We start from the raw sequence: 51,181 nt of genomic DNA on the forward strand, positions 1-51,181 counted from the left end.
GGAGAGGGGGCAGGACGTGCCCCGGGTGGGGTTTGGTGGACCCCTTAGCCTGAGTGAAGATGACAAATCCAGTCACGACGCCGGACCGTTCCCTCTCCCGGGGGAGAGGGCCAGGGAGAGGGCGGGAAACGGGCATCAGACTTTCAGCCCGTTTTATCTTCTTTGAAACCCAAATCATCAGGCCCGGTTTCCTTAACTGACCAGCATTAGGCACCTGCCGGGCTTTTTTGTGCTCGCCGATCGGGATCTTTTCGAATTCGCTCACATTTTCGTCTATTAGTTTTTGCCAGATTGGGCCTGCCGGGTATATGACTAGTCATATAAATAAAATGACTTTACATACCTGTGCGAGGACTCTAATTATGACAGCAAAACTACCTGACGGATTTTTATGGGGAAACTCGGTCTCCAGTATGCAGACCGAAGGTGCCTGGAATGAAGGCGGTAAAGGGAAGTCGGTTTACGATATTCGGGAAGCCAGCGAGTTTGCCTCCGACTGGAAAGTCGCCACCGATTCTTACCATCGTTATCGCGAAGATTTTGATTACATGCAGGATCTGGGGATGAACTGCTACCGCTTTCAGATCGCCTGGAGCCGCGTATGCCCGCTGGGTGACGGCGAGTTTAACGACGAGGGTATCGCCTTCTACGACCGCTTTATCAACGATTTGCTCGCCCGTGGCATAGAGCCGATGGTCTGCCTGTATCACTTCGACATGCCGCTGGCGCTGGCAGAGCAGTACAACGGTTTTACCGACCGCCACGTGATGGACGCGTTTATCCGCTACGGCCAGAAGATGATCGACTGTTTCGGCGACCGGGTTAAATACTGGCTCTCTTTTAACGAGCAGAACATTTTCCATATGCCGGAAGCCTTTAAGGTGGGCGGCTATCTGCGCGGCGATCAAACCCTGCGTGAGCTGTATCAGATCCAGCATCACACGATGGTGGCTCACATGCGCTTAACCCAGTATCTGCATGAAACCCGTCCCGGCAAACTGTTCGGCGGAATGCTGGCGCACCAGTTGGTCTATCCGGCAACCTGCAAGCCGCGCGATATTTTCTGCGCCCAGCAGTTTGACGAATTCCTTAATCAGAACCTGCTGCGGGTCTACGCGGGCGAGGGTTACAGCCCGGAAGTGCTGGCGGTGGTGGAGCGCGAAGGCTTCGGCGATATCTACCGGGAAGAGGATCTGGCGCTGTTCGCCACGCTGAAAAACGACTTTATGGCCTTCAGCTACTACGCCAGCCGGACGCTCGACAGCGATGCGATCCCGGAAAATACGCCGGTGAACTATTACCTGCTGCACGGCGACAAGCCAAATCCATGGCTGAAGGCGACGGAGTGGAACTGGCAGATCGATCCGCTTGGCTTTCGTACCATCATCACCCGCTACTACAACGACTGGCGGATGCCGGTGTTCCCGATTGAAAACGGTATCGGGGTGATTGAGTCCTGGGACGGGGTTAATCCGGTTGCGGATGATTACCGGATTGATTATCACCGCCAGCATATCGAAGCCATGAAAGCCGCCATTTTTGAAGACGGCGCGCAGGTTATCGGCTATCTCGGCTGGGGGCTGATCGACATCCTCAGCTCACAGGGCGATATGCGCAAGCGCTATGGCGTGGTGTACGTCAACCGGGAAAATCACGATCTGAAAGACCTGAAGCGGGTGCCGAAAAAAAGCTACGCATGGCTAAAACAGGTGATCCACAGCAACGGTGAGAAGATGTAAGTCCGCTGCCGAACCGGGTATGTACTGATTTCAGGTTGCCGAATCCGACAACCTGAATTCTTCAGGCTATCAAAGAAAGGGTTCTGCTATGTCTGATGCAAATATGCAGTCGTTAACCGATCGTTTTGTCGATATTTCCGCCCGCATCGCCGGGCAGGTCCATTTGCGCTCCCTGCGCGATGCCTTTGCCGCCATTATGCCGATTTTTATCCTCGCCGGGCTGGCGGTGCTGGTCAACAACGTGGTGTTTCCGTGGGTGATGGACGGGGAGACGCTGACGAGATTTAAACTCTGGGGCGATGCGATTATTAACGGGACGTTGAATATTGCCGCCCTGTTAATTGCTCCGATGATCGCCTGGTCGCTGGCGCGCAATAAGCATATCGATAATCCGGTTTCGGCGGTGATCATCGCCATCTGTAGCTTTATTATTATGATGCCCATGCAGGTTGAGCTGGTGCCGGTAGGTGATAAAGCCACCGTCAATATTACTCAGGTGCTCACCTTCGCTAATATCGGCACGACCGGTATTTTTGCCGGGGTGATTATCGGCCTGCTCTCCACCGAGATTTTTATTCGCATCGCGGGCATCAAGCGGCTACATATTTCGCTGGGCGAAAACGTGCCTCCGGCGGTCAGCCAGTCGTTCTCGTCGCTGATCCCGACGATCCTCACGCTGTCGCTGTTTGCGATTTTTGCCGCGCTGCTGGCGAATTTTCTGCATACCGATCTGATCCATCTGATTACTACCCTTATTCAGCAGCCGCTGCGCCTGATTAATACCAGTCTGCCGGGCACCCTGTTTATTTACAGCTTTGGCAACTTCCTGTTTACCCTCGGTATTCATCAGGCAGTGGTCAATAGCGTGATCCTCGAACCGTTCCTGCTGATTAACACCAATGAAAATATGCTGGCGTTCGCCAACGGCCAGCCGATCCCGCATATCATCAACAACATTTTCGTGCCGACGTTTGGCATGATCGGCGGCACTGGCAGTACTTTCTCATTGCTGATTGCGATTTTTATTTTCTCGCGGCAGAAAGCCTCGAAGCAGGTGGCGCGGCTGGCGATTTCCCCCGGCCTGTTTAATATCAACGAGCCGGTGATTTTTGGTCTGCCGATTGTGTTTAACATTCCGCTGATGATCCCCTTCGTCCTGCTGCCCGCCATCGGCATTTTGTTCGCCTGGATTTGTACTACGCTTGGGCTAATGTCGCGCTGCGTGGTGATGATCCCGTGGACCACGCCGCCGGTGCTCAGCGCCTGGCTGGCGACAGCGGGGGACTGGCGCGCCGTGGTAGTGCAATTGATCATCATCGTCTTTGGTGTATTCTTCTACCTGCCGTTTCTCAAAGTGGCGGAGAGAGTGGCAATGAAAAACAGCGGGATCGACTGATAAAAGGAAGGGCAATGGCAGCGAAGTACATCCAGATCGCGCGGGAAATCAGGCAGCGAATTATCAGCAAGCAGTATCCCGCGAGCGAGCCGTTGCCCGACCAGTTTGCGCTGGCGGCAGAGTTCAGCACCAGCCGGATGACCATCCAGCAGGCAATGCGGCAGTTAATTGTTGAAGGGCTGGTTTACACCCGGCAGGGGCAGGGGACGTTTATCCGCAAAAATTTCTACCAGCTCTCCCAGTGGGACCTGGTGGGCAGCGACTACTTCGGTGCGACCCAGACCTGGCAGGACAAAGGCACCGTCAGCAGCCTGGTGGTGCGCTTCGAACTGCGTTTCCCCAGCGAAAAAGAACAGACGTCGCTGCTGATTAATGCCGATGCGCCAGTCTACGATTTTATCCGCCTGCGCCTGCTCAACGGCGAGCCGATGTCGCTTGATGCCACCATTATGCCGGTGAGCCTGGTGCCAGGGCTGAATAAATCCCATCTTGAAAGCTCGGTCTTTCGCTATATCCAGCAAACGCTGGGGCTAAAAATCATGGGGTCGTACCGGGTGGTGCGGGCCTTAAAGCCTGACGCGCTGGATATGCAGTATCTGAACTGCGAGCAAACCGATCCGGTGATGGAGGTGGAGCAGGTGATTTATCTGGAGGATGGTACGCCGCTGGAATATGCCCACTGTCATTATCGTTACGATCACAGCGGAATTGTCATCGTCAATAACGGCTAGCAATGATGCCGGGCAGCCTTGCGCCGCCCGGCAAAACTTTTAGTTCAGGCGAACCGGCATCCCGGAGCGATTCTGAATCGCCTGATCCAGCACGTTCTGATCGACATCGGCCTGATCGGTGACTTTTCTCACCGCGTTAGTCAGCGTTACCGGCACGATTTCATCACCGTTAAACTGCGCTTCGGTGGTGGACAGCGGGTTATGCACTTCGACATAGCGGCTGCCGTCCGGCTCGGTGGTGGATTTCACCGGCTCATCGATAAACTGTACGCGCGTACCGACCGGCACGTTCTGGAACAGGAACTTGATGTCGTCGTTACGCAGACGCACACAGCCGTGGCTCACGCGCAGGCCAACGCCGAAGTTGGCGTTAGTGCCGTGGATCGCGTACAGGCGGCCAATATAAAGCGCATACAGGCCCATCGGGTTATCGGGTCCGGCGGGCACGACGGCGGGCAGCGGCTGACCCGCAGCGGCGTATTCGGCGTGCATTTTAGCGGTCGGCGTCCAGGTCGGACCCGCTTTTTTGCGCTCAACTTTGGTCGTCCAGGCAATAGGCGTGTCTTTACCTAACTGACCGATACCGATAGGCAACACGATGACGGTGTTGGTGCCTTTCGGATAGTAATAAAGACGCATTTCAGCGCTGTTGATCACGATGCCTTCATGCACGGTGTCCGGTAGGATCAGCTGCTGAGGGATATTCAGCACGGTGCCGCCCTTCGGCAGATAGGTATCTACGCCAGGGTTCGCTTCCAGCATATTGGAAAGCCCCATCTGATACTGCGCCGCAAAGTATTCCAGCGGCTGTTTGTTATCGTCAGGGATCATAACGACCTGATTTTCGCCGATTAAACGGCTGCCATCGGTCGGCAGTGGATAAGTGACGGCTGAAGCTGTTTTGCAAAAGCCCACGACAGCCAGCGCCGCCGCAAAGAGAACCGTAAGTTTCATTTTCATGTTATGCAAGATACCAGTGCCACAGGCTGTTGGTTTAAAAGTCTGACTATCATTGGGAGCGCATTATATGTGCATTCCGGTTTGCTGGGAAACAGATGTGTGCAAAATCACACTTTTTTCCCTTGCATACATTCTAGCCGCAAATGCAGGCGACTGATTTTAATTCAGAATCCTGGCATAATTCGCTCTCCCGTTGCGCTGTAAAAGCCCTCACCTGGCGCGGGGGAATTTCAATCCGTGATAAACAGGTGCGAAAGTGGCATAATTAGCGGTTTGTCACATCTTTTTCAGGAATTACGCGTGTTAGTTTCCAGTAACGTCACCATGCAGTTCGGCAGTAAGCCGCTATTTGAAAATATTTCCGTCAAGTTCGGCGGCGGCAACCGTTACGGCCTGATTGGCGCGAACGGTAGCGGTAAATCCACCTTTATGAAGATCCTCGGCGGTGATTTAGAGCCGACATTGGGCAACGTTTCTCTCGATCCAAATGAGCGCATCGGTAAGCTGCGTCAGGATCAGTTTGCCTTTGAAGAATTCACGGTGCTCGACACCGTGATCATGGGGCACACCGAGCTTTGGGAAGTGAAGCAGGAGCGCGACCGCATTTATAGCCTCGCTGAAATGAGCGAAGAAGACGGCTACAAAGTGGCCGATCTTGAAGTGCTGTACGGCGAGATGGACGGTTACTCCGCCGAATCCCGCGCCGGAGAATTGCTGCTCGGCGTCGGCATTCCGGTTGAACAACATTATGGCCCAATGAGCGAAGTCGCTCCCGGCTGGAAGCTGCGTGTGCTGCTGGCACAGGCACTGTTCTCCAACCCGGACATCCTGCTGCTTGATGAACCGACCAACAACCTTGACATCGACACTATCCGCTGGCTTGAGCAGGTGCTCAACGAGCGCGACAGCACCATGATTATCATTTCGCACGACCGTCACTTCCTTAATATGGTCTGCACCCACATGGCGGATCTGGACTACGGCGAACTGCGCGTGTATGCGGGCAATTACGACGAATATATGACCGCGGCGACCCAGGCGCGCGAACGTCTGCTGGCCGATAACGCCAAGAAAAAAGCCCAGATTGCCGACCTGCAATCCTTCGTCAGCCGTTTTAGCGCCAACGCCTCTAAATCTCGTCAGGCGACTTCCCGTGCGCGTCAGATCGATAAAATCAAGCTGGACGAAGTGAAAGCCTCCAGCCGTCAGAACCCGTTCATCCGCTTTGAGCAGGACAAAAAACTGTTCCGCAACGCGCTGGAAGTGCAGAAAGTGGCGAAAGGCTTTGAGAGCGGTCCGCTGTTCAAAGATGTCAATCTGCTGCTGGAAGTGGGCGAGAAACTGGCGGTGCTGGGGATCAACGGCGTCGGTAAATCCACCTTCCTGAAAACGCTGGTGGGCGAGCATGAGGCTGACAGCGGCACGGTGAAATGGTCGGAAAACGCGCGCATCGGTTACTACGCCCAGGATCATGAATATGAGTTCGAAAACGATCTGACGGTGTTCGAATGGATGAGCCAGTGGAAGCAGGAAGGCGACGATGAGCAGGTGGTGCGCAGCTTCCTCGGCCGTCTGCTGTTCAGCCAGGACGACATCAAAAAACCGGCGAAAGTGCTTTCCGGCGGCGAGAAAGGCCGGATGCTGTTCGGCAAGCTGATGATGCAAAAGCCCAATATTCTGGTGATGGATGAACCGACCAACCACCTTGATATGGAATCCATTGAATCGCTGAACATGGCACTCGAAATGTACGAAGGCACGCTGATTTTCGTCTCCCACGACCGTGAATTCGTCAGTTCGCTGGCGACTCGCGTACTGGAAATCACCCCGGAGCGCGTGGTGGACTTCAGCGGTAACTACGAAGATTACCTGCGCAGTAAAGGCGTCGAATAATCAATGCCAGAAATAGCCACGTCAGTGGCTATTTTTTTATTGGTATTCATTAAACGGCGGGGTGTTATCCAGCACTGCCTGAATCACATTCAGCGCACCGTGATGGTTATTATCGTCGGTTGTATAGCGAGCTATGGCTTTAATATTTTCACCCGCGTTACCCATGGCAAAAGAGTAATGCGCCATTTTCAGCATTTCGGCATCGTTACCGCTGTCGCCAATGGTGACGCAATCCTGCGGGGATAAATTCCAGCGTTTAAGTAAACGGGTAATACCGTTAGCTTTATGCAGACCGGGAATAATTAAATCAATAAAACCAAAGCCGCTGGCGACCGGCTTCATTACCCCGTCGAGTGAAACGTGCAGGGCATCAATAAGCAGCGGAATTTGCTCGTCCGGCAGGTTCAGAGAAAATTTAAACAGCTTATCGTTAATTTCGCCGTAGTCTTTGATGCGTTTAAGGCGGTAATAATGCTTAGACATCAGCTCAATAAATGCTTCCGGCGCGTTATCGCTGACGTATGCGCTTTCCAGACCGCAGGCAACAAAATTCAGCGTCGGATCTTTAAGCAGCTCGCCAATCACAATCTGCGATTCATGCTGGGTTAACTCACCGTGAAACAGCTCTTTTCCATGCTCATAAACCAGCGCACCGTTTTCAGCCACGTAGGAAATGGCGTCACGAACTTCCGGGAAAAAAGAAATTAACTGGTAATACTGGTTGCCGCTGGCGACAACAAACTCAATCCCGCGCTGCTGCAACTGGGCAAACTGGGCTAAAAAACGTTCGCGGTCATACTCTTTCGCATCACTAAGGAAAGTTCCGTCCATATCGGTGACGATAACTTTAACGGTCATAAACAGGCTCCTGGCTAAAACGGCAACGCGATGTATTTTAATGACTCAGCCGGGTAATGCACACATAAATTACCAGCCAACACGGGATAGATCGCGCTTGATTACGCATTCTGCGTACTGTATTCCACCAAAATGAACCCGTTACATACAGGCGCATTCTTCTCTGAATCCGCTACGCAACTCTGCAAAATCCCGAATGCCGTTGATCCCCGACCAGGGATACAGTCATCGCACCTGATGACCCGGTGACGGAACGCCATGACACACGCAACCACTTCTACACCGCATGATGCGCTGTTCAAACAATTTCTTTGCCATCCCGACACGGCGCGGGATTTTATGGAGATTCATCTGCCGCCCGCGCTGCGCCAGCTTTGCGACCTGAACACGCTGCGGCTGGAGCCGGGGAGTTTTATCAAAAAGGATATGCGCGCGTACCATAGCGACGTGCTTTGGTCCGTCAATACCCGCGCCGGGAAGGGGTATATCTATGTGCTGATTGAGCATCAAAGCTCGGAGGAGGAGTTAATGGCCTTCAGGCTGATCCGCTACGCGCTGGATGCCATGCAGCGTCATCTGGACAAAGGCTATAAAAAACTGCCGCTGGTGATACCGATGCTGTTTTATCACGGCAGCGTCAGCCCTTATCCACACGCGATGTGCTGGCTGGATGACTTTGCCGATCCGACCCTGGCACGCCAGATTTATACTCAGCCTTTTGCGCTGGTAGATATCACCGTCACGCCGGATGACAACATTATGCAGCACCGGCGCGTAGCCTTGCTGGAACTGATACAAAAACACATCCGCCAGCGTGATTTAATGAGCCTTCTTGAGCAACTGGCCTCGCTTCTGGCGTTGGGATACACTACCGCTATCCAGCGCGAAACGCTGTTTAATTACCTGCTGCGATGTGGCAATGCGCCTGATTTCAGTGTGTTTTTCCGCCAGATCGCCGAACGCTTACCGCAACACAAGGAGGAACTAATGACCATTGCTGAACAACTGCATGAAGCTGGCTGGCAGAAGGGGATACGTGAAGGGGAGCTAAAAGGAGAATTAAAAGGAAAGCTGAAAGGACAGCAGGAAGAAGCCATGCGCATTGTTCGCACAATGCTTGAAAATGGCCTGGATCGTGAAACCATATTGAAATTGACCGGGCTTTCCGCCGAACTATTAACGGCTAACGGCCTCTGAACGATCCCCCTGGCGCGGGCATCAATCCGATCGGTGCCTACTTATGCTTCACAGCGTGTGACATGCCCTGGGTGAAACAGGGCTTTTGCAGCACGACAGGCGTAAGATCCGCAGGCACTTAGCGAGTCTTCCCGTGACAAGAAACGGTTTACTCTCCCCCGCACACCTCGCACCCCGGATTACGCATCAGCTTCATTTCCCGAAACTGGCAGGTCATTGCGTCGTACATGACGATTTTTCCGGCGGCGGGGGTGCCGTAGTGCGCCAGCAGTTTGATGGCTTCCATCGCCTGGAGTGAACCGATAATACCGACCAGCGGCGCCATAACGCCCGCTTCCACGCAGGTCAGGGCGTTTTCGCCAAACAGGCGGCTCAGGCAGCGATAGCACGGCTCACCGTCCTGCCAGGTGAAGACGCTGATTTGCCCCTCCATGCGGATCGCTGCGCCGGACACCAGCGGGATTTTGTGCTGAAAACAGCCCGCGTTGAGCTGCTGGCGGATGGCGACGTTATCGGTACAGTCCACGATCACATCATGTTCGGCGATAAGCGCATAAAGCGCCGCGTCATCCAGCAGGGCGTCAACCACCCGCAGATGGATATGCGGATTGATGCGCGCCAGCGCATCGTGAGCTGACACGACTTTCGGCTGGCCGAGCGTGGCGTCGCTGTGCAGCGTCTGACGTTGCAGATTGGAGAGCGACACGGTATCGAAATCCAGCAGCGTCATCGTGCCGATGCCTGCCGCCGCCAGATATTGCGCCGCCGCGCAGCCCAGCCCGCCCAGCCCGACGACCAGCACCCGCGCGGCTTTCAGCGCTTCCTGCCCGTCGAAATCAAAGCCGCGCAGTACGATTTGCCGGTTGTAGCGCATCATCTCCGCATCGCTGAGTTCTTCTGCCATCAGAAGCCTCCCAGCAGGGCGTTAAAAGGCTCGACCTCAACCCATTCTCCCGCCTCAACGTTGCCGCGCTCGCGTTCCAGCACGATAAAACAGTTGCCCTGGCTGAACGAGGTAAAAATATGCGATCCCTGATGCCCGGTGGTGGTGACTTCCAGCGCGCCGTCGGCAGCACGTTGCAGCACGCCGCGCTGAAAATCGAGGCGACCCGGAGATTTTTTTAGTCGACAGGCGGCACGCACGCGCTGGCGTGCAGGAAGCGCCGGGGCCGTATTACCGCTGAGTTTCGCCAGCAGCGGCTGTACTAACTGATAGAAGGTCAGCGCCGCAGAAACCGGGTTGCCCGGCAGGCCGCAAAACCAGCTATCGCCCAGTTTACCGAAGGCGAAAGGCTTGCCCGGTTTGATTGCCAGTTTCCAGAAGGCAATTTCGCCCAGCTCTTCAAGAATGGATTTGGTGTAGTCCGCTTCGCCCACCGAGACGCCGCCGGAACTGACGACGACGTCAGCCTGCTCGCGGGCCTGAATAAAGGTCTCGCGCAGGCGCTGCGGATCGTCGCGCACGATGCCGAGGTTAATCACCTCGCAGCCGAGTTGTTCCAGCATCAGATGCACCGTCAGGCGATTGGTATCGTAAATCTGGCCCTCCGCCAGCGGCTGTCCCGGCAACTGAAGTTCATCACCGGTCGAAAACAGCGCCACGCGCACTTTGCGTATCACGTTAACCTCCGCGATACCCAGCGATGCGAGGACCGGAAGTTCTGCTACCGTCAGACGGGTACCGCGCGGCAGCACCGTCGCACCGGCCTGAATATCTTCACCCCGGCGACGAATGTTTTGCCTTTCGCGAACGGCGGCCGTAAAGCGGATACCTGCCGCCGTCTCTTCGGTCTCTTCCTGCATCACCACCGCGTCACAGCCCGGCGGGATCGGTGCGCCGGTCATAATGCGGATGCAACTTCCCTGCGGCCATTCACCCTGAAACGGCTGCCCGGCAAAACTTTTTCCGGCGACGGGGAGGGGGGCATCGGCGTTAAGATCCGCCAGCCGCACGGCGTAACCGTCCATGGCCGAATTATCAAAGCCGGGAACGTCGAGCGGCGAAACGGTCTCATGCGCCGTTACGCGACCAAACGCCTGTACCAGCGGCACGCTTTCCGCGCCCGTCAGCGGGGTGATGCGGCTAAGCATCTGCGAAAGGGCATCATCAAGCGGTATCAGACCGGCGTTAATATTCATGGCAAACTCCTGGAGACAAAAAGCGATTGCGCCATTATGGCAGAAATTGCCTTGCCGCTGTATGCCACCGTTGGCTTAACCTTTACATCACCGCTGCATCTTTCTATATTCAAAATTCATCTAAAGAAGCGGCCACGGTAATGATATGTATAGAAAAAGCCGTCACGCCGTCGCATCGGGAAGAAATTAATGGGAAATGCAGTCATTGCTATTCATGGAGGAGCGGGAGCGATCGGTCGCGCGTTGATGACGCCAGAGCGGGAGCAGCAGTACATTGCTGCACTGTCGACGATTGTGGAAACCGGGCAGGCGATGCTGGCCGCAGGCGAAAGTGCGCTGGATACCGTCACCGAAGCCGTGCGACTGCTGGAAGAATGTCCGCTATTCAACGCGGGCATCGGCGCGGTGTATACCCGGGATGAAACCCATGAGCTGGATGCCTGCGTGATGGACGGCAGCAGCCTGAAAGCCGGAGCCGTTGCGGGCGTCAGCCATCTGCGTAATCCGGTGCTGGCGGCGCGACTGGTGATGGAGCGCAGTCCGCACGTATTGCTGATTGGTGAAGGTGCAGAAAATTTTGCCGTGCAGCACGGAATGGCGCGCGTAGACAGCTCGCTTTTCTCAACGCCGGAGCGCTATGAGCAACTGCTTCAGGCGCGCGGCGCGGGCGAACTGCGGCTGGATCATCACGCCGCACCGCTGGATGAACGCAGCAAAATGGGCACCGTCGGCGCGGTGGCGCTGGATGCCGCAGGCAATCTGGCGGCCGCGACGTCAACCGGCGGCATGACCAACAAACTGCCGGGTCGGGTGGGCGACAGTCCGCTGCCCGGCGCAGGGTGCTATGCGAATAACGCCAGCGTTGCCGTCTCCTGTACCGGTACTGGCGAGGTGTTTATGCGCACGCTGGCGGCCTATGATATTTCCGCACTCATGGAATACGGCGGTTTAAGCCTGCTGGAAGCCTGTGAGCGCGTGGTGATGGAAAAATTGCCCGCGCTGGGCGGCAGCGGCGGGCTGATCGCTGTCGATCGTGAGGGCAATGTGGTCCTGCCGTTTAATAGCGAAGGCATGTATCGCGCCTGGGGTTACGCAGGCGATACGCCGACCATTGGAATTTACCGCGAATAAGGAGACGCTGTTGCCGCAAGGTCAATCATTCGCCGCCAGCGACGTGCTGGCGGTTAGCAACCTGAATATCTCATTTGCCCAGGAGCAGGGGCGATTCTCCGCTGTGCGCAATCTGTCATTCAGCCTGCAACGCGGCGAGACGCTGGCGATTGTCGGCGAGTCCGGGTCGGGTAAATCGGTGACGGCGCTGGCGCTGATGCGGCTGATTGAGCAGGCTGGCGGCGACGTCACCAGCGACCAGTTTCTGCTGCGCCGCCGCAATGGTCAGACGATTGAACCAAATGCCATCAGCGCCTCACAAATGCGTCGCGTGCGCGGGGCGGACATCGCGATGATTTTTCAGGAGCCGATGACCTCGCTGAATCCGGTATTTACCGTCGGGGAGCAAATCGCCGAGTCAATCCGCCTGCATCAGGGGTTGAATCATCATAAGGCGCTGGCGGAAGCGAAAAAAATGCTTGAGCAGGTGCGTATCCCGGAATCAGAGTCGGTGCTGAAAAGTTATCCGCACCAGTTATCCGGCGGGATGCGCCAGCGGGTGATGATTGCCATGGCGCTGTCGTGCCGCCCGGCGGTGCTGATTGCCGATGAACCGACCACCGCGCTGGATGTCACCATTCAGGCGCAGATTTTGCGGCTGATCGACGTTCTCCAGCAGGAGATGTCGATGGGGGTGATTTTTATCACCCACGATATGGGCGTGGTCGCGGATATCGCCGACCGCGTGCTGGTGATGTATCAGGGCGAAGCGGTCGAAACCGGCAGCGTGGAGCAGATTTTCCACGCGCCGCAGCATCCTTACACCCGGGCGCTGTTAGCCGCCGTGCCGCGTCTTGGCGCGATGCAGGGCAGCGATCTCCCGCGCCGCTTTCCACTTCCTCAGGACGATCCGCAGATCAACGAGCCACAGGATACGGTGGTCCCCGGTAAGCCCATTTTGCAGGTACGCGATCTGGTGACCCGTTTTCCGCTGCGCAGCGGTATCCTCAATCGCATTACCCGCGAAGTCCATGCCGTGGAGAAAGTCAGTTTCGATTTGTGGCCGGGGGAAACGCTTGCGCTGGTCGGGGAATCCGGCTGTGGTAAATCGACCACCGGGCGCGCGCTGTTGCGGCTGGTGGAGTCGCAAAGCGGCACGATTACCTTTAACGGCGAGCGCATTGATACCCTCCCGGTCAGCAAGCTCCAGCCGCTGCGTCGGGATATCCAGTTTATTTTTCAGGACCCCTATGCCTCGCTCGACCCGCGCCAGACGGTAGGCTACTCGATTATGGAGCCGTTGCGGGTACACCGGCTGCTGGAAGGCGACCATGCGCAGCGCCGGGTGGCGTGGCTGCTGGAGCGCGTCGGCCTGAAGCCGGAGCACGCCTGGCGTTATCCGCATGAGTTTTCCGGCGGTCAGCGGCAGCGGATTTGTATTGCCCGCGCGCTGGCGCTGAACCCGAAAGTGGTGATTGCCGACGAGTCTGTCTCCGCGCTGGATGTGTCCATCCGGGCGCAAATCATCAATTTACTGCTCGATTTGCAGCGCGAAATGGGGATCGCGTTTTTATTTATCTCTCACGATATGGCGGTGGTCGAACGCATCAGCCATCGTGTCGCGGTGATGTACCGGGGACAGATTGTTGAAATTGGCCCCCGCCGCGCGCTCTTTGAAAACCCGCAGCATCCGTATACCCGCAAGCTGATGGCCGCCGTGCCGGTGGCCGACCCGACGCATCAGCGTCCGCAGCCGGTGCTGCTTTCGGATGATATTCCGGGAAACATTTACAAGCGAGGGGAGGAAGTGACGGTGGCACCGCTACAGCAGATTGCGCCAGGCCACTACGTTGCCCGATCCACTTCGCCATTATAAATAAGACAGGCTGGACCTTTGGAGAATCACATGACACAACTCGTTTCAGGTAAGTGGCTGATTGCCGCCGCTGTCGCATCCGCACTGGCGGCGACGCCTGCTTTTGCGGCAAAAGATGTGGTCGTCGCGGTAGGATCAAACTTCACCACCCTCGACCCGTATGATGCCAACGATACGCTGTCGCAGGCGGTGGCGAAGTCATTCTATCAGGGGCTGTTTGGCCTTGATAAGGACATGAAGCTGCAAAACGTGCTGGCAGAAAGCTATACCGTTTCTGACGACAACCTCAGCTACACCATCAAATTGCGTAAGGACGTCAAATTCCAGGACGGCACGGCGTTTGACGCGGCGGCAGTAAAGGCTAACCTCGATCGCGCCAGTAACCCGGAAAATCACCTTAAGCGCTACAATCTGTATAAAAATATTGATAAGACCGAAGTGGTCGATCCGTTAACGGTAAAAATCACCCTGAAGCAGCCGTTCTCGGCGTTTATTAATATCCTCGCGCATCCGGCGACGGCGATGATTTCCCCGGCGGCGCTGCAAAAATACGGTAAAGAAATCGGCTTCCACCCGGTGGGCACCGGTCCGTATGAGCTGGATACCTGGAATCAGACCGATTTTGTGAAGGTGAAAAAGAACGCGGGCTACTGGCAAAAAGGGCTGCCGAAGCTGGATACCATTACCTGGAGTCCGGTGGTTGATAACAACACCCGCGCCGCTATGTTGCAGACCGGCGAAGCGCAGTTTGCCTTCCCGATCCCTTACGAGCAGGCTCCGCTGCTGGCAAAAAACAGCAAGCTGGAGCTGGTGGCCAGCCCGTCAATTATGCAGCGCTACATCAGCCTGAACGTGACGCAGAAACCGTTCGACAACCCGAAAGTGCGCGAGGCGATCAACTACGCGATTAACCGTCAGGCGCTGGTGAAAGTCGCCTTTGCCGGTTATGCCACGCCAGCGACCGGGATTGTGCCGCCAGCCATTGCCAATGCCCAGACCTATAAAGCCTGGCCTTACGATCCCGCCAAAGCTCGCGCACTGCTGAAAGAAGCCGGTTATCCGAACGGTTTCAGCACCACGCTGTGGTCGTCACACAATCACAGCACCGCGCAGAAAGTGCTGCAGTTTACCCAGCAGCAGCTGGCGCAGGTCGGCATTAAAGCGCAGGTCACGGCGATGGATGCCGGGCAGCGTGCGGCGGAAGTTGAAGGTAAGGGGCAGAAAGAGAGCGGCGTGCGGATGTTCTACACCGGCTGGTCGGCGTCGACCGGGGAAGCGGACTGGGCGCTGTCGCCGCTGTTCGCCACCCAAAACTGGCCGCCTGCGCTGTTTAACACCGCCTTCTACAGCAATAAGCAGGTTGATGACGATCTGGCTGGCGCGCTGAAAACGACCTCTGCGGAAGAGAAAACCCGCCTGTATAAAGAAGCCCAGGATACTATCTGGAAAGAGTCACCGTGGGTGCCGCTGGTGGTAGAGAAACTGGTGTCCGCGCACAGCAAGTCGTTGACCGACTTCTACATTATGCCGGATACGGGCTTTAGCTTTGAAAATGCGGATCTTAAGCAGTGAGTTTGGGGGCCGGTTGCCCCCGCTTGCGGGGGCTAAAGTCAGCCGGAATGACGGTGGTATAAAAGGATGCTGAACTATTTTCTTAAACGCCTGCTGGGGCTGATCCCAACGCTGCTGATTGTGGCGGTGCTGGTATTTTTGTTCGTGCATCTGTTGCCCGGCGACCCGGCGCGGCTGATTGCCGGTCCTGAAGCTGACGCGCAGGTGATTGAGCTGGTGCGAAAGCAGCTGGGGCTGGATCAGCCGCTGCATGTGCAGTTCTGGCATTACATTACCAACGTTTTGCAGGGCGATTTCGGCCAGTCGATGGTTTCGCGTCGTCCGGTCTCTGAAGAGATTGCCAGCCGCTTTATGCCAACGCTGTGGCTGACCCTTGCGAGTATGGCCTGGGCGGTGCTGTTTGGCCTCGTCGCCGGGATTGTCGCGGCGGTCTGGCGCAACCGCTGGCCGGACCGCCTCGGCATGACGCTTGCCGTGACCGGGATCTCCTTTCCGGCGTTTGCGCTGGGGATGCTGCTGATGCAGGTTTTCTCGGTCGAACTGGGCTGGCTACCGACGGTAGGGGCCGATAGCTGGCGGCACTACATCCTGCCTTCGCTGACGCTGGGCGCGGCGGTGGCAGCGGTGATGGCGCGTTTTACCCGCGCTTCCTTCGTTGACGTGCTGAACGAAGATTATATGCGCACCGCCAGAGCGAAAGGGGTGAGCGAGAGCCTGGTGGTGCTTAAACACGGCCTGCGCAATGCGATGATCCCGGTAGTGACGATGATGGGATTGCAGTTTGGCTTTCTGCTCGGCGGCTCTATCGTGGTGGAAAAAGTCTTTAACTGGCCCGGCCTGGGACGTTTACTGATCGACTCGGTAGAGATGCGCGACTATCCGGTGATCCAGGCGGAAGTGCTGCTGTTTTCGCTGGAGTTTATTCTTATCAATTTAATGGTGGATCTGCTTTATGCCGCGATTAATCCCGCTATCAGGTACAAATAAGTGCGACTGTTAAACTGGCGACGTCAGGCCATTCTCAACGCGATGCCCGCCGTTAAGCCCGACCGGGTGCGTACCCCGTGGCACGAATTCTGGCGGCGGTTTCGTCGCCAGCCGCTGGCAATGCTGGCGGGCGTTTTTGTTGTACTGCTCATTGGGGTTGCGGCAGTCGCGCCATGGATTGCGCCTTTTGATGCGGAAAACTACTTCGATTACGACCAGCTAAACGCCGGACCTTCCGCATTACACTGGTTTGGCGTTGATTCGCTGGGCCGCGATATCTTCAGCCGGGTGCTGGTGGGCGCGCAAATTTCCCTGACGGCAGGCGTGTTTGCGGTGCTGATTGGCGCATTTATCGGCACCGTACTGGGGCTGCTGGCGGGCTATTACGAAGGATGGTGGGACCGGATCATCATGCGCATCTGCGACGTGCTGTTTGCTTTCCCGGGGATCCTGCTGGCGATTGCGGTTGTGGCGGTGATGGGCAGCGGGATGTCGAATGTCATTATTGCGGTGGCGATTTTCTCTATCCCGGCTTTTGCCCGCCTGGTACGCGGCAATACGCTGGTGCTGAAACAGCAGACGTTTATCGAGTCGGCGCGCAGCATCGGGGCCAGCGATATGACGATTTTATTCAGCCATATTTTGCCGGGCACGGTATCGTCGATTGTGGTCTATTTTACCATGCGTATCGGCACCTCTATTATCTCCGCCGCCAGCCTTTCCTTCCTCGGCCTGGGCGCGCAGCCGCCAACACCGGAATGGGGCGCGATGCTTAACGAGGCGAGGGCGGATATGGTAATGGCTCCGCACGTGGCGCTCTTTCCGAGCCTGGCGATCTTTCTGACCGTGCTGGCGTTTAATTTACTCGGCGACGGGCTAAGGGATGCGCTGGATCCGAAGATTAAGGGGTAATGCCGTTTTAATCCCGTCAGAAATTCTGCCGTGAATTTCTGACGGGTGACGATTTAGGTTGTGAAAACTTCCGGTCCCGGCATCATGCCTGACCCATTAGCGACAGAAATCGGCTATTTTATTCGCGAGTGCCCTGCGTGCATTTTCGCTAACCGAGAGCGTGGCATTATTGACTTCGATATCCCCCTGAGCGATGCGCGCCTTCAGCCAGTCTTCCACAAAGCCGGTGGCATAGCCGCCGGTGCAGAAATCGTTGCCAAACCCTGATGCGATAATATTCGGGTAATCTTCAAGATATTTCCCGGCAGTGACATCCGGGTGGGCGCTGGCGTAGAGCCAGAACTGAATATCGTAAAGCAGGAGAGAGCACTCATCGGCATGAAGGGCGAAAAAGCCCTTTTCTTCGATAATCTGCCTGGCGATTTCGCGGATCGCTTTTTCAATATCGGCGGGGGCATCGGTGCGAGCGCACAGGTCGGCAAGCGTGGCGGAAAACGATCCGTGCTGCGCCATGTCCAGATCGGCCTGCTTGTCTTCGGCGGAGGTGTCGTACACGTCATCATGCACCAGCCCGCGAATAAAGCTTTCGAAATTTTCGGCAAGCGGCGTGATGCGGTAGTCATCTTCCTGATCGACATGCACCACGGCAGGCTCGCCCTGTGCGCCGCATTGCCGGTAGTCGAGAAACACCATATCGTGACCAGCGGAAGGGCAGTCACAAATGGCGATACCAATATCAGGATATTCCCACTCTTCTGTCCAGAAACGGCTGCCAAAACTGCCGCCCAGCGAATTCGCCTTTTCCCGACCGATCCCCATAATGCCGGTAATGGCGATATGATCCTCCGCCCAGCTTGTCGCTACGTCGGTCGGGAAGTTCAGGTTGCGGGGAATGCCGCCGTTCTGCCTTTTCATCAGCCAGAGGTACGAGGCGGGCAGACGATAACCCAACTCGTGTTCCAGTGCCTGAATCAGCGCATCGTCAGGCGGGTCGCTGATATAGTCTTTGCGGGCGTACTCGCTGTCTTCCCAGAAATCCGTCAGGTCGAAGCCGTCGAAAGGGATTGTAGTCATCGCTCAGGGTCCTTATTACGTTAATACTCGCAGCCATACGGATGAAGTTTAACGCAGTTCGCTGACGTGTCGCCCGCCAGGTCAGACCGTTTTACACCCGGCTGCCCCACAGATCATATTCGTCGGCGTTTTCGACTTTCACCCGCACCACGTCGCCGGGCTTCACGTTGGTTTCACCGTTAAGGTACACCGCGCCGTCGATTTCCGGGGCATCCGCCATGCTGCGGCCAATGGCGCCTTCTTCATCAACTTCGTCAACGATGACCAGAATTTCGCGGCCAATTTTTTCCTGTAAACGTTCGGCGGAGATTTGCTGCTGAAGCTGCATAAAGCGGTTCCAGCGCTCTTCTTTCACGTCTTCCGGCACCTGATCCGGCAGTTCGTTGGCACCCGCGCCGTCTACCGGGCTGTATTTAAAGCAGCCCACGCGGTCCAGCCGCGCTTCTTTCAGGAAGTCGAGCAGCATCTGGAAATCTTCTTCCGTCTCACCGGGGAAACCGACGATAAACGTTGAGCGCAGGGTCAGTTCCGGGCACATGTCACGCCATTGTTTGATGCGCGCCAGCTGGCGATCCACTGAGCCAGGACGTTTCATCAGCTTCAGAATGCGCGGGCTGGCGTGCTGGAGCGGAATGTCCAGATACGGCAGGATTTTGCCTTCCGCCATCAGCGGGATCACGTCGTCAACGTGCGGATACGGGTAGATGTAGTGCAGACGCGTCCAGATGCCGAGTTTAGAAAGCTGCTCGCACAGGCTGACCATGCTGGTTTTTACCGGCTCGCCGTTGTGAAAACCGGTGCGGTGTTTGACATCCACCCCGTAAGCGGAGGTGTCCTGGGAAATCACGAGGATCTCTTTTACGCCCGCATCGACCAGCCGTTTAGCTTCGCTTAACACCTCGCCAATCGGACGGCTGACCAGATCCCCGCGCATTGACGGAATAATGCAGAACGTGCAGCGATGGTTACAGCCTTCGGAAATTTTCAGGTAAGCGTAATGGCGTGGGGTGAGCTTTACACCCTGTTCCGGCACCAGGCTGAGGAATGGGTTGTGCTTCGGCTTCGGCACATAGTGATGCACATGTTGCAGCACCTGTTCGTAGCTGTGCGGACCGGTAATTTCCAGCACTTTCGGATGCACTTCGCGAATGTGATCTTCTTTGGCACCCAGGCAGCCGGTAACAATGACTTTGCCGTTTTCATTCAGCGCTTCGCCGATGGCTTCCAGCGATTCCTGAACGGCGCTGTCGATAAAGCCGCAGGTATTGACGATCACCATGTCAGCATCGTCGTAGCGGGGAACGACATCATAGCCCTCGGTGCGAAGCTCAGTCAGGATGCGTTCTGAATCGACGAGGTTTTTCGGGCAGCCAAGAGAGACAAAGCCAATACGCGGTTGTTGCATTCTAGTAAGCTCACAAAGTAGACAGTAAAAAAACCGGGCGATTTTACACGCCTTTGCGCGCAGTCTCTACTGGAAGTTTCCGTCGTGGGCTTAACGTTTTTTTATCATCAGATAAAATATTTCGTATATCGGTACGTTTTTTGAGCTGGTTCATGCTTTTGCTTAAATATTAAGCATACTGTGTAAGATGCCATAGCTGACACAGGAGGAAATAGCATGTCATTTGACAAATTTCATCACAGCCTGCTGGACAAGCTCATTGATGCCCGGGTTGACATTGATGCTTATCTGCAACTCCGTAAGGCCAAAGGCTATATGACGGTCAGCGAAAGCGATGCTTTGCGCAACCGCCTGTTTTCACTTTGTGCCGAACTGCGGCAGAACGCGCCGCAGCTAAAGAAAAATTGTACGCCACAGGAATTTGAAGCGTTACGTCATGCCGGGGAATCGGTCGCCAAAGCGGCGGTGTGCCTGATGAGCGGCCATCACGATTGCCCGCAATATGTCACCATCGATACCCATAAGCTGGGAAGCTGCCTGAACATTTTAACCCACAGTATTCAATTCCTGCGCACCTCCGCGCCTTTCGCGCAGGCCTGACCCACGGGGGAGCCTGCTCCCCCGTTTTCATTAAGTTTTTGTAAATATGACCGCATCGCCGGGACCGCTGGCTAACCTTAACGCATAGCGCAAATAAGGAGCCTGCCATGCAACGACTCGCGACCCTCTCCGTCTTAAGTTCGGTGTTATTTCTTTCTCCGCTTCAGGCGGCCCCGCTGAATGTGGAAGTGCTGCAAAATAAGCTCGATCATCCGTGGTCAATGGCATTTTTGCCGGAGGATAAGGGCTTGCTGATCACCCTGAAAGGCGGTCAGCTTCGTCACTGGCAGGCCGGGAAAGGCATTTCCGATCCGATTACCGGCGTCCCTCGCGTCTGGGCTAACGGGCAGGGCGGACTGCTGGATGTGGTGCTGGCTCCTGATTTTGCCGATTCGCGCCGCGTCTGGCTAAGCTTTGCGGAAGCGGGCGATGACGGCAAGGCGGGCACAGCGGTGGGCTATGGTCGCTTAAGTGAGGATCTGACGCGGCTGGATGATTTTCAGGTGGTATTCCGCCAGATGCCGAAGCTCTCGACCGGCAATCACTTTGGCGGGCGGCTGGTCTTCGACGGTAAGGGCTATCTTTACATCGCGCTGGGGGAAAATAACCAGCGTCCTACCGCGCAGGATCTCGATAAACTCCAGGGCAAAGTGGTGCGCCTGACCGATCAGGGCAAGATCCCGGACGATAACCCCTTTGTGAAGCAGGCGGGTGCACGCCCGGAAATCTGGTCTTACGGCATCCGCAATCCGCAGGGAATGGCCATGAATCCATGGAGCAATACGCTGTGGCTGAACGAGCACGGCCCGCGCGGTGGCGATGAAATCAATATTCCTGAAAAAGGCAAAAATTACGGCTGGCCGCTGGCGACCTGGGGTATTAACTATAGCGGGCTGCCGATCCCTGAAGCGAAGGGGGAAATCGTCGCCGGAACGGAACAGCCAGTCTATTACTGGAAAAAATCCCCGGCGATAAGCGGGATGGCGTTTTATAACGCCGATACCTTCCCGCAGTGGAAAAATAAACTGTTTATCGGCGCGCTGAAAGATCAGGATGTGATCGTGATGAGCGTGAACGGGAATAAAGTGACGGAAGACGGGCGCATTCTCGGCGATAAAAAACAGCGCATTCGCGATGTGCGCACAGGACCGGATGGCTATTTATATGTCTTAACGGACGAGTCGGACGGGGAACTGCTTAAGGTTAGCCCCGCCGGTTAGACGGGGCGGCGGGATGTTTAGCGCATCACGCGGCGCAGAATGCGGTTGCACTGTTCCTCAAACTGCGTCGCGGCCTGATCGATGGTTTTTTTACCGTAATCAATGCTTTCCCGCGCGGCGGTAAACTGCGCCAGGAACTGAAGATCTTCCAGGTAAGGCGATGAGAATGAACGGTTCGGTAGCTGGTAATACTGCTGCAAGCCCTGAACCGACGGGTCTTTATCGGACAAAATATTCGCCTCGCGCAGGGTTTTTTCGGCAATTTTGCTGATAGGTGCGCCGCGCTCAAGACCCGTGGCGCGAACGCCTGCGGGATCGCTGACCAGGAAATTCACCAGCAGGGCCGCTTCTTGCGGATGTTTTGTCGAGCGTCCGAGCGAGAACATCAGCGCCGTTTTCTGAAACTGCCCGGCATCTTTCGCGCCGGGAAGCATCGGATACGGGCCTAAAACCAGATCGGCGGACGTTTTCAGGTTATTCGCCAGCGTCGGGTACATCGCGCTCCAGCCGTACAGCCCGGCCCAGTCGCCGTTAATCCACGGTTTCATTTCATACATCATGCCCTTGCCAAAGGACGCCATGTATTTCGTGTCGGGCGCAACGTGGTTATCCGTGAGCGTTTTTAAAAAGGTAAAGGCTTCGACCAGTTCCTCATGCGTCCACGCCAGCTTGCGGGCTTTTTCATCCAGCAGCGGCTTTTGATATTTCTGATACATATACGAGCGCAGAAGCAGCAGGCCATCCTGCTCGCCAATAATTAGCGGGAAGGCGTTATCGCCGAGTTTCTCTTTGAACGTCTGGCCCGCCTGCATCAATTCGTCCCAGTTTTTCGGATAGTCGATACCGGCTTTTTTCCAGGTCACGGCGTTGTAATAGAACAGCATCACGTTGCTGGAGAGCGGGACGCCGTTAATTTTGCCATTCACGGTGGTGGTGGCCAGCGAAGCCGGAGAGAACTGATTTAAATCGAGCTGGTCTTTCACCTGATTAAGATCGTAAAAGCCGTCGCCTTTTTTCGATAATATCGTCAGCCAGTTCCAGTTGGTCTGAATAACATCCGCTTCCGTGCCGCTATTAATCTGAGTTGTCAGGCGTGAATAAAAGCCGTCCCAGCCGGTGAATTCACCTTTAACGCTGATATTCGGGTATTTCGCCTCGAAGGCTTTCATTGCTTCGAGGGTTGCCATATTACGCGCTTTGCCTCCCCACCATGCGAGGCGTAATTCCACTTTTTCGGCGCTCCACGCCGGGGTGAGGGCGCCTGCACAGCAGCCACAGACGAGGAGCAGGGACAGGTATTTTTTCATTCGGGTTCCCTCAAATACGGTTTCATAAGGCTGAAATTAATGGCGGCGAAGAGTCACCGCGAAGAAAGGTTAAGGGGAGATTTCCCCCTAACCCTTAATAAAACGGATCAGCGCATGACGCGGCGTAAAATTCGGTTTGACTGGGCTTCAAAGTCGGTAACGGCCTGCTCAACAGAGGCTTTGCCGTAATCGATTTTATCCCGCGCGGCGGTGAACTGGGTCAGGAACTGGACGTCTTCCAGATACGGCGAGGCTTTGGAGGCGTTAGGCAGGGCAAAGGACTGAAGCAGTCCGCCGATCACCGGATCGTTATCGGAAAGAATGCCTTTCTCGCGTAACGCTTGATCGGCGGTTTTGCTTAACGGCGCGCCGCGCTCAAGCCCGCCGGGAATGACCCCAGCCGGATCGTTGACCAGGAAGTTCAGCAACAGCGCCGCTTCTTGTGGATGTTTTGTCGAGCGCCCGATGGAGTACATCAGCGCCGTTTTCTGGAACTGTCCGGCATCTTTTGCATCTGGCATCATCGGATAGGGACCCACCACTAAATCGGACGGCGCTTTCAGGTTTTGCGATTCAGCCGGATACAGCGCATTCCAGCTGTATAATCCCGCCCATTCACCGTTGATCCACGGCTTCATTTCATAGTTCACGCCCTTGCCGAAAGACGCCATATATTTGGCATTGGGGATGACATGGTTATCCACCAGCTGTTGATAGAAAGTGAAGGCTTCCACCCATTCTTCATGCGTCCAGTTAAGCTTGCGCTCCTTTTCGTCAAGTATCGGCTTCTGATACTTCTGGTACATATAAGAACGCAGCAACAGCAGGCCGTCCTGCTCGCCGAGGATCAGCGGGAAGTAATTGTCCCCAAGTTTGCTTTTAAATTGCTGACCGGCCTTAAGCAGCTCATCCCAGTTTTTCGGATAGTCGATGCCCGCTTTTTTCCAGGTTTCGGCATTGTAGAAAAACAGCATTACGTTGGTGGAGAGCGGGATGGCGTTAATTTTGTTGTTTACGCGGGTGGTCGCCAGCGATTCCGCTGAGAACTGGCCCAGATCCAGCTGGTCTTTCACCAGATTCAGATCGTAAAAGCCGTCGCCTTTTTTCGACAAAATGGTCAGCCAGTTCCAGTTGGTCTGGATCACGTCCGCTTCGGTGCCGCTGTTAATTTGCGTGGTCAGGCGCGAGTAATAACCATCCCAGCCGGTATATTCGGCCTTAACCGTAATATCAGGATATTTGGCTTCAAAGGCTTTTAATGCCTCAAGGGTGGCGGTATTACGCGCTTTGCCGCCCCACCATGAGAAGCGCAGTTCGACTTTATCGGCGCTCCAGCTGGGGGCGACCATCCCGGCGCAGCAGCAGGCCAGCAGTAAAGGAACCAGTTTTTGCATTTTATTTTCCTCCGTGACGTTTTTGGCGGAATGCGGTCAGCTGTTTGACGAGCCGCATTTCCTGCGCATTCCAGGCTTTTCCTTCCGGGGTCAGTACATCATGAAACCAGAGCGCCTGTGGATCGGCTTGCCCGGTGTTGAAGCAGGTCCACGGGATCCAGGTTTGCGTTTTTCCCTGCACCAGTCCCCACTGATAGCAGCCGGTTTCAAAAGCGCTGAACAGCGGAAGCTGTTCGCTGAAGTGGCAGTCGGCGTGGCGTGCCAGCCACTCGGTACACAGCACCGGGCGCTTGCGCTGTGCCAGCATGTCGAGCATTTCCAGTTGCCGGGCGGCGGTGTTGTAATTGTGGTAGCTGATGATGTCGGACAGTTCCAGCGCGGCGGCGTCAACAGGATGGGCCAGAGGGCCGTAAAGGTGATGATCGACATGCCAGGCCCCGACGGTCAGCGGCTGGCTCGGGCCGACGGCGCGCGCCCAGTCAAAGGTGGCAATCATCAGCTTCAGCGCGTAGTCCTCAAGCGCTACGTCAACTTCCATCGATTCCGTTGCCGTCAGGTTAACGCCACGGTTGCCCGGTTCGTTGTACAAATCCCAAATCGCGATGCGCGTATCATCTTTAAAATGCCCGAGTACATCGCGGACGTAAGCCTCCACACGCGGCCATTCAGCGGGGGACATCACAATGGCGCGCCCCGGACTGGCCGCAGCCTGGCTGTTATGTACGCCCGGACGCGGCGGTTTTTGTGGGCCGCTAAACGGCTCGTCGCCGGAAAATCCGCAGTCGTCCATCAGGGTCAGCATCACCTGAATATGGTGACGATCGGCGATAGCCAGAAAGTGGTCGATACGCGCCAGCAGGCCGTCGCGATCTTCTTCCCAGATGATAAAAGGCAGATTGGTGCGCAGAGCGTTGTAGCCATATTCCTCGGCCCAGCCCAGTTCGCGGTCAATCGTTTCCGGGTCGAAGGTTTCCCGCTGCCACATCTCGGTCCAGTTCACCGCCGTTTGCGGCAAATAATTAAAACCGCAGGCCCAGCCGTGCTGCTGATACCATCCCTGCGCCTGTGCTTCACTCCACTGAAAAGTCATGCTTCACTCCTTGGGGTAATAAGATTAGCTAATCTTTATTAATCAGCAGGCGAGCGCAATAGCAGGCTACAAAATATGCAGAGCCGTTCACAAAACGAGCTTAAGAAAAAGCAGGTATAAGTGAGGTGAATAAATCAGGCGATGCGGTGCGCGGGCTGGCGCACCGCCGGGCAATCAGGTGACCGGGATCATCACCACGTTCCGCCATGCCGGACGCTCTGCCAGAGCGTGATACCAGCGCTCCAGCGCCGGGTGCGGCTGCCATTCATCCACCGTATTGAACAGGTTATAGACAAAAGGGCTGACGGCGATATCACCAAGACCGAATTCGTCGCCTGACAGCCACGGCTGTTGTTCCAGCGCCTCATCCAGCAGGGTAAACAGCGATTCGCAGGTGGCAATACCGGCGGCAATCGCCTGATGATCGCGCTGCTCCGGCGGCGTTCTCACCAGCCCCATTAAAATCACCCGGTGCGCCGGGGAGAGGGTGCCGTTGGCCCAGTCCATCCACTTATCGCCCTGCGCGCGGGCCGCCGGGGAATCAAGCCACAGGCGGCTCTGTCCATACTGGGCGGCGAGATAGCGCACGATGCTGTTGGATTCCCATAAAATCAGGTCGGTTTCATCATCGCGTAACAGTGGGACCAGACCATTAGGATTCATCGCCAGATAGTCGGCGTCATGGTTGAGGCCGTATTCAAGCCCGGCAAGAATTTGCTGATACGGAAGCTCCAGTTCCTCCAGCGTCAGGCGCACTTTTTTAACATTTGTTGAGTTATTTCTGCCCCACAGCGTGATCATAGATACCTGCCTTGTCATCGGATACGAAGAGAGTGTTTAAGATTATGTTGAAATAAAGTAAACATTTAGGCAACCGGGATCAAAGAAATCGCTCTGATTACAGCATCAGTAAACGATATTGCGTAAAATTCAAAAAAGTGACTCACAGACGTGTAAGTTATTGCGTTTGAGTGATAGCAACATGTAATGTTTGTGTGATTTAAAAGGACATTTGGGTGGCATTTATGACGCGTTCCGTTTTTTCTCTGCGCGGCCTTATGGCTGGCTCGACTCTGTTACTTCTCGTTTCGCCCGCGCTGCAGGCGGCTGAACAGCTTCCCGCTGCGCCCAGCCTCGATGCGCGTGCATGGATCCTGATTGATTACGCCAGCGGCAAAGTGCTTGCCGAGAACAACGCCGATCAGCAACTCGATCCGGCAAGTTTAACCAAGATCATGACCAGCTATGTGACCGGGCAGGCGTTAAAAGCGGGTAAGATCAAGCTGACCGATATGGTCACTATTGGCAAAGATGCGTGGGCGACCGGCAACCCGGCGCTGCGCGGCTCCTCGCTGATGTTCCTGAAGCCAGGCGACCAGGTTTCGGTAGAGGATCTCAATAAAGGCGTGATTATTCAGTCCGGCAACGATGCCAGTATCGCCATTGCCGATCATGTCGCGGGCAGCCAGGATGCCTTCATCAGTTTGATGAACAACTACGCGCAGAAGCTGGGGCTGACCAATACCACCTTTAAAACGGTACACGGGCTGGATGCGCCGGGACAATTCAGTACCGCGCGCGACATGGCGCTGCTGACCAAAGCCATGATCCATGACGTGCCGGATGAGTACGCCATCCACAAAGAAAAAGAGTACACCTTCAACAAAATCCGCCAGCCTAACCGTAACCGGCTGCTGTGGAGCACCGGGCTGAACGCCGACGGCGTAAAAACCGGGACCACCGCAGGTGCAGGCTATAACCTGGTGGCCTCCGCCACCCAGGGCGATATGCGCCTGATTTCCGTGGTTCTTGGCACCAAAACGGACCGCATCCGCTTTAATGAATCTGAAAAACTGCTGACCTGGGGTTTCCGCTTTTACGAAACCGTGACGCCGATTAAACCTGAAGCGACCTTTGTGAATCAGCGCGTGTGGTTTGGTAATACCAGCGAAGCGAAGCTGGGCGCGGGTGAGGCGGGTTCAGTCACTATCCCCAGAGGGCAGCTTAAGAATCTGAAAGCCAGCTATTCGCTGACCCAGCCGCAGCTTACCGCGCCGCTGGAGAAAGGCCAGGTGGTGGGCACCATCGACTTTAAGTTGAATGACAAAACCATTGAGCAGCGCCCGCTGGTAGTGATGGAAGCGGTGGAAGAGGGCGGATTCTTCGGTCGCATGTGGGATTACGTGCTGATGAAATTCCACGAATGGTTCGGCAGCTGGTTCTCTTAAGGTCAATAGAGTAAATCTATCGACTGCGCTTTCGCCAGCGCCGTCAGTTCTTCATCGGGCTGGCGATCGCTGGCGATGGCGTCAAAGCAGGTTAATTCACCCATCCGCGCCGGGCGCACCTTGCCAAATTTACTGTGATCCACCACCAGCACATGGTAGCGCGCATGGCGCATCGCCCACTGTTTAACCGGCAGTTCATCAAGATTAAAACAGGTTGCCCCGTGGTGCGGATCAATCCCCGCAGCGGAGTAAAACGCGATATCCGGGCTTAAATGGCCCAGCGTTTCCTGAAGCGTCAGCGGTTTGAAAATGGCATTGCTGGCGTGAAACTCGCCGCCGCAGAGGATCACCCGGCACAGGGGTTTTTCCTGGAGCGCGAGAAAAGTGTTAAGCGAGTAACAGACACCGGTGAAGGGGAGGTCGTCGCTAATGGCTTCGATAATCCACGGCGTGGTGGTGCCGCAGTCAAAAAACGCCATCTGATGCGCTTTAAGCAGCGCGGCCGCGTGGCGTGCCGCCGTGCGTTTCTCCTCCACCAGCCGGGTTTTTTGATCGCTGATGAGGTAGTGGCTGGCCCCGCGTGGCTCCAGTACGATATAACCGCCGAGTAACACCACCGGCCCGCCGTGGCTGTTGAGGTCGCGACGGATGGTCATCTCTGAAACATCAAGCAGGGCCGCGGCCTCTTTAAGATGCAGTTTATCGCTGCGTTTCAGCGCATGGATCAGTTTGCCAATCCGTTCGTCACGTCGCGTTTCCATAATTCCCCGGCAGATGTTTTCGTCAGCGAGCAATATTACCTGCCCGCAGGCCGCTAGTCACGCACCCACCCTTTGCGGATCGGCACTGAGAAGCCGATCCGGTAAAGCTGTTGCAGCCGCTGATAAATCAACGTACCGGCCAGCAGCCAGATTATCTGCGCGACCATACAGCCGGTCATCGCCGCCAGCAGACCGCCCAGCATATCCAGCGGCCAGTGGACGCCGAGATAAACGCGCGACCAGGCAATGGCGCAGGCCATCATCAGCAGGATCGCCCCTGACCACAGGCGATGCCAGCACACGAATGCCAGCGCGAAGGTAAAGGCGATAGTGCCGTGGTTACTGGGAAAGGCGTTATTGGCTTTATGGCTAAGGAAGTTATAACCTACGCCCGCCGCAAACGGGCGCTCGTGCGGGAAAAGGGTGCCGATAAACCAGGAAAGGGTCAGGCTGACCACCATCGCCAGGGTGACTTTGACAACCAGCTGGCGCTGGGCGCAGACCTGGCTGCGTGGCCCCCACAGCCAGAGCGCGATGGCCATCAGCGGGACGATTTTAATCAGGTCGTCGGCAACCATGCGTGCCACCGTCAGGCTCCACGGGGGAGAATCCGGCGTGGCGTTAATAAGATTGAAAAGGGCGTAATTGATATTTTCCAGCATTATTCCGTACCTGATGTAAAAGCATCGCACTGTTCCGGGGCTGCTCACATTAAGAGTCAGTCGGGAGGGGGTAAAGCGGTTTTATCTTATATATCCAGATGTTTATGGACTGTTTAAGAAACTGATCGACCTGATTAAGGTAAGCCTGCAACATTAAGCTAACCTTAATCACTTCATTTTACGGGCAGCACTTTATCCGCTATCGCCAAATGCAGCATTTGATTACACTTGGCGCGTTTTTTCCTTATTAAGAGATTCCATGCAAAATCAATTATCTTCCGGCAAACGTCTGGGCCGTCAGGCACTGCTGTTTCCGCTATGTCTGGTACTCTACGAGTTCTCTACCTATATCGGCAATGACATGATCCAGCCGGGGATGCTGGCGGTGGTTGAGCAATACCAGGCCGGGATTGAATGGGTGCCGACGTCAATGACCGCCTACCTGGCTGGCGGCATGTTTCTCCAGTGGCTGCTGGGGCCGCTTTCAGATCGTATTGGCCGTCGCCCTGTGATGCTGACCGGGGTGATATGGTTTATCGTGACCTGCCTGGCGACGCTGCTGGCGCAAAATATCGAACAGTTCACCGCGCTGCGTTTTTTGCAGGGTATCAGCCTGTGCTTTATCGGCGCGGTGGGCTACGCCGCGATCCAGGAATCCTATGAGGAAGCGGTGTGCATCAAAATCACCGCGCTGATGGCGAATGTGGCGCTGATTGCGCCGCTGCTGGGACCGCTGGTGGGCGCCGCATGGGTGCACGTCGCCCCATGGGAAACCATGTTTGTGCTGTTCGCTGTCCTCTCCGCTATCGCTTTTTTTGGCCTGCAACGGGCGATGCCGGAAACCGCGACGCGTCTCGGTGAGAAACTGTCCCTGCGCGAGCTGGGGCACGACTACAAACTGGTGATGAAGAACGGACGCTTTGTGGCGGGCGCGCTGGCGGGCGGGTTTGTCAGCCTGCCGCTACTGGCGTGGATCGCCCAGTCGCCCATTATCATCATTACCGGCGAGCAGGCTACCAGCTATGAGTATGGTCTTCTTCAGGTGCCTGTTTTTGGCGCGCTGATCATGGGCAATCTGGTGCTGGCGCGGCTGACATCGCGGCGTACCATACGTTCACTCATCATTATGGGCGGCTGGCCGATTGTCGCCGGGCTGCTGGTTTCGGCAGTGGCGACGGTGGTTTCTTCACATGCCTATCTGTGGATGACGCTGGGGCTAAGCCTGTATGCCTTCGGCATCGGGGTAGCCAACGCCGGGCTGGTTCGCCTGACGCTGTTTGCCAGCGAGATGAGTAAAGGCACGGTTTCCGCCGCCATGGGGATGCTGCAAATGCTGATTTTCACCGTCGGCATTGAAGTGAGTAAACATGCGTATCTGCTGGGGGGCAACGGCCTGTTCAGCCTGTTTAATCTGGCAAACGGCCTGATATGGGTCGGGCTGATAGTGATTTTCCTGAAAGATAAAACGGTGGGGAATTCACGGGATTAATAATAAGGAGCCGGACGATTGTCCGGCTCAATAAACGTTAATTAAAAGGCGTTTCCTGTTTTAACACCTTATCGATAATTCCCAGCACGCCCTCATCGTTATTCCGCGGTGCCTCAAAGCGGGCCACCGCTTTCACGACTTCTGAAGCATTGGACATTGCAAAGCTGTATTTCGCCTGACGCAGCATTTCGATATCGTTGCCGCTGTCGCCAAACGCCACCACTTCGCTGTCGTCGATATTCCAGCGCTGTTGCAACAGCCGCAGGCCGTTGGCTTTATGAATACCCGGAATAATCAAATCAATGCTGCCGTGCCCGGTGGTCACGGCGGTCATCATATTGCCGAGCGAGGCGTGTAAAGACGCCTGCATTTCCGGCACCAGGGTATCGGGAATATTCAGTCCGAATTTCAGGAAGGTGTCGTCGAGATCGTCAAAGCTATCGACCTCTTCCAGGCGGTGATAATACTTCGCGGCAATGGCCTTAAAGGCATCATCGTAGCGGCGCAGGGTATAGGCGCTGTTTTTGCCGCAGGCGATAATTTCGATATCCGCCAGCGTCTGGAGGTGTTCCACTACCGCGCTGAAATGGTCATCAGGCACATTACAGTTGAACACATCTTCTCCGGCATCCACTACCCAGCCGCCGTTTTCAGCGACGAACGCAATCTCATGGGCGATCTCCGGGAAGAAGGAGATGAGCTGATAATACTGATTGCCGCTCGCTACCACAAAGCGAATGCCGCGCTGTTTCATCTGCTGATACTGCGCCATGAAACGTTCGCGATTATAAATTTTAGCATCGCTGAGAAAGGTGCCATCCATGTCGACGGCGATAAGTTTGATGCCCATCAATGACTCTCCATAGCAGGTTTGGATTCAGGTTTTGCGACCGCCCTGGCGACCAGCGCGGCAATAATCACCAGCCCGAGCACCAGCATCATTGCGCTGCGCAGGCCATAATGCTCGCCGAGGAAGCCGAGCAGCGGCGGGCCGACCAGGAAGGCGAGGTAGCCGGTGATAGCGACCACGCTCACCCGCGTCGGCGCGTCCGGGCCGGTATCGCTGGCGGCCGAAATGGTCAGCGGGAAGCCCAGTGACGCCCCCAGTCCCCACAGCAGGACCGACACGCCCGCCACCCAGGGGCTATCGACGAAGATAATCAGACCAATGCCCAGCGCGCCCATGATTGCACAGGCGCGTACCACTGCCACCCGGCTGTAACGGTCAATAAACCAGCCGCCGCTGAAGCGACCGAGAGTCATGCCGAGGGTGAAACCGGTATAGATCAGCGAGCCGGAAGTCGGGCTGAAGCCGTGGCCGTCCACCATCAGCAGCGGCAGCCAGTCGTTGGCGGAGCCTTCGGCAAACGCCATCGCCAGCACCACCACGCCAATCAGCATCAGCTGCACATCGCGATAAAACGGCAGCCCCTTTTCCCCGGCGGCTTTTGACTCTTCGCTATCCTGGCCCGTGCCGTCCGGGATGGCTTTAATGCAGATGAGAATAGGGGCAAACGCCGCCAGCCCGGCCAGCAGAATATGAATATTCGCGCTGATGCCCAGGGCGGTCAGCGTCATGCCAATGCCTGCGCCGACCAGCGTACCGAAGCTGTAAAAACCGTGCATCATCGGCAGCACCGTTTTATTGATTTCGCGCTCCACCGTCGCGCCCTCAACGTTAATGGCGACTTCCGCCGAGCCGAAACTGCCGCCAAACACCGCCAGCCCGAAGGCAAAAAACGTTGCCGATGCGCACCATAATGCTGCACTCATAACCAGCATCCCCAGCGCCGCGCCCAGCATCGTGATACGGATCACCTTGCGCGTGCCGTAACGTTTAACCAGCCAGGCCGAGCAAAGAATGCCGCTCATCGAGCCAATGGACAGGCCAAACAGCACGATCCCCATTTCCGCCGTCGAGACGGATAAGACATCGCGAATTGCGGGAGTTCGTGAAGCCCAGGAGGCCATTAACAGGCCGGGTATAAAAAAGAACATGAACAGCGCCCAGGTGCGTAACTGTAGGGCCTTGCGTGGCGTCATTGCTGTTTTCCCTATGCACAATAAAATTTACCGCAGACAACACTAGCAAGTCGTTGTACATTTGTACATAAACTCGCTATGAGGAATTTTAATGGCTCGTGCTCCTAACGATCCCCATCGCCGGGAAAAAATCCTGCTGGCCACCCTGGAAACCATCGCCGCTCATGGCATTAATGCGGTTACGCACCGCAAAATTGCCCAGTGCGCCGGGGTGCCGCTGGGATCGCTGACCTACTATTTCACCGGCATAGACGCGCTGCTTGAAGAGGCGTTTGCCGGTTTTACCGAACAAATGTCGGTCCAGTATTTAGCATTTTTTGACCATGTGGATAACCGCGAGCAGGCGGCAGAGGCTATCACGGCGTTAATTTTCAGCGCCCAGATGACCACCGCGAGGAATATGGAACTGATGTACCAGCTGTATGCCTATATCAGTAAAAAACCGGCGCTGAAAGAGGTGATGCAAAACTGGATGCTGCGCAGCCAGCAGACGCTGGAACGCTGGTTTGACCCGGTCACTGCCCGCGCGCTGGACGCCTTTATCGAAGGCATGACGCTGCATTACGTGATTGACCGCCAGCCGCTGACGCGCGATGAAATCCGCCGTATGGTGGCGAGGATTGCGGGTGAGAGAGCGGGGAGAGAGTAAATTTCAGGCAATAAAAAACCCATCAACCTTGAACCAAAACGGCGGGGTTGATGGGCTCCACAAATTTGGGGACATCAAAGAAAAGCAGTGGCACTAATTAAGACTGGCGACCCTGCGAAAAGTTCTCCGCAGTTGCAAAATAATTTCGTTTCACCGCTAACTTCAGTTTTATCCTAAGCCGGGCCAGATAATGATAATCAGCGTCCCCGCCAGCGTCAGCAGCACGTTGGCGATCGCATAGGTGCCCGCATAGCCCAGCGCGGGAATATTGCTGCGGGCAGTATCACTGATGATTTCCATCGCTGGCGCACAGGTGCGTGCGCCCATCATCGCGCCAAACAGCAGCGCGCGGTTCATGCGCAGCACGTAGGCACCGAACAAAAAGCAGATCACCACGGGCACGAGACTGACGAGTAAACCGGCGATCAGCATTTGTCCGCCAATCGCGCCGAGGCCGTGACCGATACCGCTTCCGGCGCTTAACCCGACGCCCGCCATAAAGACCATCAGGCCAAACTCTTTTACCATTGTCAGTGCGCCCTGCGGGATGTAGCCGAAGGTCGGATGGTTGGCGCGCAGGAAACCGAGCATGATCCCGGCGAACAGCAGACCCGCCGCGTTACCGACACCAAAGCTGAACGAGCTGAACTGGAAGGTGATCATGCCGATCATCAGGCCGACAATAAAGAAGGCGCAGAAGGCCAGCAGATCCGTGACCTGGCTGTGAATGGAAATAAAGCCGATGCGATCGGCGATGGTTTTGACCCGGCGGGCGTCGCCGCTCACCTGGAGAACGTCCCCTTTGTTCAGCACCACGTTGTCATCAATCGGCATTTCAATCTGGCTGCGGATCACCCGGTTTAAAAAGCAGCCGTGATCGGTCAGCTTAAGCTGCGCCAGGCGGCGGCCCACTGCGTTGTGGTTTTTGACGACGATCTCTTCGGTCACGATGCGCATATCCAGCAAATCGCGGTCAAACACTTCCTTACCGTTGCGGAAGCTGGGGTCGAGACGGGCGTGGGCATCCGGGTAGCCGACCAGCGCGATCTCATCGCCCATCTGCAGCACCGCGTCGCCGTCCGGGTTTGCCAGAATACCGTTACGGCGGATGCGCTCAATGTAACAGCCGGTCTGACGGTAAATCCCCAGCTCGCGCAGGTTTTTGCCGTCGGCCCACTCGACCAGTTCCGGGCCAACGCGATAGGCGCGGATCACCGGTAAATACACCTTACGGTTAACGTCTGCATCCAGGCCGCGCTCGCGGGCGATTTGCTGTGCGCTGGTTTGCAGATCCTGATGCTGAAGTTTTGGTAAATAGCGCGCGCCGAAAATCAGGCTGACGAGGCCGATGAGATACGTCAGTGCATAACCCAGGCTTAAGTTATCAAGCGCCTGGGCCAGTTGGCTGCCCTGCATTCCCGAATGGCGGAGGGTGTCTCCTGCGCCAACCAGCACCGGGGTAGATGTCATGGAGCCCGCCAGCATACCGGCCGTCAGGCCGATATCCCAGCCGAACAGCCTGCCCAAACCCAGGGCAATCAGCAGAGCGCTACCGACCATCACCAGCGCCAACATTAAATAATTCTTACCATCGCGAAAAAAAATAGAGAAAAAATTGGGTCCGGCTTCAACGCCAACACAAAAAATAAACAGCATAAAGCCCAAATTTAACGCATCTGTGTTAATGCTGAAGTGCTGCTGTCCCAGTAATAACGAGACGACCAAAACGCCAATGGAATTACCGAGTTGTACTGAACCCAGGCGTAATTTACCAAGGCAAAGACCCAGTGCAAGAACAACAAATAATAACAGGATGTAATTCCCGTTTAACAATTCTGCGACGTTTATATTCACGGAAGCTAACTTCTTGTTTACGAGTAACGTGTTGAAAGAGATAGTTTTTTGGGCTACTGTTTGACGCAGGTTTGAAAGCCATTAACAACAACGCGCGCCTGTTTATTACCTGAAACAGAGCGCTAGTTTAATCGTTCCTGAATGCGACGGCTAGTAACAATCGTATGTACTCGCGTAGGTGCTTTTTGGGCAAGGAATGCCGTCATGCTTTATCAGACTGGGTGCCATTAATGGCTAAAAGTGGGTTCGATAGAGAAAGAATCAGGAGGATCCTTTGAAGTCTGAACGGGGTTGGGCGGGAATTATCTGCTGCTTTTTACTCTTTATAGTGGTTTGCCTTTCTCTGACAATGAAAGTGCAGGGGGCTTTTCGGGCTTCCGGGAATCCGGAGCTGGGCCTGTTGTTTTTTATTCTGCCAGGCGCTGCGGCCAGCTTTATGTCGGCCCGGCATCGGGTAATTCGGCCTTTACTGGGCGCAATGCTTGCCGCGCCGCTGTGTCTGGTGGTGATGCGTCTGTTTTTTGTTTCCCAGCGCTCGCTGTGGCAGGAGCTGGCGTGGTTGTTAAGCGCGGTTTTCTGGTGCGCGCTGGGGGCGTTATGCTTTTTGTTCATCAGCTCTTTGCTGGAGAGTAAAAGCAAATAACGTGGGCTTTCGGTAAAAAACGCCGAAAAGATCTACCCTATACTGGTGTGGCTCCCCGGCCGTTGTCGGACAGGGGAGCATTAAATTCTTTATGCCAGACAGGAAAATGTAATGACGCCGACTATTGATCTTCTGCGTAGCCATCGCTCAATTCGCCATTTCACCGATCGCCCGATTACCGATGAGCAGCGCCACGCTATTTTAGCCAGCGCCCAGTCCGCCTCCAGTTCCAGCTTTTTACAGTGCAGTTCCATTATTCGGGTGACCGACCGCCAGATGCGCGAAACGCTGGTGACGCTAACCGGCGGGCAGCAGCACGTTGCCGAAGCCGCCGAGTTCTGGGTGTTTTGCGCCGATTTCAACCGTAATCAGCAAATCTGCCCGGATGCACAGCTCGGACTTGCCGAGCAACTGCTGCTCGGCGCGGTTGATACCGCCATGCTGGGGCAAAACGCGATGACCGCTGCGGAGTCCCTGGGGCTGGGCGGTGTATACATCGGCGGTATCCGTAACAGCATCGAAGCGGTCACCGAGCTGTTGCAGTTGCCGAAATATGTTCTGCCACTGTTTGGCCTGTGCCTCGGCTGGCCTGCGGACGACCCGCAGGTTAAACCCCGAATGCCGCAGGCCATGCTGGTTCATGAAAATCACTACCAGCCGCTCGATGATACGCAACTTGCCCACTACGATGAGCAACTGGCGAACTATTATCTGACTCGCGACAGCAATGCCCGCCGCGATACGTGGAGTGACCATATTCGCCGCACCATCATTAAAGAAAGCCGTCCTTTTATCCTCGACTATTTGCATAAGCAGGGCTGGGCAACGCGCTAGTAATCTGTATGATACGACGGTTTTTCAGGTTTTCTCAGAGAGGTAAAGGGTGAAAATTGCCATTTTGTCCCGGGACGGAACGCTCTGGTCCTGTAAACGTCTGCGAGAGGCCGCGATGCAACGCGGCCATCTGGTCGAAATCCTCGACCCGCTCTCCTGCTATATGAATATCAATCCCTCGGTTTCCTCCATTCACTATAAAGGCCGCCAGCTCCCGCATTTTGACGCGGTGATCCCGCGCATCGGTTCCGCCATCACTTTTTACGGGACGGCAGCACTGCGGCAGTTTGAGTTACTCGGCAGCTATCCGCTGAATGAATCCGTCGCCATCTCCCGCGCGCGCGACAAACTACGCTCAATGCAATTACTGGCGCGTAAAGGCATTGATTTACCGGTCACCGGCATGGCGCACTCGCCGGATGACACCAGCGATCTTATCGAGATGGTGGGCGGCGCGCCGCTGGTGGTGAAACTGGTAGAAGGCACCCAGGGGATTGGTGTGGTGCTGGCGGAAACCCGACAGGCGGCAGAAAGCGTGATTGATGCCTTTCGCGGCCTGAACGCGCACATTCTGGTGCAGGAATATATCGAAGAAGCCAAAGGCCACGATATTCGCTGCCTGGTGGTGGGCGATAGCGTCGTGGCCGCTATTGAACGCTGCGCGAAAGAGGGCGATTTTCGCTCCAATTTACATCGGGGTGGGGTGGCGAAAGTGGCCTGCATTACCGAGCGTGAACGGCAGATCGCCATTACTGCGGCCCAGACGTTAGGACTGGACGTGGCCGGGGTCGACATCCTGCGGGCAAATCGCGGGCCGCTGGTGATGGAAGTTAACGCTTCGCCCGGGCTGGAAGGCATTGAGAAGACCACCGGCATTGATATCGCCAGCCGCATGATCCAGTGGATTGAGTGCCATGCAACGCCAGAGTACTGCCTGAAAATTGGCGGATAACGCATTTTCGTCGCTCGTCATGGTATGTTCGGCGCTTTTTGCGTAAGCTATGGCGCTGATATTTTTCTTTCACGAGGTTGTACGCACTATGGATTCACTCGTCGTTCCGGGTCTGGACACGTTACGTCAATGGCTCGACGAACTGGGAATTAGCTTTTTCGAGTGTGATACCTGCCAGGCGTTGCACCTCCCGCATATGCAGAACTTCGAAGGCATTTTCGACGCCAAAATCGACATTGTCGATAACGTGGTTTTGTTTTCGGCGCTGGCTGAGGTAAAGCCTTCCGCGCTTCTCGCGCTGGCCTGTGATTTATCGGCGATTAACGCCAGCTCGCTGACGGTTAAAGCTTTTCTTGATATTCAGGATGATAACCTACCAAAACTGGTGGTCTGCCATTCTTTATCCGCCGTGCCGGGGATCACGAAAGAGCAATTTGCCTGGTTTGTCAGCCACGGCGAAGAGCAAATTTCGATGGTCATTCTTGAGGCGGGTGCAAACCAGCTGCTGTTTACGTCTGAAGACGAAGACGGACAAAAAGAAGACGTCCAGTACCATTTTCTTCACTGATCCTCCTGCTATTTAACGCAGTCGCTACCGTGGCGGCTGCGTATTGCCTTTGTTTATTCTGCCTGTAACCTGGTTTTAAAGAATTATTCACCTCCCTTTCCGATGTTTTGGCTTATCCCATAGACAAAAACTGCATAAAAAATTGATAAACAGCGTTTTTTAATCTGGGCTATGGTCTCTCACTCTGGCTACAGTTATTCTTGCCGGGCTTAAAATAGCGAGCAATGCTGTAGGGAGAGAACTTTCTCTTCTTTTCTGCGTAAGCCGAGAAAATATGCACGAATCTTGCATATCCTGAAAATGCATTCATTTGGTTCGTTTGTTAACGAACGTTGAGAAGGAAAAGAGATATGACCGCCTTTAGTAAAAAATGGTTAACAGGTCTGGTTACGGGTGCGCTGATGGCCGTCTCTGCAGGCACGCTCGCGGCTGAACAAAAAACACTCCACGTTTATAACTGGTCTGATTATATCGCCCCGGATACGGTGGCTAATTTCGAAAAAGAGACCGGCATTAAAGTGGTGTATGACGTCTTCGACTCCAATGAAGTGCTGGAAGGCAAATTAATGGCGGGAAGCACCGGGTTTGACCTGGTGGTGCCGTCTGCCAGCTTCCTGGAGCGTCAGCTTTCAGCAGGCGTGTTCCAGCCTCTGGATAAGAGCAAGCTGCCGAACTGGAAAAATCTCGATCCCGATCTGCTGAAGCTGATTGCGAAGCACGATCCCGACAATAAATACGCCATGCCGTATATGTGGGCCACCACCGGCATCGGCTATAACGTCGAAAAAGTGAAGGCGGCGCTGGGTAGCGACGCGCCGGTCAACAGCTGGGATCTGGTGATGAAGCCAGAAAATCTGGCGAAGCTGAAAAGCTGCGGCGTTTCATTCCTCGACGCACCGGAGGAAATTTTTGCCACCGTGCTGAATTACCTCGGCAAAGATCCTAACAGTACCAAAGCGGATGACTACACCGGTCCGGCAACCGACCTGCTGCTGAAGCTGCGTCCGAACATTCGCTACTTCCACTCTTCGCAGTACATCAACGATCTCGCCAACGGCGATACCTGCGTAGCCATCGGCTGGGCGGGCGACGTTTTACAGGCGGCAAATCGCGCTAAAGAAGCGAAGAACGGCGTAAATATCGCCTATTCCATTCCGAAAGAAGGGGCGCTGGCTTTCTTTGACGTCTTCGCGATGCCTGCGGATGCGAAAAACAAAGAGGAAGCGTATCAGTTCCTGAACTACCTGATGCGCCCGGAAGTGATTGCTCACGTCTCGGATCATATCTTCTATGCCAGCGCCAACAAGGCTGCAACGCCACTGGTCAGCGCCGAAGTGCGTAATAACCCGGGGATCTACCCGCCGGATGACGTGCGCGCCAAAATGTTTACCCTGAACGTGCAGGAACCAAAAATCGACCGCGTAAGAACCCGTGCGTGGACAAAAGTGAAAAGCGGTAAATAAATAGTGCGAGTCAGTCGCACCGTGATGGTGCGATTGCACTCTTTTTGGTTTATGCCGGAGAGCATTTGAGTGAACGACGCTATTCTTCGCCCGCAGGCGAAAACCCGTAAGGCGCTGACGCCGCTGCTGGAAATCCGTAATCTGACAAAATCCTTTGACGGTCAGCACGCTGTGGACGACGTCAGTCTTACCATCTATAAAGGCGAAATTTTTGCCCTGCTGGGCGCGTCGGGCTGCGGTAAATCTACGCTGCTGCGAATGCTGGCCGGATTTGAACAGCCGACCGCCGGGCAAATCGTCCTCGATGGAGTGGATCTGGCCCACGTCCCGCCGTATCAGCGGCCAATCAACATGATGTTTCAATCCTACGCGCTGTTTCCTCATATGACGGTGGAGCAAAATATCGCGTTTGGCCTGAAGCAGGACCGACTGCCGAAAGCGGAAATCAACGCGCGGGTCGCCGAAATGCTGGCGCTGGTGCATATGCAGGAATTCGCGAAACGTAAACCGCATCAGCTTTCCGGCGGTCAGCGTCAGCGCGTGGCGCTGGCGCGAAGCCTTGCCAAACGTCCGAAGCTGCTGCTGCTTGATGAGCCGATGGGCGCGCTGGATAAAAAACTGCGTGACCGGATGCAGCTCGAAGTGGTCGATATCCTTGAGCGCGTCGGCGCAACCTGCGTAATGGTGACGCACGATCAGGAAGAGGCCATGACCATGGCCGGGCGCATCGCGATCATGAACCGGGGCAAATTTGCGCAGATTGGCGAGCCGGAAGAGATTTATGAGCATCCGACCACCCGCTACAGCGCGGAATTTATCGGCTCGGTTAACGTGTTTGAAGGCGTGCTGAAAGCGCGCCATGAGGACGGCCTGGTGCTGGAATCGCCGGGGCTGGTGCATCCGCTGAAGGTCGATCCCGATGCCTCGGTGGTCGATAACGTGCCGGTGTATATCGCCCTGCGCCCGGAAAAAATCATGCTCTGCGACGACGTTCCGGCGGACGGCTTTAACTTTGCCGTCGGTGAGGTTGTTCACATTGCCTATCTTGGCGACCTGTCGATTTATCATGTGCGTCTGAAAAGCGGACAGATGATCAGCGCCCAGTTGCAGAATGACCATCGCTACCGCAAGGGAACCCCGACCTGGGGAGATGAAGTGCGTCTGTGCTGGGACGCGGATAGCTGTGTCGTGCTGACGGTTTAAGGAGCGGCAATGAGTACACCTGAACTCCCGGCCCGCGCCGATCGCCCCGGCGGTTTTTCGCGCTGGCTGGCCCGCGCGCAGATGAAACACGGGCGCAAGCTGGTGATAGCACTGCCTTATATCTGGCTATCACTGCTGTTTTTGCTGCCGTTTTTGATCGTCTTTAAAATCAGCCTCGCGGAAATGGCGCGGGCGATCCCGCCCTATACCGACCTGGTGGAGTGGGCTGACGGGCAACTGTCGATCACCCTGAATCTCGGCAATTTCCTGCAGCTCACCGACGATCCGCTCTATTTTGAAGCGTACCTGCAGTCGCTACAGGTGGCGGCAGTTTCGACCCTGTGCTGTCTGGCAATGGGCTATCCGCTGGCGTGGGCGGTGGCACACAGCAAACCCTCTACCCGCAACATCCTGCTGCTGCTGGTGATCCTGCCGTCGTGGACCTCATTCCTGATCCGCGTGTATGCGTGGATGGGCATTTTAAAAAATAACGGCCTGCTGAATAATTTTTTGCTGTGGCTGGGGGTTATCGATCAGCCGCTGACCATTCTGCATACCAATCTGGCGGTGTATATCGGCATTGTGTATGCCTATCTGCCATTTATGGTGCTGCCGATTTACACCGCGCTGACCCGTATCGATTATTCGCTGGTGGAGGCGTCGCTGGATCTCGGCGCTCGCCCGCTGAAAACGTTCTTTAGCGTTATCGTGCCCTTAACCAAAGGTGGGATTATTGCTGGCTCCATGCTGGTGTTTATTCCGGCGGTCGGCGAGTTTGTGATCCCGGAACTGCTCGGCGGCCCGGACAGCATTATGATTGGCCGCGTGCTGTGGCAGGAATTCTTTAATAACCGCGACTGGCCGGTGGCGTCGGCGGTAGCGATTGTGATGCTGTTGCTGCTCATCGTGCCGATTATGTGGTTCCACAAACATCAGCAAAAAACCGTGGGAGATCACGGATGAACAATCTGCCGGTAGTACGCTCCCCGTGGCGAATGTTAATTCTGGTGCTCGGGTTTACTTTTCTTTATGCACCAATGCTGATGCTGGTGATCTACTCTTTCAACAGCTCAAAGCTGGTGACGGTGTGGGCTGGCTGGTCAACGCGCTGGTACACCGCGCTTTTTCATGATGAAGCGATGATGAGCGCGGTTGGACTCAGCCTGACCATTGCCGCCTGCGCGGCGACGATGGCGGCGATCCTCGGCACTATCGCGGCGGTGGTGATGGTGCGCTTTGGCCGTTTTCGCGGCTCCAGCGGCTTTGCTTTTATGATCACCGCGCCGCTGGTGATGCCGGATGTCATTACCGGGCTTTCGCTGCTGCTGCTGTTCGTCGCGCTGGGCCACGCGATTGGCTGGCCTGCGGATCGTGGGATGCTGACCATATGGCTGGCGCACGTCACGTTTTGTACCGCTTACGTGGCGGTGGTGATCTCCTCCCGCCTGCGCGAGCTGGATCGCTCAATTGAGGAAGCGGCAATGGATCTCGGTGCCGCACCGCTCAAAGTTTTCTTTGTCATTACACTGCCGATGATTATGCCTGCGGTCATTTCTGGCTGGCTGCTGGCGTTTACGCTGTCGCTGGACGATCTGGTGATCGCCAGCTTCGTTTCGGGACCTGGCGCGACCACGCTACCGATGCTGGTTTTCTCCAGCGTGCGCATGGGCGTGAATCCACAAATTAACGCCCTCGCGACCTTGATCCTGGGCGTGGTCGGAATTGTCGGATTTATCGCCTGGTATCTGATGGCGCGCGCAGAAAAGCAGCGGGTGAGGGACATCCAGCGTGCAAGACGTGGATGAAGCGCCTAAAATTTCAGAACAAAATGTGCATTCAGTGCCGCGACCTGCGCGGCACCGTTCTCACGGAAGGCGAACACGTTGGGTACTAAAACACATCGCTCCGGCGCGCGTCTGAACGTCCCTGCTGTAGTGCAGGTGGCGGCGATTGCGATCATCTCGATTCGCTGCGTTGATCTGCTGATGTTGTTTAATCTGCTGGGCTGGCACGGGATCCGCGAACTTTTTTTCCGCAGCGCGCAAACCTGGAGTCTGACGGCGGTATTTCTGGCAAGCCTGGTGCTGCTGTTTGTGGATATCCTCTGTGCATTTTCGGTAGTGAAAGGACGAGGCTGGGCGCGCTGGCTGTATCTGGTGGCGCAGCTGGCGGCATTTAGCTATCTGTGGGCCGCGTCCATTGGCTACGGCTATCCTGAACTGTTCAGTATTGCCGGAGAAACCCGTGGTGAAATCTTCCACGCGCTGGTGATGCAAAAACTGCCGGATATTCTGGTCCTGCTGCTGCTTTTTATTCCCTCACCGAGCCGCCGCTTTTTCCGCCTGCAATAACAGTGGTACAATCGCCGCCCCTGAAATTCAGAAGGTTTTATTATGCAGTGCGCACTCTATGATGCCGGTCGCTGTCGCTCGTGCCAGTGGATTGAAAAACCGGTTATCGATCAACTCTCGCTGAAGATGAACGATCTCCGTGAATTGCTGGACGATCTGCCGGTGGGAGAGTGGTGCGCGCCAGTCAGCGGCCCGGAACGGGCGTTTCGTAATAAAGCCAAAATGGTGGTCAGCGGCAGCGTGGAAAAACCGCTGTTAGGGATGCTACACCGCGACGGCACCCCGGAAGATCTCACCGCCTGTCCGCTTTATCCCGCCTCTTTTGCGCCGCTGTTTAACGCGCTGAAGCCGTTTATCGCCCGCGCCGGGCTGACGCCGTATAACGTCGCGCGTAAGCGGGGCGAACTGAAATATCTGCTGATCACCGAAAGCCAGCAGGATGGCGGCATAATGCTGCGCTTCGTACTGCGTTCCGAAACCAAACTCGCCCAGCTACGGGCGGCGTTGCCGGATCTTCAGGCGCAGTTGCCGCAGCTTAAGGTGATCTCGGTGAATATACAGCCTGTCCATATGGCGATTATGGAAGGTGAGAAAGAGATCTTTTTGACCGAACAGCAGGCGCTGGCGGAGCAGTTTAATGACGTGCCGCTGTGGATCAGGCCGCAGAGTTTTTTCCAGACTAACCCGACCGTCGCCAGCCAGCTTTACGCCAGCGCCCGTGCATGGGTGCGCGCGCTGCCGGTGGCGCATATGTGGGATCTGTTTTGCGGCGTCGGCGGCTTTGGCCTGCACTGCGCCACGCCACAGATGAAGCTGACCGGAATTGAAATCGCCCCGGAAGCGATCGCCTGCGCCAGACAATCCGCCGCCCAGTTGGGGCTGAATAACCTTCATTTTCAGGCGCTGGACTCCACCCGCTTTGCGACCGGGCAGGGTGAGGCGCCCGATCTGGTGCTGGTTAACCCGCCGCGCAGGGGAATTGGTCAGGCGCTGTGCGCGTATTTAAGCCAGATGGCCCCGCCGTTTATCATCTACTCCAGTTGCAATGCGCAGACGATGGCGAAAGATCTGCGCCAGCTATCCGGCTATCGCCTTGCCCGCGTTCAGCTTTTTGACATGTTTCCGCACACCGCCCATTATGAAGTTCTGACGCTGCTGATCCGCATTTAGCGTAAACAGGAGAAAGAACACATGCGAACGCCTTCACGGTTTCTGTTTTCACCGCGTCCGGCGCGCGTTACGGCCCCCGGCGGGTTAATTCTGGCGCTGCTGGGCGGTGGCCTGCTGTACTGGATTTATACAATGGTGGTGGGCTTCATTGAAGACGGCGAACCGTTGATCTTTATCGTTGCGGCGGCCGTCGCATGGCTGGCGGTGGCGAGCTGGCGTGACAGTCGTCAGCGGAAAAATCAGTGGCGCGCGCTGGCCCAACAGCGCAGCGGGCAAAGCATTTGTGATTTTGCCCGCAGTTTCGATACGCGCAAGGTAGATACCTGGGTGATCCGCGCGGTATGGAATTCGTTAAGCAGTCAGATTAACGCGGCTGTCCCGCACGGTTATAGCGTGCCTTTATCCGCCGATGACCGGCTCGAAATTTTCGCCCTGGACGATGAAGAAGAGCTGTTTGATACCCTGACTGAAATCGCAGAAAGAGCGGGACGGGATCTGCAATTACTGCTGCAAGAAGGCTGGCCGCATCCGGTGGTCACTGTGCGCGATATGGTGATGCTGCTTAACGCCCAGCCAATGACTGAAATGCGCAAAAGCCGGTTACTGATTGCCTGAAGCAGCAGGCCCGCCGTTGAAAAACGGGCCTGCGTTCAGCTTACTTCGGGAACCACTGGTCGCTGATTTTCTGATACGTGCCGTCGGCTTTAATCGCTTGCAGCGCGCCGTTCAGTTTTTCCAGCAGCGCTTTATTATCCGGGCGCACGGCGATGCCCAGACCGGTGCCGAAGTATTGCGGATCGGTCACTTTCTCGGTGGCGGTGCCCAGCTGCGGATTGGTTTTCAGCCATTCGTTGACCACGGCGGTATCACCAAACACCCCATCAATGCGGCCATTTTTCAGGTCGATAATCGCATTCTGGTAGCTGTCATAGGCCACGGTTTTCACTTCCGGGTGTTTATCCTGAAGGTATTTCTGATGAGTGGTGCCGTTTTCCATGCCGATGCGTTTGCCCTTCAGGTCGGCGAAAGTTTTATAGGTCTCTTTTTTCGCAATCACCACCGCCGAGTTAGCGTAGTACGGCGCGGTAAAGGCGACCTGCTTGCTGCGCTCCGGGGTGATGTCCATCCCGGAAATCACCGCATCGTATTTTTTAAATTTCAGCGACGGGATCAGGCTGTCAAACGCGTGATTGGTAAAGGTGCAGTCGGCCTGCATTTGTTTGCACAGCGCCTTCGCCAGATCGATATCAAAACCGACGATCTGGTTGCTCGCATCCAGCGATTCAAAAGGAGGATAGGTGGCGGACACGCCAAAATTGATTTTATCTGCCGCGTTAACGCCTGCGGCAAACGTGGCAAGCACTGCGGCCAGGACTAACTTTTTCATTCTCATTCTCCCGTCGATCACTTTTATTATTTGTGCCCTGTCTGTGGCATGAAGTAACAATGCCACTAAATGAATTTGTATGCAATATGTGTGATTAACTATTTTTTACAGAAAATAAAAAAGCAGATAAACGTTATGCTTACCTGCTTTAGAATTGCGGCTTTATGCACTATTAGTGATTAATTGCGGCGTTCAAACACCAGCGCGCGGCGCTCAATCAGGCGCATTACCAGCGTCAACAGACCATTGACCACCAGATAGATAATGCCCGCCGCGCCGAATACCATCACGTCATAAGTCCGTCCGTACATGAGCTGACCATGGCCCATGACTTCCATCAGCGTAATGGTGTAGGCCAGCGAAGTACTTTTAAATACCAGTACCACTTCGTTGGAATACGAGGAGAGGGCGCGTTTAAAGGCATACGGCAGCAGGATCGCCAGCGTATCTTTTTTACTCATCCCCAGCGCGCCGCAGGATTGCCACTGGCCGTCCGGGATGGCGCGGATGGCCCCAAAGAATAACTGTGTGGTATAGGCCGCACTGTTAAGCGAAAGGGCGATGAGCGCACAGAGCCAGGGTTCGGAAATCAGGCTCCAGATTAGCGGATATTCCTGTAACGTCGGGAACTGGCCCGGCCCGTAGTAAATCAGGAAAATCTGCACCAGCAGCGGCGTACCGGTAAACAGGGTGATATAGGCGCGGACGATCCACACCAGCACCGGTGTTTTCAGCGTCAGAATGATGGTAAAGATCAGCGACAGCACCAGCGCCACGGCGATGGACGCCACGGTCAGCGTCAGGCTGGTATGCAGCCCTTTCAGCAGTTCGGGTAAATACTCAAGCATCAGCCAGGCCTCCGCTCAAAACGCGTCGCCCGCATATCAATGCGCTTGAGGATGTACTGACTTAACAGCGTGATCACCAGATAAATCGCCGCCGCCACGATGTACCAGTTAAACGGCTCCTGGGTACGGGTGGCGATGCTGCGGGTTTGCAGCATTAAATCGTTGACGCTTATCAGCGATACCAGCGCAGTATCTTTCAGCAGCACCAGCCACTGATTGCCCAGACCCGGCAGCGCGTGCCGCCACATCTGCGGCATCACCAGGCGGAAAAAGATCGCGCTTTTAGAAAGCCCCAGCGCCTGACCGGATTCCCACTGCCCGATGGGCACCGCCTTCAGTGCGCCGCGCAAAGTTTGCGAGGCGTAAGCGGCGTACAGCAGGGACAGGGCGATCACCCCGCAGAGAAACGGGCTGACGTCGAAGTTTTCGATCTCCACCTGCACCGGGATTTGCACAAAGCCCAGATTGAGGGTGAAACCGTCAGACAGCGTCAGCAGCAGCTGCGATGAGCCGAAATAGATAAACAGGACCACCAGGATTTCCGGGAGTCCCCGCATAATCGTCACCAGCGCCGTGCCCAGCCACGCGACGGGTCGCCATTTGGCCGATTCCCATACCGCGAACAGCATGGCTAACGCCAGGCCGATGACCAGTGCGCAAACGGCAAGGCCGACAGTCATACCGGCGGCGCTTGCTAAAGGAAAAAATTCATTCATCAAGAATTACTTCTGGAACCATTTGTTGTAGAGGGTTTGGTAGGTGCCATCTTTCTTCACTTTTTCCAGCGCGGTATTAAATTTCTGCTGGAGGTCGGTGTTGCCCTGGCGAACGGCGATACCCAGCCCGATGCCAAAGTAGTCTTTATCGGTGACTTTATCGCCCACGGCGGCCAGTTTGGCATTACTCTTCAGCCATTCCGTCACCACGGCAGTATCACCAAACACCGCATCAATACGACCGTTTTCCAGATCCAGCTTGGCGTTCATATAGCTGTCGTAAGGAACGGCGGTGATTTCCGGGTGTTTATCCATAATGAATTTCTGGTGCGTGGAGCCGTTCTGCATCCCGACTTTTTTGCCTTTCAGCTGGTCGAGGCTGGTGTATTTACCGCTTTGACCGACAAACAGCGCCGAGTTTTCATAGTAAGGCGTGCTGAACAGCACCTGCTTTTGACGCTCCGGGGTGATGTCCATACCGGCCATCACCGCTTCAAAACGACGGAATTTCAGGCCGGGGATCAGGCTGTCAAACGCCTGGTTAGTGAAGGTACAGGTCGCCCCAATCTCTTTACACAGCGCGTTGGCCAGATCGACATCAAAACCGACGATTTTATTATTGGCGTCCACGGATTCAAACGGAGGATAAGAGGCTTCCGTGGCAAAACGGATGGTTTCTGCGGCGGTCGCAGACAGGCTAACGCTGGCAAGTAAGGCGGCAATCAGAACTTTTTTCATTGTCATTTTCCCGGTCTTCAGTGAGATAAATAGTGTTTAAACGCGTCGGTCTGCGGATGCGCAAAGCAGCTGGCATCCCCTTGCTCAACGATGTGACCATTTTCCATATAGACCACGCGGCTGGCGGTTTTACGCGCCACTTCCACCTCATGGGTTACGATCACCTGGGTTATTCGGGTTTCTGCCAGCTCGCGAATGATGCTGACGATCTGCGCGGTGATTTCCGGGTCGAGGGCGGCGGTCGGTTCATCGAACAGCAGTACCTGCGGCTCCATCATCAGCGCACGGGCTATTGCCACACGCTGCTGTTGACCGCCGGAAAGATGCAGCGGATAACGATCGCTGTACGGCTTCAGGCGCAGGCGTTCCAGCAGTTTATCCGCCCGTTCCATCGCCTGGCTTTTGCTTAAGCCCAGAACGCGGCACGGCGCTTCAATCAGGTTTTGTACAACCGTGAGATGCGGCCACAGATTATATTGCTGAAATACCATCCCGACATTCTGGCGCAGTTCGCGAATGGCTTTATCAGAAGGCGTTTTGGTGAAATCAAAATGATTACCAGCGATAGCCAGCGTGCCGGAGCGCGGCATCTCCAGAAGGTTCAACACGCGCAGCAGCGAACTTTTACCTGCGCCGCTTGGACCCAGCAGCACCAGCGTCTCACCCTGCGGGCAATCAAGCGTAATGTCGAACAGCGCCTGATGCGCGCCGTAGAAGCAATTAATGCCGTTTAATTGAATACTCATCGGGGCAGTCTTGTAGCAATTGAGGCCGCAAATAGTACCGTTGACAGAATAGTTATGCAATATTTCTGCGTTAAAACTTAACTATAAGCCGCGAGATATCTTAAACTTAGCACAAAATAGCGGCACGGGAAGCGGGGAAGCGTAAATGTCGACCCGCTAGCCGCAGGACCGACATTTCTGTTTTGCGCAATAAAATAGTTAGCGTTTTTCCAGCGACTGACGCAGCGTTCCGGCTGGCGCGTGCACGCTGCCGCCGAGGTAACGGACGTCGTCCACCGCCCAGCACTGGCCCTCGCGTATCATCAGCACTTCATCCTGCCAGCTCTCGCTGCCCTGTTTCAGCTCAACGCGCAGCGGGATATTCCGCGCGTCGGTATTCGGGATGGTGGAAGCGCTGGCAACTTTCGCGCTTTCCGGCAGGGTGCTGCGGCTGGAGAATAGATCCGATTTCAGCAGCGCGGTACGGCTGGTATCACGGCTGGCGTCATTAAGCATCGCGGCTAAATCGTCACTCAGATACGGACGCAGGGCGGTAATATCGTTGTTCCGGTTCTGAATACGAGCGTCATAAAATTTCTGGGCCACCGTATCCGGGCCGCCTTCAACGCAGGGGCCGTTGCGGGTGCCAATATCGTTAAATGCCGGCGTAACGGTGGTGCAGGCACTCAACAGCAACGCGCACGGCATAAAAAGAGCGAGAGCAGAGTAGCGCATTCTGATTTCCTTATAAGCAATCTACGATAATAATGGTGTTTCTTCTCAAGCATAGCGCATCAGTTTGATAATGCGTTTGGCATGTCGAGCTAAGGCATTGAACGTTAAAGAAGGAGATAAACAATGCAATATTCCACCACTCCGACCCTGGAAGGGCAAACTATCGCTAAGTATTGCGGCGTCGTGACCGGCGAGGCGATCCTCGGTGCCAATATTTTCCGCGATTTCTTTGCCGGAATTCGCGACATTGTGGGCGGACGCTCCGGTGCCTACGAAAAAGAGCTACGCCGGGCGCGGGAAATTGCCTTTCAGGAACTGGGCGAACAGGCTAAAGCGCTGGGCGCGGATGCGGTCGTCGGCATTGATATTGATTATGAAACGGTGGGCAAAGACGGCAGTATGCTGATGGTCAGCGTCTCAGGCACGGCGGTGAAACTGCGCTGATGAGACGCTTCGCCTGGTATTGCGCGCTGGCGCTGCTGTTAACCGGCTGCGCGGGTGAAAAAGGGATCGTCGATAAAGACGGTTATCAACTGGATACGCGCCACCCGGCGCAGGCGGCTTACCCGCGCGTGAAAGTGCTGGTGATCCACTACACCGCCGATGATTTCGATACTTCGCTGGCGACGCTTACTGATAAACACGTCAGCGCGCATTATCTGATCCCTGATGTCCCGCCCGTTCAAGGTGGAAAGCCGCGCATCTGGCAACTGGTGCCGGAGCAGAAAGTGGCGTGGCATGCGGGGGCGAGCTTCTGGCGCGGTGCAACCCGTCTTAATGATACGTCTGTTGGCATAGAGCTGGAAAATCGCGGCTGGCAAAAACGCGACGGGGTGAAATATTTCGCGCCGTTTACCCCGGCGCAGATAGCCGCGCTGGTGCCGCTGGCGAAAGATATTATCGCCCGCTATCAGATAGTGCCGCAGAATGTGGTGGCCCACGCGGACATCGCCGCCCAGCGTAAAGACGATCCCGGCCCGCTATTCCCATGGCAGGAACTGGCCGCCCAGGGCATCGGCGCCTGGCCGGATGCGCAGCGGGTGGCGTTCTACCTGGACGGCCGCGAGCCGCATACGCCAGTGGACACGGTCTCGCTGCTGGATCTGCTGGCGCGCTATGGTTACGAGGTTAAACCCGAGATGACGGCGTGTGAGCAGCAGCGAGTAATCATGGCCTTCCAGATGCATTTCCGCCCGGGGCTATGGAACGGCGTCGCGGATGCGCAGACGCAGGCTATCGCCGAGGCACTGCTGGAGAAATACGGCCAGGAGTGAGGCTTTTGGCGCTCTGCCTTTCGCCCTCTCCCTGACCCTCTCCCCCGGGAGAGGGGACCGTCCGGCGTGGTGTCTGGATTTGTTATTTTTACTCAGGCTTGAGTGATGCACCAACCCTGTTGCGGGGCACTGACCACTCCCTTTCCCTCGAGGGAGAGGGGGAACGTCTGGTGAAATGGATTGAGTGCGGGGATACGTTTTCGCCCTCTCCCTGACCCTCTCCCCCGGGAGAGGGGACCGTCCGGCGTGGTGACTGGATATGTTATTTTTACGCAGGCTTGAGTGGTGCACCAACCCTGTTGCGGGGTACTGACCACTCCCTCTCCCTTGAGGGAGAAGGCCGGGGAGAGGGGGAACGTCTGGTGAAATGGGTTGAGTGCGGGGATACGTTTTCGCCCTCTCCCTGACCCTCTCCCCCGGGAGAGGGG

At 55.6% G+C, this 51,181-nt stretch carries 49 protein-coding genes; 28 read left to right on the forward strand and 21 right to left on the reverse strand.

Features of this window, described 5'->3' with window-relative positions; genetic code table 11:
* The first annotated feature begins 362 nt into the window (after positions 1-362).
* The 3 genes from RT197_RS06810 to RT197_RS06820 all read left to right on the forward strand — a co-directional run bounded on the left by RT197_RS06810 (position 363) and on the right by RT197_RS06820 (position 3,866).
* Positions 363-1,739: a glycoside hydrolase family 1 protein gene (locus tag RT197_RS06810; RefSeq protein ID WP_312948621.1), complete on the forward strand. Its 1,377-nt coding sequence runs from the start codon at positions 363-365 to the stop codon at positions 1,737-1,739.
* Between the two features lie 88 nt (positions 1,740-1,827).
* Positions 1,828-3,135: a PTS transporter subunit EIIC gene (locus tag RT197_RS06815; RefSeq protein ID WP_312948623.1), complete on the forward strand. Its 1,308-nt coding sequence runs from the start codon at positions 1,828-1,830 to the stop codon at positions 3,133-3,135.
* A 14-nt stretch (positions 3,136-3,149) separates the two neighbouring features.
* Positions 3,150-3,866, forward strand: a complete 717-nt coding sequence (locus tag RT197_RS06820) for a GntR family transcriptional regulator (RefSeq protein WP_312948625.1) — start codon at positions 3,150-3,152, stop codon at positions 3,864-3,866.
* A gap of 39 nt (positions 3,867-3,905) precedes the next feature.
* On the opposite strand, the gene ldtB is transcribed toward RT197_RS06820, so the two are convergent.
* Positions 3,906-4,826 (reverse strand): L,D-transpeptidase, encoded by a 921-nt coding sequence (gene ldtB / locus RT197_RS06825; RefSeq protein WP_312948626.1) that lies wholly within the window; start codon positions 4,824-4,826, stop codon positions 3,906-3,908.
* Between the two features lie 300 nt (positions 4,827-5,126).
* On the opposite strand from ldtB, the gene RT197_RS06830 reads away from it, so the two are divergent.
* Positions 5,127-6,719 (forward strand): ABC-F family ATPase, encoded by a 1,593-nt coding sequence (locus RT197_RS06830; RefSeq protein WP_312948628.1) that lies wholly within the window; start codon positions 5,127-5,129, stop codon positions 6,717-6,719.
* 36 nt (positions 6,720-6,755) lie between these two features.
* On the opposite strand, the gene RT197_RS06835 is transcribed toward RT197_RS06830, so the two are convergent.
* Positions 6,756-7,577 carry a Cof-type HAD-IIB family hydrolase gene (locus RT197_RS06835; RefSeq protein WP_312948630.1) on the reverse strand — a complete coding sequence of 274 codons (822 nt, stop codon included), beginning with the start codon at positions 7,575-7,577 and terminating at the stop codon, positions 6,756-6,758.
* 258 nt (positions 7,578-7,835) lie between these two features.
* Here RT197_RS06835 and RT197_RS06840 point away from each other — a divergent pair, with 258 nt between their 5' ends.
* Positions 7,836-8,774 carry an Rpn family recombination-promoting nuclease/putative transposase gene (locus RT197_RS06840; protein WP_312948632.1) on the forward strand — a complete coding sequence of 313 codons (939 nt, stop codon included), beginning with the start codon at positions 7,836-7,838 and terminating at the stop codon, positions 8,772-8,774.
* A 148-nt stretch (positions 8,775-8,922) separates the two neighbouring features.
* Here RT197_RS06840 and moeB read toward each other — a convergent pair whose 3' ends face one another.
* Both moeB and moeA read right to left on the reverse strand, forming a co-directional pair.
* A complete protein-coding gene (gene moeB, locus RT197_RS06845) occupies positions 8,923-9,678 on the reverse strand; it encodes a molybdopterin-synthase adenylyltransferase MoeB (RefSeq protein WP_312948634.1) in 756 nt (251 codons plus the stop codon).
* Positions 9,678-10,913, reverse strand: coding sequence for a molybdopterin molybdotransferase MoeA (moeA, locus tag RT197_RS06850; RefSeq protein WP_312948636.1), 1,236 nt, complete (start codon positions 10,911-10,913; stop codon positions 9,678-9,680). The genes moeB and moeA overlap by 1 nt, the downstream gene beginning before the upstream one ends.
* Positions 10,914-11,102: 189 nt before the next feature.
* Between moeA and iaaA the strand changes: the two genes are divergently transcribed.
* The 5 genes from iaaA to gsiD all read left to right on the forward strand — a co-directional run bounded on the left by iaaA (position 11,103) and on the right by gsiD (position 17,370).
* The gene (gene iaaA / locus RT197_RS06855; protein WP_312948638.1) at positions 11,103-12,044 is read left to right on the forward strand and encodes a beta-aspartyl-peptidase; all 942 of its coding nucleotides are present in this window, start codon (positions 11,103-11,105) and stop codon (positions 12,042-12,044) included.
* Positions 12,045-12,054: 10 nt separating this feature from the next.
* Complete coding sequence (gene gsiA, locus RT197_RS06860; protein ID WP_409529681.1) at positions 12,055-13,899, forward strand: glutathione ABC transporter ATP-binding protein GsiA; 1,845 nt, start codon at positions 12,055-12,057, stop codon at positions 13,897-13,899.
* A gap of 30 nt (positions 13,900-13,929) precedes the next feature.
* Positions 13,930-15,471, forward strand: a complete 1,542-nt coding sequence (gene gsiB / locus RT197_RS06865) for a glutathione ABC transporter substrate-binding protein GsiB (protein ID WP_312948642.1) — start codon at positions 13,930-13,932, stop codon at positions 15,469-15,471.
* A 66-nt stretch (positions 15,472-15,537) separates the two neighbouring features.
* On the forward strand, positions 15,538-16,458 hold the full coding sequence (gene gsiC, locus RT197_RS06870; protein WP_312948644.1) for a glutathione ABC transporter permease GsiC: 921 nt from the start codon (positions 15,538-15,540) through the stop codon (positions 16,456-16,458).
* A complete protein-coding gene (gene gsiD, locus RT197_RS06875) occupies positions 16,459-17,370 on the forward strand; it encodes a glutathione ABC transporter permease GsiD (RefSeq protein ID WP_312948646.1) in 912 nt (303 codons plus the stop codon).
* A 96-nt stretch (positions 17,371-17,466) separates the two neighbouring features.
* On the opposite strand, the gene RT197_RS06880 is transcribed toward gsiD, so the two are convergent.
* Positions 17,467-18,444 (reverse strand): SMI1/KNR4 family protein, encoded by a 978-nt coding sequence (locus RT197_RS06880; protein WP_312948648.1) that lies wholly within the window; start codon positions 18,442-18,444, stop codon positions 17,467-17,469.
* 91 nt (positions 18,445-18,535) lie between these two features.
* Entirely contained in the window at positions 18,536-19,849 is a 1,314-nt protein-coding gene (gene rimO / locus RT197_RS06885) for a 30S ribosomal protein S12 methylthiotransferase RimO (protein ID WP_312948650.1), read from the reverse strand.
* Positions 19,850-20,065: 216 nt separating this feature from the next.
* Here rimO and RT197_RS06890 point away from each other — a divergent pair, with 216 nt between their 5' ends.
* Together RT197_RS06890 and RT197_RS06895 are read left to right on the forward strand one after the other, a co-directional pair.
* Complete coding sequence (locus RT197_RS06890; RefSeq protein ID WP_312948651.1) at positions 20,066-20,449, forward strand: biofilm formation regulator BssR; 384 nt, start codon at positions 20,066-20,068, stop codon at positions 20,447-20,449.
* Positions 20,450-20,556: 107 nt separating this feature from the next.
* Positions 20,557-21,669 (forward strand): PQQ-dependent sugar dehydrogenase, encoded by a 1,113-nt coding sequence (locus RT197_RS06895; RefSeq protein WP_312948653.1) that lies wholly within the window; start codon positions 20,557-20,559, stop codon positions 21,667-21,669.
* Positions 21,670-21,686: 17 nt separating this feature from the next.
* Here RT197_RS06895 and RT197_RS06900 read toward each other — a convergent pair whose 3' ends face one another.
* The 4 genes from RT197_RS06900 to RT197_RS06915 form a co-directional block, all read right to left on the reverse strand.
* Positions 21,687-22,976: an ABC transporter substrate-binding protein gene (locus RT197_RS06900; RefSeq protein ID WP_312948655.1), complete on the reverse strand. Its 1,290-nt coding sequence runs from the start codon at positions 22,974-22,976 to the stop codon at positions 21,687-21,689.
* Between the two features lie 107 nt (positions 22,977-23,083).
* Complete coding sequence (locus tag RT197_RS06905; RefSeq protein ID WP_312948657.1) at positions 23,084-24,370, reverse strand: ABC transporter substrate-binding protein; 1,287 nt, start codon at positions 24,368-24,370, stop codon at positions 23,084-23,086.
* A gap of 1 nt (position 24,371) precedes the next feature.
* Positions 24,372-25,460 (reverse strand): 1,4-beta-xylanase, encoded by a 1,089-nt coding sequence (locus RT197_RS06910; RefSeq protein WP_312948659.1) that lies wholly within the window; start codon positions 25,458-25,460, stop codon positions 24,372-24,374.
* A 174-nt stretch (positions 25,461-25,634) separates the two neighbouring features.
* Positions 25,635-26,261 carry a glutathione S-transferase family protein gene (locus RT197_RS06915; protein ID WP_312948661.1) on the reverse strand — a complete coding sequence of 209 codons (627 nt, stop codon included), beginning with the start codon at positions 26,259-26,261 and terminating at the stop codon, positions 25,635-25,637.
* Positions 26,262-26,485: 224 nt separating this feature from the next.
* On the opposite strand from RT197_RS06915, the gene dacC reads away from it, so the two are divergent.
* The gene (dacC, locus tag RT197_RS06920; RefSeq protein ID WP_312949462.1) at positions 26,486-27,688 is read left to right on the forward strand and encodes a serine-type D-Ala-D-Ala carboxypeptidase; all 1,203 of its coding nucleotides are present in this window, start codon (positions 26,486-26,488) and stop codon (positions 27,686-27,688) included.
* A 2-nt stretch (positions 27,689-27,690) separates the two neighbouring features.
* Here the strand turns inward: dacC and deoR are convergent, their stop codons facing one another.
* On the reverse strand, positions 27,691-28,449 hold the full coding sequence (gene deoR / locus RT197_RS06925) for a DNA-binding transcriptional repressor DeoR (RefSeq protein ID WP_312948663.1): 759 nt from the start codon (positions 28,447-28,449) through the stop codon (positions 27,691-27,693).
* Between the two features lie 53 nt (positions 28,450-28,502).
* Complete coding sequence (gene ybjG / locus RT197_RS06930) at positions 28,503-29,111, reverse strand: undecaprenyl-diphosphate phosphatase (protein ID WP_312948665.1); 609 nt, start codon at positions 29,109-29,111, stop codon at positions 28,503-28,505.
* Positions 29,112-29,370: 259 nt separating this feature from the next.
* On the opposite strand from ybjG, the gene RT197_RS06935 reads away from it, so the two are divergent.
* The gene (locus tag RT197_RS06935; RefSeq protein ID WP_312948666.1) at positions 29,371-30,600 is read left to right on the forward strand and encodes an MFS transporter; all 1,230 of its coding nucleotides are present in this window, start codon (positions 29,371-29,373) and stop codon (positions 30,598-30,600) included.
* A 37-nt stretch (positions 30,601-30,637) separates the two neighbouring features.
* On the opposite strand, the gene RT197_RS06940 is transcribed toward RT197_RS06935, so the two are convergent.
* Together RT197_RS06940 and RT197_RS06945 are read right to left on the reverse strand one after the other, a co-directional pair.
* The gene (locus RT197_RS06940; protein ID WP_312948667.1) at positions 30,638-31,450 is read right to left on the reverse strand and encodes a Cof-type HAD-IIB family hydrolase; all 813 of its coding nucleotides are present in this window, start codon (positions 31,448-31,450) and stop codon (positions 30,638-30,640) included.
* A complete protein-coding gene (locus RT197_RS06945; protein WP_312948668.1) occupies positions 31,450-32,643 on the reverse strand; it encodes an MFS transporter in 1,194 nt (397 codons plus the stop codon). The genes RT197_RS06940 and RT197_RS06945 overlap by 1 nt, the downstream gene beginning before the upstream one ends.
* A 91-nt stretch (positions 32,644-32,734) precedes the next feature.
* On the opposite strand from RT197_RS06945, the gene RT197_RS06950 reads away from it, so the two are divergent.
* Entirely contained in the window at positions 32,735-33,292 is a 558-nt protein-coding gene (locus tag RT197_RS06950; protein WP_312948670.1) for a TetR/AcrR family transcriptional regulator, read from the forward strand.
* A gap of 168 nt (positions 33,293-33,460) precedes the next feature.
* Here the strand turns inward: RT197_RS06950 and RT197_RS06955 are convergent, their stop codons facing one another.
* Positions 33,461-35,146: an aspartate:alanine antiporter gene (locus RT197_RS06955; RefSeq protein WP_312948672.1), complete on the reverse strand. Its 1,686-nt coding sequence runs from the start codon at positions 35,144-35,146 to the stop codon at positions 33,461-33,463.
* Positions 35,147-35,420: 274 nt separating this feature from the next.
* Here RT197_RS06955 and RT197_RS06960 point away from each other — a divergent pair, with 274 nt between their 5' ends.
* From RT197_RS06960 to RT197_RS07010, 11 genes are all read left to right on the forward strand, one after another.
* Complete coding sequence (locus RT197_RS06960) at positions 35,421-35,789, forward strand: inner membrane protein YbjM (protein ID WP_312948674.1); 369 nt, start codon at positions 35,421-35,423, stop codon at positions 35,787-35,789.
* A gap of 111 nt (positions 35,790-35,900) precedes the next feature.
* A complete protein-coding gene (gene nfsA, locus RT197_RS06965) occupies positions 35,901-36,623 on the forward strand; it encodes an oxygen-insensitive NADPH nitroreductase (protein ID WP_312948676.1) in 723 nt (240 codons plus the stop codon).
* A gap of 49 nt (positions 36,624-36,672) precedes the next feature.
* Entirely contained in the window at positions 36,673-37,575 is a 903-nt protein-coding gene (rimK, locus tag RT197_RS06970; protein ID WP_312948678.1) for a 30S ribosomal protein S6--L-glutamate ligase, read from the forward strand.
* Between the two features lie 88 nt (positions 37,576-37,663).
* On the forward strand, positions 37,664-38,143 hold the full coding sequence (locus tag RT197_RS06975; protein ID WP_312948680.1) for a YbjN domain-containing protein: 480 nt from the start codon (positions 37,664-37,666) through the stop codon (positions 38,141-38,143).
* A gap of 350 nt (positions 38,144-38,493) precedes the next feature.
* The gene (gene potF / locus RT197_RS06980; RefSeq protein ID WP_312948682.1) at positions 38,494-39,606 is read left to right on the forward strand and encodes a spermidine/putrescine ABC transporter substrate-binding protein PotF; all 1,113 of its coding nucleotides are present in this window, start codon (positions 38,494-38,496) and stop codon (positions 39,604-39,606) included.
* Between the two features lie 69 nt (positions 39,607-39,675).
* Positions 39,676-40,809: a putrescine ABC transporter ATP-binding subunit PotG gene (potG, locus tag RT197_RS06985; RefSeq protein ID WP_312948684.1), complete on the forward strand. Its 1,134-nt coding sequence runs from the start codon at positions 39,676-39,678 to the stop codon at positions 40,807-40,809.
* Between the two features lie 9 nt (positions 40,810-40,818).
* On the forward strand, positions 40,819-41,772 hold the full coding sequence (potH, locus tag RT197_RS06990) for a putrescine ABC transporter permease PotH (RefSeq protein ID WP_312948686.1): 954 nt from the start codon (positions 40,819-40,821) through the stop codon (positions 41,770-41,772).
* On the forward strand, positions 41,769-42,614 hold the full coding sequence (gene potI / locus RT197_RS06995) for a putrescine ABC transporter permease PotI (RefSeq protein WP_312948688.1): 846 nt from the start codon (positions 41,769-41,771) through the stop codon (positions 42,612-42,614). The genes potH and potI overlap by 4 nt, the downstream gene beginning before the upstream one ends.
* Before the next feature lie 78 nt (positions 42,615-42,692).
* Positions 42,693-43,160 (forward strand): YbjO family protein, encoded by a 468-nt coding sequence (locus RT197_RS07000; RefSeq protein WP_312948690.1) that lies wholly within the window; start codon positions 42,693-42,695, stop codon positions 43,158-43,160.
* A 42-nt stretch (positions 43,161-43,202) separates the two neighbouring features.
* The gene (gene rlmC, locus RT197_RS07005; protein ID WP_312948691.1) at positions 43,203-44,330 is read left to right on the forward strand and encodes a 23S rRNA (uracil(747)-C(5))-methyltransferase RlmC; all 1,128 of its coding nucleotides are present in this window, start codon (positions 43,203-43,205) and stop codon (positions 44,328-44,330) included.
* A 21-nt stretch (positions 44,331-44,351) separates the two neighbouring features.
* Entirely contained in the window at positions 44,352-44,945 is a 594-nt protein-coding gene (locus RT197_RS07010) for a hypothetical protein (protein ID WP_312948693.1), read from the forward strand.
* A gap of 40 nt (positions 44,946-44,985) precedes the next feature.
* On the opposite strand, the gene artJ (RT197_RS07015) is transcribed toward RT197_RS07010, so the two are convergent.
* The 6 genes from artJ (RT197_RS07015) to RT197_RS07040 all read right to left on the reverse strand — a co-directional run bounded on the left by artJ (RT197_RS07015) (position 44,986) and on the right by RT197_RS07040 (position 49,479).
* On the reverse strand, positions 44,986-45,717 hold the full coding sequence (artJ, locus tag RT197_RS07015; protein ID WP_312948694.1) for an arginine ABC transporter substrate-binding protein ArtJ: 732 nt from the start codon (positions 45,715-45,717) through the stop codon (positions 44,986-44,988).
* 179 nt (positions 45,718-45,896) lie between these two features.
* Complete coding sequence (gene artM, locus RT197_RS07020) at positions 45,897-46,565, reverse strand: arginine ABC transporter permease ArtM (protein ID WP_312948695.1); 669 nt, start codon at positions 46,563-46,565, stop codon at positions 45,897-45,899.
* Entirely contained in the window at positions 46,565-47,281 is a 717-nt protein-coding gene (gene artQ / locus RT197_RS07025) for an arginine ABC transporter permease ArtQ (protein ID WP_312948696.1), read from the reverse strand. Before artQ ends, artM begins: the two co-directional genes overlap by 1 nt.
* Before the next feature lie 6 nt (positions 47,282-47,287).
* The gene (artJ, locus tag RT197_RS07030; protein WP_312948698.1) at positions 47,288-48,019 is read right to left on the reverse strand and encodes an arginine ABC transporter substrate-binding protein; all 732 of its coding nucleotides are present in this window, start codon (positions 48,017-48,019) and stop codon (positions 47,288-47,290) included.
* Between the two features lie 17 nt (positions 48,020-48,036).
* Entirely contained in the window at positions 48,037-48,765 is a 729-nt protein-coding gene (gene artP / locus RT197_RS07035) for an arginine ABC transporter ATP-binding protein ArtP (RefSeq protein WP_312948699.1), read from the reverse strand.
* Between the two features lie 198 nt (positions 48,766-48,963).
* On the reverse strand, positions 48,964-49,479 hold the full coding sequence (locus RT197_RS07040; protein WP_312948701.1) for a lipoprotein: 516 nt from the start codon (positions 49,477-49,479) through the stop codon (positions 48,964-48,966).
* A 123-nt stretch (positions 49,480-49,602) separates the two neighbouring features.
* Here RT197_RS07040 and RT197_RS07045 point away from each other — a divergent pair, with 123 nt between their 5' ends.
* The gene (locus RT197_RS07045) at positions 49,603-49,923 is read left to right on the forward strand and encodes a heavy metal-binding domain-containing protein (RefSeq protein WP_312948703.1); all 321 of its coding nucleotides are present in this window, start codon (positions 49,603-49,605) and stop codon (positions 49,921-49,923) included.
* Positions 49,923-50,753 (forward strand): N-acetylmuramoyl-L-alanine amidase, encoded by an 831-nt coding sequence (locus tag RT197_RS07050; RefSeq protein ID WP_312948705.1) that lies wholly within the window; start codon positions 49,923-49,925, stop codon positions 50,751-50,753. The genes RT197_RS07045 and RT197_RS07050 overlap by 1 nt, the downstream gene beginning before the upstream one ends.
* Positions 50,754-51,181: the final 428 nt, after the last annotated feature.

It is taken from the genome of Superficieibacter sp. (assembly GCF_032071645.1).
Classification (GTDB): Bacteria; Pseudomonadota; Gammaproteobacteria; order Enterobacterales; family Enterobacteriaceae; genus Superficieibacter.

Excerpts from the sequence above, each read along its gene's own strand:
- RT197_RS06810 (WP_312948621.1), top strand. The coding sequence starts at position 363 with ATGACAGCAAAACTACCTGACGGATTTTTATGGGGAAACTCGGTCTCC.
- RT197_RS06815 (WP_312948623.1), top strand. The coding sequence starts at position 1,828 with ATGTCTGATGCAAATATGCAGTCGTTAACCGATCGTTTTGTCGATATT.
- RT197_RS06820 (WP_312948625.1), top strand. The coding sequence starts at position 3,150 with ATGGCAGCGAAGTACATCCAGATCGCGCGGGAAATCAGGCAGCGAATT.
- ldtB (WP_312948626.1), bottom strand. The coding sequence starts at position 4,826 with ATGAAAATGAAACTTACGGTTCTCTTTGCGGCGGCGCTGGCTGTCGTG.
- RT197_RS06835 (WP_312948630.1), bottom strand. The coding sequence starts at position 7,577 with ATGACCGTTAAAGTTATCGTCACCGATATGGACGGAACTTTCCTTAGT.
- RT197_RS06840 (WP_312948632.1), top strand. The coding sequence starts at position 7,836 with ATGACACACGCAACCACTTCTACACCGCATGATGCGCTGTTCAAACAA.
- moeB (WP_312948634.1), bottom strand. The coding sequence starts at position 9,678 with ATGGCAGAAGAACTCAGCGATGCGGAGATGATGCGCTACAACCGGCAA.
- moeA (WP_312948636.1), bottom strand. The coding sequence starts at position 10,913 with ATGAATATTAACGCCGGTCTGATACCGCTTGATGATGCCCTTTCGCAG.
- iaaA (WP_312948638.1), top strand. The coding sequence starts at position 11,103 with ATGGGAAATGCAGTCATTGCTATTCATGGAGGAGCGGGAGCGATCGGT.
- gsiB (WP_312948642.1), top strand. The coding sequence starts at position 13,930 with ATGACACAACTCGTTTCAGGTAAGTGGCTGATTGCCGCCGCTGTCGCA.
- gsiC (WP_312948644.1), top strand. The coding sequence starts at position 15,538 with ATGCTGAACTATTTTCTTAAACGCCTGCTGGGGCTGATCCCAACGCTG.
- RT197_RS06880 (WP_312948648.1), bottom strand. The coding sequence starts at position 18,444 with ATGACTACAATCCCTTTCGACGGCTTCGACCTGACGGATTTCTGGGAA.
- rimO (WP_312948650.1), bottom strand. The coding sequence starts at position 19,849 with ATGCAACAACCGCGTATTGGCTTTGTCTCTCTTGGCTGCCCGAAAAAC.
- RT197_RS06890 (WP_312948651.1), top strand. The coding sequence starts at position 20,066 with ATGTCATTTGACAAATTTCATCACAGCCTGCTGGACAAGCTCATTGAT.
- RT197_RS06895 (WP_312948653.1), top strand. The coding sequence starts at position 20,557 with ATGCAACGACTCGCGACCCTCTCCGTCTTAAGTTCGGTGTTATTTCTT.
- RT197_RS06900 (WP_312948655.1), bottom strand. The coding sequence starts at position 22,976 with ATGAAAAAATACCTGTCCCTGCTCCTCGTCTGTGGCTGCTGTGCAGGC.
- RT197_RS06905 (WP_312948657.1), bottom strand. The coding sequence starts at position 24,370 with ATGCAAAAACTGGTTCCTTTACTGCTGGCCTGCTGCTGCGCCGGGATG.
- RT197_RS06910 (WP_312948659.1), bottom strand. The coding sequence starts at position 25,460 with ATGACTTTTCAGTGGAGTGAAGCACAGGCGCAGGGATGGTATCAGCAG.
- RT197_RS06915 (WP_312948661.1), bottom strand. The coding sequence starts at position 26,261 with ATGATCACGCTGTGGGGCAGAAATAACTCAACAAATGTTAAAAAAGTG.
- dacC (WP_312949462.1), top strand. The coding sequence starts at position 26,486 with ATGACGCGTTCCGTTTTTTCTCTGCGCGGCCTTATGGCTGGCTCGACT.
- deoR (WP_312948663.1), bottom strand. The coding sequence starts at position 28,449 with ATGGAAACGCGACGTGACGAACGGATTGGCAAACTGATCCATGCGCTG.
- ybjG (WP_312948665.1), bottom strand. The coding sequence starts at position 29,111 with ATGCTGGAAAATATCAATTACGCCCTTTTCAATCTTATTAACGCCACG.
- RT197_RS06935 (WP_312948666.1), top strand. The coding sequence starts at position 29,371 with ATGCAAAATCAATTATCTTCCGGCAAACGTCTGGGCCGTCAGGCACTG.
- RT197_RS06940 (WP_312948667.1), bottom strand. The coding sequence starts at position 31,450 with ATGGGCATCAAACTTATCGCCGTCGACATGGATGGCACCTTTCTCAGC.
- RT197_RS06945 (WP_312948668.1), bottom strand. The coding sequence starts at position 32,643 with ATGACGCCACGCAAGGCCCTACAGTTACGCACCTGGGCGCTGTTCATG.
- RT197_RS06950 (WP_312948670.1), top strand. The coding sequence starts at position 32,735 with ATGGCTCGTGCTCCTAACGATCCCCATCGCCGGGAAAAAATCCTGCTG.
- nfsA (WP_312948676.1), top strand. The coding sequence starts at position 35,901 with ATGACGCCGACTATTGATCTTCTGCGTAGCCATCGCTCAATTCGCCAT.
- RT197_RS06975 (WP_312948680.1), top strand. The coding sequence starts at position 37,664 with ATGGATTCACTCGTCGTTCCGGGTCTGGACACGTTACGTCAATGGCTC.
- potF (WP_312948682.1), top strand. The coding sequence starts at position 38,494 with ATGACCGCCTTTAGTAAAAAATGGTTAACAGGTCTGGTTACGGGTGCG.
- potH (WP_312948686.1), top strand. The coding sequence starts at position 40,819 with ATGAGTACACCTGAACTCCCGGCCCGCGCCGATCGCCCCGGCGGTTTT.
- potI (WP_312948688.1), top strand. The coding sequence starts at position 41,769 with ATGAACAATCTGCCGGTAGTACGCTCCCCGTGGCGAATGTTAATTCTG.
- rlmC (WP_312948691.1), top strand. The coding sequence starts at position 43,203 with ATGCAGTGCGCACTCTATGATGCCGGTCGCTGTCGCTCGTGCCAGTGG.
- RT197_RS07010 (WP_312948693.1), top strand. The coding sequence starts at position 44,352 with ATGCGAACGCCTTCACGGTTTCTGTTTTCACCGCGTCCGGCGCGCGTT.
- artJ (WP_312948694.1), bottom strand. The coding sequence starts at position 45,717 with ATGAAAAAGTTAGTCCTGGCCGCAGTGCTTGCCACGTTTGCCGCAGGC.
- artM (WP_312948695.1), bottom strand. The coding sequence starts at position 46,565 with ATGCTTGAGTATTTACCCGAACTGCTGAAAGGGCTGCATACCAGCCTG.
- artQ (WP_312948696.1), bottom strand. The coding sequence starts at position 47,281 with ATGAATGAATTTTTTCCTTTAGCAAGCGCCGCCGGTATGACTGTCGGC.
- artJ (WP_312948698.1), bottom strand. The coding sequence starts at position 48,019 with ATGAAAAAAGTTCTGATTGCCGCCTTACTTGCCAGCGTTAGCCTGTCT.
- artP (WP_312948699.1), bottom strand. The coding sequence starts at position 48,765 with ATGAGTATTCAATTAAACGGCATTAATTGCTTCTACGGCGCGCATCAG.
- RT197_RS07040 (WP_312948701.1), bottom strand. The coding sequence starts at position 49,479 with ATGCGCTACTCTGCTCTCGCTCTTTTTATGCCGTGCGCGTTGCTGTTG.
- RT197_RS07045 (WP_312948703.1), top strand. The coding sequence starts at position 49,603 with ATGCAATATTCCACCACTCCGACCCTGGAAGGGCAAACTATCGCTAAG.
- RT197_RS07050 (WP_312948705.1), top strand. The coding sequence starts at position 49,923 with ATGAGACGCTTCGCCTGGTATTGCGCGCTGGCGCTGCTGTTAACCGGC.